The sequence below is a fragment of the Collinsella sp. SGI.033 genome, assembly GCF_050315135.1.
Classification (GTDB): domain Bacteria; phylum Actinomycetota; class Coriobacteriia; order Coriobacteriales; family Coriobacteriaceae; genus Collinsella.
On sequence record NZ_JBNPOK010000001.1, the window covers coordinates 113,637 to 171,307 of the forward strand.

Here is a 57,671-nt window from a genome sequence, read left to right on the forward strand (position 1 = left end):
GCTATCCGTCGTTGCCGAAGAATCCCCCGAAGAAACGGACGTAACGCTCACCGGTGTCTCGACCACGGTCGTCATCGGGTCGACCGGTGCGGGTGCGGCGATGACCTCGGCCCAATCGGAATACACGCCGTCAATAAAGGCGCGAACATGGAAGGTGCCCGGTTGCGAGATGGTCATCGTGCCGTCCGTCGCGACCGAAATGCCCTTGCTCTCGAGCTCTTGGGCCTCCCAGCTGCAGACCCTATCGACTTCCTTGCCCGTCGTGTCATAGACCGTAGCCGTTAGGCCGTCGATGCCGTTGAGATTCTCCTCGACTCCGACGACGGTCTGTGCCGAGCCCTCGAGTTTGATGCTGCCGTTAAACGACTCGGGCGCCACGTCGCTTACCTTATATTTGTAGGCCGCGGCGTCGATCTCGTCATTGGTCGAAACATGCCCGTTCACGTCCACATAGGTGTCCTCGGGGATAAAGTACTTTACGTAGGCGGTGCCGGCCTTTTTACCCACCACGACTTGCTCGTGGGTGACAGGGTCGGTCTGGATCTCGATGACGTCGGACTTGCATTTCTTGCCGTTTTTATCGACCACGCGCCAGTCGCCCGACGACTTCACAAAGCCGTAATAGTCAACATCGTCCTCGTCCCTTGCACGCACGCGATAGGAAGAGATGGGGTCTTCGTCTCCCACCGTAAGCCTTCGGGTCTTATCGGTCTGCAGCGATACGAGAATCTTGGAAATGGGCTTAATGGGCTGCGGCGTACCCAACTGCGTATCGACCGTCACCGACTCGAACGACAGATTGGAACCCGTAATGGACATGGGGTAGGTGGCTGCCATGTCGTTGAGCACATTGCACGTGCGCGGGGCGCCGCCGTTGCGCGATGGCACCTCGCGATCGGCCAGGACAGAATTCCAATCGATGGCGCGCACCATGTGGTTGTTGGTGCGATGCGACCAGCTCGTAACGTTTCCGGCGGTGGTATCGTAGCCGTCGTCGCCACGATGGGCGATTGAGCGCAGGAACAGGTTCTGCACGGCGTCGGTCGACTGATCGCCAAAGGTGGTGTAGAACGAGCGCTGGTCATAACCGGCGGTATGGAACTCCTGCACGGCGGCGTTGTCGTCGTAGCACTCGCCGTTCATGTTAAAGATAATCACGTCGAACGTCACGCCCACCGGCTGGTCATAGTCCTCGGACAGCGTCGTGGTAGAACTCGTCTGCTTGCTATTGACCTGCGTGTGCGCAGGGATCGTCATATCGACGGTGACCGACTGATTGACCGTTGTGGTGATCGACTGTTCCTCGGTCTTGCTCGCCTCCCACAACTGGGACATCGTGGCTTCGGCCGAAAACGAGGTCTCGATCTCCTCGCTCGCTGTTGCGGGCACGCCCAGCGACTCCTTGAGGCTCACCGATGCGCCCCACGAGCCGCCTTTGGAATACGATGAGGATTCAGAAGTGCTCGTGCCGACCGTCTCCTCGGTACCGCGGGCGAGCGTGATGCTCTGCGAGGCGTCCTCATAGCCGACGTTAAGTGCCGAGGTAACGAGCTCCTGCTCAGTCTTAGAATCGACAAAGGAATAGCCCGGCGCGTCCTCGGGCGCGCAGTTAAGCTTGTTCATGCTGTTGAGCTGCTGAACTCTAAAGTTATAGAACGCGATGCCAAAGCCATTGAAATCATACTGATAGGTGCCGCCGAGCTTGTCGACACAAGCAATGGTGGCATAGATGACGTCCTGCTCAGTCGTGTCTTTCGACAGTCCGTCGAGCGGCACGTTTTCACGGAAATCGGAGCCCTTCAGCTTGTGACCGATACAGCCGGCGATATCGTCGGTCAAGCGATCGTAGACAGCTTTGAGGCTTTTTGCCGATGTCAGACCACTCTGTTTCGATTTGTCGGCGCCGTCGGAATGCTCACCGTTGCCGCCCGAAAGCGCATCATACAGATAGATGTAGTGACCCTTACCGAAGTCCTTCTCAAAGCCCTTGCCGGCGTGGTCCCAGTACAAAAAGTCCCCGGAGTCGTCGCCTCCACCATAACCAAGGATGTTATAGGCAAGCGATGCCCAGTTGGGCAGCACCTTTTTGACGGCGGCCGTATAGAACGAGACGTTGTCGTACATCGAGGTACGGCCCTCGAGCTTGCCGTCATCGATATCTACAAACGTGCAGTCGCGATCGTTGACCGTAATGGTGAGCGGGTTGACCACGTCGCCATAAAGCTCGTCGCGCGATTCATCCTGAAGGGCAAAACCGGCCGTCGGCATCCCGCAAAGCGCCGTGACCGCAACGACCACCCAGCACAGGGTCATCTGTGCTCCCCGACGCGCTCGTTGCAAATACCTGGTGAGGTTTTTCATCGCAGTCCTCCCGTCAGTTGCCAATGTATTGAACCAACAGAATCAATATAAAACGCCGCCGCGTCCACAGGGGGCGCGGCGGCGCGAAGGGGGGCGTAAGAGGCGCAAATGGAACGCGACTCAGTTAAGCGGAACGCTTGGCCTCGAGCTTGGCCTGGGCGGCAGCCAGTCGTGCGAGGGGTACGCGATAGGGCGAGCAGGACACGTAGTCCACATCGGCCACGTTGAACAGGCCCTTGATGGACTTGGGGTCGCCGCCGTGCTCGCCGCACACGCCAAAGTGCATATCGGGGTTGGCGGCGCGACCCTTCTCGACGGCCAAACGCACCAGCTCGAGCACCGCCGCGTCGATGGTCTCGAAGGGGTTATCCTTCAGGATCTTCTTGTGCATGTACAGCGGGATGAACTTGGCCTCGGCGTCGTCGCGCGAGAAGCCGAAGGTTGTCTGGGTGAGGTCGTTGGTGCCAAAGCAGAAGAAGTCGGCATGGTGGGCGATATCGTCGGCGACCATGCAGGCGCGCGGCAGCTCGAGCATCGTGCCCACGGGAATATTGAGCTCGACGCCCTCCTCGGCGGATACCTCGGCGATCACGCGATCGATGACCTCGCGGGTCTGGACATGCTCGGCTGTGATGGAAACGAGCGGGACCATGATCTCGGGGCGCGGGTCAACACCCTCCTTGATAAGGCGGGCAGCAGCCGTGGCGACGGCGCGAACCTGCATGAGCGGCAAATCGCCAAAGACAACGGACAGGCGCACACCGCGCAAGCCGAGCATCGGGTTGGACTCAACCATGCCGTCGATTCGACGCAGGCGGGCACGCAGGGTGGCAAGCTCTTCCTCGCTGGCGCCGGCGGCTTCCTTCTTGGTGATGGCGACCTCGAGCTCGCGAGGATTATCCAGGAACTCATGCAGCGGCGGATCGAGCAGGCGAACGACCACATCGCGACCGGACATGGTCTTAAACATCGCCAGAAAGTCCTCGGTCTGAACCTTGAGCAGGTCGGCCAGGGCCCGCTGCTTCACGGCCTCGTCGTCGGACAGGATAAAGCTCTGGATAATGTTCTTGCGATCGCCCAGGAACATGTGCTCGGTGCGGCACAGGCCGATGGCCTCGGCGCCAAACTCGAGTGCGAGCGCGGCATCCTCGGGGTTGTCGGCATTGACGCGCACGTGGTTGGCGTGACCGTCGGTCTCGTCCAGGCGAATCTCGTCGGCCCAGGACAGAATGGTGTCCAGATCGCCGGTGAGCTCGGCGGAGACCAGATCGACGGCGCCATCGACGACGATACCCTGAGTGCCGTCGATGGAGATGATGTCGCCCTCGTGAAGCACGCGGTCGCTGCCCTCGATGCGCACGACCTTCTCGGCGGCGTCAATATGGAAGCGCTCGACACCGCAGACGCAGGGGGTACCCATGCCACGGGCAATAACGGCGGCGTGGCTCGTCTTGCCGCCGTGGCTGGTAAGGATGCCCTCGGCAGCGACCATGCCCTTCAAGTCATCGGGGTTGGTCTCCCAGCGAACCAGAATGACCTTGTGGCCCTCGTTGGCGCGCGCGACGGCATCGTCGCTCGAGAACACGACCTCGCCTACGGCGGCGCCGGGGCTGGCGTTAAGGCCGCAGGCCAGGGCCTCGTACTTCTTGGAGGAGTCGAACTGCGGATGCAGAAGCTGGTCGAGCTGCGCCGGATCGATGCGACTCACGGCCTCCTCGCGGGTGATGAGGCCCTCCTCGACCATCTCGATGGCGATGCGCAGCGCGGCGGTAGCGGTACGCTTGCCCACGCGGGTCTGAAGCATCCACAGTTTACCCTGCTCGATGGTGAATTCGATATCGCACATATCGCGGTAATGATCCTCGAGCGTCAGGAAAACGCGCTCGAGCTCCTCGCCAGCGGACTCGAGGCCCGGGGTGGTCTTGAGGTCGGCGATGGGCTCAGTGTTGCGGATGCCGGCGACGACGTCCTCACCCTGGGCGTTAACCAAAAAGTCACCGTAGAACTCTTTGGTGCCATCGGCCGGATTGCGCGTAAAGGCGACGCCGGTCGCAGAAGTCTCGCCTTTGTTGCCAAAAGCCATGGCCTGGACGTTGACGGCAGTACCGAGCTCGTCGGAAATGCCATGCTGTTTGCGGTAGATGCAGGCGCGCTCGTTCATCCAGCTGCCAAAGACGGCCTGGATGGCAAGGCGCAGCTGGAGCTCCGGATCGTGCGGGAAGACGGGCTTGCCGTCGACAACCTCGAGCTCGGGATACAGGGCAGCCTCGACGTTCTCGGAGAAGATACCCTTGAAGGTCTCGACGAGCTCCTGCAGGTCCTCGGCCGAAAGCTCGGAATCGACGCGGACGCCGGCGACCAAGCGAGCCTGGGTCAGGGCGTTCTCAAACAAGTCGGCATCGACACCCATAACGACGTTGGAGAACATCTGGATAAAGCGGCGGTAGCTATCCCAGGCAAAACGCGGGTTTTGCGTCTGGGCAATGAGGCCCAGAACGGAGTCGTCGTTAAGGCCCAAGTTGAGGACCGTGTCCATCATGCCGGGCATGGAGAACGGAGCACCCGAGCGAACCGACACGAGCAGTGGGTCGGATGCGTCACCAAGCTTCTTGCCGCAGCGGGCCTCGAGATCGGCCTCGGCGGCAACAATCTCATCGAGTGCGCCTTCGGGCCACACGTTGCCGGCACCAGAGTACTCGACACAGGTTTGGCAGGTAATGGTAAAGCCACCGGGAACCGGCAGGCCGATGCGGCTCATCTCGGCAAGATTTGCACCCTTGCCGCCAAGCACGAAGTTCATGGACTTGTCGCCCTCAGTGACACAGGTGCCCTGGGCGTCGGTTCCAAAACGGTAAACCCTCTTGCAATCGCTCACGATACTCCCCTTCCATGCGCTGTCGCGCACGACCGTGGTAACGAATCGACCCGCCGGATGCGAGCCGTGAGGGTACTATACGGCGGGTATTGGAAGTGCTTGCGTAGAGGGTGCGAGGTTTGGTAAACGTGGTAAAACTGACGGTAAACGGTAGATAAAGGTGGTTACCTTATGAAGATACCAGTGTAGGAGACTTGCAGGTCAACTGAAAGAACTTTGCTAAATCGCTTTACCATAAGTGGCTAATTTGGGACGGGGCTTTTTTAGCTACCCCGTCGGCAATCGGCCAAAAAGCTCGCGGCCTCAGCCGGGGTAGCTAAAAAAGCCCCGTCCCAAATTAGCTACTTTTGTTGGGCTCGGCGAGCGGCACGACGGGCTCGAGCTTCTTGGATTTCCTCCAAATGACCGATGATCTCGGATGCACTCTCCTCAATCGCCTTACCGTCGGTACGCACCACAAAGCAGCCTAGGCGCTTCATGAGGGCACGGGCTTCCTCAAGCTCGCTGCGCACACTCTCGGGCTCGGCATAGGAGCCGGCGACGGCGCGAGCGTAGTCATCGCCCAAGCGGCTGTCGCGAATCTCAGAAATTACGTCAACGGTCGAAATCAGGCCGAACAGGCGCATCGGGTCGACCTCGTAAATCGACTTCGGCGGCTCCATGCCGTGCGCCAGCGGAACGTTTGCGACCTTGTAACCCTGATAGGCCAAATACATCGACAGCGGCGTTTTGGACGTACGCGACACGCCCAGCAGCACGATATCGGCCCCCGAAAGGTCGTCGCAACCGCGCCCGTCATCGTGCTCAACAAAATACTCCATAGCCTCAATGCGGTGGAAATAGCGGTCATCCGTTTTGTGAATAACGCCCGCAACGCCCTTGGGCGGAACACCGATGAGCGACGACAGCACGGCAAGGGTCGGACCAATCAGGTCGACAGAGCGAATATGCAGCATACCCAGGTAATCGAGCACGCGGGCGCGAAGCGCCGGATCGACGATAGTGTGGAACACGGCGATATCACGATGGTCCGCATCGACGCGCGGGCCCACAAACGACTTGACCTGCTCCACCGAGTTCACTTTGGGCAAGCGCAAGAGACGAAAAGCCCCTTCATCAAATTGCCCGGACGCCGCAAGCACCACCTCACAAGCGGTATCACCGAGCGAGTCGGAGATAACGATAACGGTGGGACGTGCGGTGACCGGGCAATCCATGCGGGGCTCCTTTTGCGCTTATGCGCAGGCTGGCTTACTTTTTGCGGGCAAGCTCACCGATGTTGGCGATGCCAGAGAAAACGGCCTCGAAGCGGTTGAGCAGCTTAAGGCGATTATCGCGGAGCTGCTCGTCCTTGTCCATGACCATAACCTCGTCGAAGAAGCGGTCGATGGGGGCACGCAGGGCGGCAAGGGCGGCAAATGCGGCCGGGTAATCCTCGGCAGCAAGGGCGCCATCGACAGCGGTCTGAGCAGCCTCGGAGGCATCGGCAAGCGCGAGCTCGGCCTCACCCATCAGGCTGCGATCGTACTCCATACCCAGCTCGGGCTTGGAGATGTGCGCGGCGCGGGCATAGGCAGTAGCCAGGTTGTCGAAGGTCTCGGCATCGTTCTTACGAGCCTCGTCGAGCGCGGCGCAGCGGGCGAAGAAGACGGACGGAGCGATGATGTGCACCGCGGAGACGGCGGCGACGGTATCCGCCGGAATCTTCTCGTCGCGGGCCATGCTCACCAGACGGCCGTGGAAGAAGTCACGGACCTGCTGGGCGACCTCGGCGGCGTCGAACTCGATACCCTGCTCGCTATAGAGCTCAAGGGCAAAGTCGATGAGCGTCGTGGGGTCGATCGGCAGACGATCGCGCAGGATGTTGATAATGCCGATAGCGGCGCGACGCAGCGCGTAGGGGTCGGAAGAGCCGGTCGGGGGCTCACCGATGGCAAAGATACCGGCAATGGTATCGAGCTTGTCGGCACAGGCCACGATGCAGCCAGCGGTGCCCTCGGGCAGCTCATCGCCGGCAAAGCGGGGACGATAGTGATCGCGAATGGCGTGGGCGACCTCGTCGTTCTCCCCCATCGCAGTTGCGTAATAGCCACCCATCACGCCCTGCTGGCTCGTAAACTCGACGACGGCGTTGGAAACCAGGTCGGCCTTGCACAGGTGCGCGGCGCGAGCGGCATCGGCAGCGAGGTGGGCGCCCAGATGGGCCTCGCGGGCAATAGCGAGCGCGAGCTGCTCAATGCGCTCGGACTTGGCGAGCACGCTGCCGAGCTTCTCCTGGAAGGCAACCTTGGCCAGACGCTCACGGAACTCGTCGAGGGAGATCTTCAGGTCCTCCTCGTAGAAGAACTTGGCATCGTCCAGACGGGCGCGCACGACGCGCTCGTTGCCGTCGATCACACGATCGGCATTCTCGGGCTTGCTGTTGGAGACGACCACGAACTCACGCGTGAGCTTGCCCTCGCCGTCATAGATCGGGAAGTAGCGCTGGTTGGTGAGCATGGACTCGCAGATGATCTCGTGCGGGACCTTGAGGAACTCCTCGTCGAAGGTACCGACGAGCACCGTCGGCCACTCGCAGAGGTTAATGACCTCCTCGAAAACCTTCTTGGGCGTGTCGACATGGCAGCCAGGGCGAGCGGCCTCGACCTCGGCAATACCGGCAAGGATGGCCTCACGACGACGCTCGGCAGAGAGCACGCCGGCGTCCTCGAGCACCTGCTCGTAGACGGCGGGACTGGCGACAACATGGTCACCGGCGCCCAGCACGCGATGTCCGCGCGTGGTATTGCCGCTCGTCACATCGGCAAAAGTCACGGGCACAACGTCCTCGCCCAGAAGGCAGCAGATCCAACGGACCGGACGCACAAACGTGGCGTGCTCGTGGCCCCAGCGCTGGCTACGGTAGTTGGGCCACTGCAGGCCTGCGATCGTCTTCTCGCACAGGGCCGTCAGAATAGGGGTAGCCGGCGCGGAGGGAATGTTCTTCTCGGCGAATACGTACTCGCGGCCGTCGGTATCCTCACGACGGATCAGGTCCTCGGCAGCCACACCGCACTTGCGGGCGAAGCCCTGAGCGGCCTTGGTGGCGTTGCCGTCGGCATCGAAGGCAATGTTTGCCGCAGGGCCGCGCTTGACCTCGTGGACCTCATCGGTCGCGGTGGCGACGTTGGTCACGAGCGCAGCCAGACGACGCGGGCTCGAGATCACGCGGACCTCGCCATGGGCCAGGCCGGCCTCGTCGAGGCCCTTGGCGATCATATCGCCAAGCTGCTTGACGGCATTGTTCAGCGGTGCGGAGGGCATTTCCTCCGTACCGATCTCAAACAGGAAATCCTTAGCGTCTGCCATGGCTTACGCCACCTCGCCTTCCTGGTCGGCATTCTCGTTAACTCCGGCGACCTCGGCCATATAGGCCTCGCAGCACGCCTTGGCGACGGCGCGGACGCGCAGGATGTAGTTGGCGCGCTCGACTGCGGACAGGGCGCCGCGGGCATCGAGCAGGTTGAAGGCATGGCTGCACTTCATGACGCAGTCGTATGCGGGCAGCGGCAGCTTGCGCTCCAGACAGGAGTGGCACTCGGCCTCGTAGTCGTCAAACTTCTGACGCATCATCTCGACGTTAGCGACCTCAAAGTTGTAGGCGCTAAACTCGCGCTCGTTCTCCAGGAACACGTCACCGTAGGTCATGGGCGTGCCGTCGGGCAGATAGCTCCACACCAGGTCATAGACGGAGTTGACGCCCTGGGCGTACATGGCGATGCGCTCCAGGCCGTAGGTGATCTCGACGGGCACGGGGTCGACCTCGATGCCGCCCACCTGCTGGAAGTACGTAAACTGCGTGACCTCCATGCCGTTGAGCCAAACCTCCCAGCCAAGGCCCCAGGCGCCGAGCGTCGGGCTCTCCCAGTCGTCCTCGACAAAGCGGACGTCATGGTCGTTGGGGTCCAGGCCAATGGCGGCAAGAGACCCCAGGTAAAGCTCCTGGGCGTTGACCGGCGAGGGCTTGATGAGCACCTGGAACTGATAGTAGTGCTGCATGCGGTTGGGGTTCTCGCCGTAGCGACCGTCGGCGGGACGGCGGCAGGGCTGCGCATAGCAGGTGCGCCACTCGGCAGGACCGAGCGAGCGCAGCGTGGTCGCGGTATGGAAGGTACCGGCACCGACCTCGGAGTCATAGGGCTGCATAATGACGCAGCCCTGCTCGCCCCAGTACTGCTGGAGGCGCAGGATGATGTCTTGGAAGGAAAGCGATGAAGCGTTCATGCCTCTAATATCCCCTCGTCGAAACGATTACACGGTTAGGTACTGTACTATAGCGGTTTTTAGTCGATAGCGCCCAGACGGTTGAGCGGCCAGTAACGCACGAGCGCCACGGCGATCAGGTCCGAACGGTCGACCGGGCCAAAGTAGCGTGAGTCGGCTGAGTTCTCGCGGTTGTCGCCCATCACCCACACGCAGTCGTCTGGGACGGTGTAGGGATAGCTCACCTGAGCACCAGGCGCCTGGACCGACAGTGGCCAGCTCATGCCCGTCGTATAGTCCTCGTCGAGCGCTTGGCCGTCAACGATCACCTTGCCGTCCTGCAGGTTGACCGTCTGGCCGGCCGTAGCGATGACCCGCTTGACGAGCACATCGTGCTCAGAGGTGCCATCGGGGTTGTGGAACACCACAATATCGCCCTGTTTGACAGGCTGGCCGAGCTCAAGCGTCACCTTTTGCGCCAGGATCTGGTCGCCAATCTCAATCGTGGACTCCATGGAACCGGTGGGAACCACAAAGGGCTCGACCACAAAGGTGCGAATCAAGAAGGTGGCCACGAGCGCGATCGCGACGATCACGACCCACTCAAACGCGCCCTTTAGCATGGAATGCTGCGACGGAACCATTCTCACTCCTCGCTCTGCGAATACGAAGCGTCCAAAATCTCCTGCGCGTACGCACGCTCCTGGGGCGTAAGGCGCGCCGTCTCAATTAAGTCGGGACGCCAGCGACAGGTGCGCTCGATGGCGTTCTTGCGGCGCCAAGCGTCAACCTTGGCGTGGTCACCACTTACAAGCACGGGAGGCACGCCCTCGCCGTTAAACTCGGCAGGACGGGTGTACTGCGCGTACTCGAGCAGCCCACCGTCCTCGGCGGTCGAGAATGATTCGTCAACGTTGCTCATCTCGTCACCAAGCGCGCCGGGAATCAGACGCACGACGGCGTCAGCAACGACCATAGCGGGCAGCTCGCCGCCCGTGAGCACATAGTCGCCGATCGACAGGCGCTCGTCGGCATAGGCATACGCGCGCTCATCGACACCCTCGTAGCGGCTGCACACAAACAGCAGGCGCTCGCTTTGGAGCAGGCGCTCGGCTACATGCTGCGTAAAAGGCTCACCGCAGGGCGTAAAGAACACCACGGTGGGCTTGGGACCCTCAGAGCTAATGGCCTCGATTGCCTCGGCAATAGGCTCGACCTTCATGAGCATGCCCTGACCGCCGCCGTACGGCTCGTCATCGACGGTACGATGGCGATCGTGCGTCCAGTCGCGCAGGTTATACGCCTTAAAATCAAAAAGGCCGGCCTTGCGGGCGCGGCCCAAAATCGATGTGGACATAACGGGCTCAAACATCTCGGGAAAGACCGAAAGGGTCTCGATCAGCATGTTGTCCTCCCTACTTGTCCATATCGATCAAGCCGTCCATAACGTGGACGGATATTGCTCCCCGATCGGGAAGATCGAGCACAACTTGCTCGATCACGGGAATCAGCACCTCGCCATACCGATCACCCTCGACAACCCAAACGTCGTTGGCGGGCGTCGACATAATCTCAACGATCGTTCCGAGCGACCCAAAGCGCTCGTCAACCACCTCGCGACCCATAAGGTCGGTATAGGCGGCATCAAGTGAATCGAGCTCAAAGTCATCACGGTTCGCCAGAACGAAACAACCCGTGATGCCCTCGGCGGCCGTCAAGTCGTCAATGCCCTCAAACGAAACCAGATCGCCATCGCCCGTATCGGTAACGGATGTAACCGTGCAAAAGCGGTCACGCTTGAGCGCCGGTGGCGTCAGGGCGACGCGCATACCCGGCTCCAATACAGAAGGAAGCCCCCGCAGCGGCTGCGCGAGGACCTCCCCCTTCCTTCCATGCGGCTTAACCACACGGGCGATGTTTTTGTACTGGGACCTCAAGGTCCTAGCCCAGAACCTCTACCTCGACGGAAGTGTCGAGGCGAGCGGCCAGTGCACGGGCGAGCGTGCGAATGGCCTTGATGGTACGGCCGCGACGGCCAATGACCTTAGCTACGTCATCCTCGGCAACCGAAACCTCAATAGTTGAGGCATCGTCACCATCGATAACTTCCAGGCTCACGGAATCCGGGTCGTCGACGATCTGAACAACGAGATATTCGACGAGATCGGCGATGCGATCTGAGAGCATTGCCTCACCCTCGAGCTGTGCAGCGTCAACCTCAGGCACGATTTACTCCTCGGCGCCCTCAGCGGCCTCAGCGGCCTCAGCGGCAGCCTTAGCGGCCTCGGCCTCTTTGGCGAGCTGCTTCTTGGACTTCTTGACGACGGTCTCGGTCTTCTCGCCCTCGTTGGCGGCCTTGACCAGGGCGGCGACAGCGTCGGTGAGCTGAGCGCCCTTGGACTGCCAGTCAGCAATCTTCTCGAGATCGAGGTTGATGGTCTTGGGGGCGGTCATCGGGTTGTAGCGGCCAACCTCCTCGATGATACGACCGTCACGCGGGGCGCGGGAATCGGCGACGACGACACGGTAGTACGGACGCTTCTTAGCGCCGTGACGAGCAAGGCGAATCTTGACTGCCAAAGGAAACTCCTCCAACCAAGCAGCTTTAGGCTGCAACTACAAACAAACAGTTGAACATAATACGCCATCGACGCGGGCAGGTGAAGTCCGTGAGACCAACTTCTTCGGTGTAGTCGAAGGCAAATCCATATCTTAGACAAGAATTCGCGATTTGCAAGCACATCCACGCACCCCACATGAGCTGCGCGGTATACTCATGCCATGAAAAGATGCGAACATACATACGGTTATGAGGATACTGCGGGCGTCACGCCGCCGCCCTGGACGGGTCCGGCGGTGGGTCTGATGGATCTCGATGCGTTTTTTGCGAGCGTGGAGATGCTCGATCATCCCGAGTGGCGCGGCAAGCCGCTTATCGTGGGCGGAGACGCCGAATCGCGCGGCGTCGTCTCCACCTGCTCATACGAGGCACGTCGCTTTGGCGTGCACTCCGCCATGCCCTCGGCCGAGGCGCGCCGCCTCTGTCCGCAGGCCATTTGGACACACGGGCATTTCGATCGCTACCACGAGGTTAGCGCACAGGTCATGAATATTCTTGCCGACGAGACACCACGCGTAGAGCGCGTGTCCATCGACGAGGCCTTTATCGACATCACGCCGGGCCGCTTTGCGCCCGAAGACCCACTGCTCGTCGTACGACGCATCAGCGATCGCGTGGCGGCACTGGGGGTAACCTGCTCCATCGGCGTCGGTTGCAACAAAACGGTAGCCAAGATTGCAAGCGAGCGAGACAAGCCGTTTGGGCTTACGGTCGTACGCCCGGGAACTGAGCAGCGTTTTCTGGCGCCGTTACCTGTTTCTGCCATGAGCGGTATCGGGCGCTCGGCCGAGGAGCGGCTGCGCCGCATGCGGATTTACACGCTGGGTGAGCTGTCGCGCGCACCGGAATCCACACTGTCTTCGATTTTTGGCGTTAACGGCGAGCGCATGCGCCAGCGTGCGTTGGGGCTCGAGGTTTCCGAAGTCACGAGCCTCGATGAAGAGCGTGAGGTCAAGTCGGTAAGCAATGAGCGCACCTTTGCGAAAGATTTGACCGAGCGCGGGGACATCGAAGCGGCGATTGCACTATTGGGCGAATCCGTCGGACGTCGCCTGCGCCGCCAGGGACTTACCGGCGCCACGGTGACGCTCAAACTTAAGTACTCGTACGGCAGCGGTCGCTCGGCACAGCGACGACTCCCCCATCCCACCGACGACGAGAACATCTTTGTGGCGGTAGCGATCGAGTTGCTCGACAACATCTGGCAGGAAGGAATGCATGTACGCCTTGCCGGCATAGGCATGAGTGACTTCAATCATCAAGGCGGCATACAGACCGACCTGTTTTGCGAAGTCGACGACCGCGGAGCCCAATCCAGCGACCGCCGTGACCTATCCGTCGCCATCGACGCAGTCCGAGACAAATTCGGCGACACCGCCCTATCCTTCGGCCGCCAATCACGCTTCTCCTCCCACTAAGTAGTCAATTTGGGACGGGGCTTTTTTAGCTACTTTAGATTGTCAGGGTAGTACGGGGTAGCTAATTTGGGACGGGGCTATTTTAGCTACCCTTCAGCTGGCAGCGAATCACCCGGGGCCGGAATGAAACTCAACCGATTTGTAGGGTTAGCTAAAATAGCCCCGTCCCAAATTAGCTGCCCAACCCATACCTGACGCGGTCACAACACAGACCTCGTCCAAAATGAGCTATTTTTTGACTTTGACCTTTTGTATGGTGCAGCGTCCAATGCCCGTAAGGCGGACGATCTGTTTAATCGAAAAGCCCTCGCTCTTCAAAGTACGAATGCAGGCATCGCGCGCCCCCTTTGGCAAAGCCTTAAGGTAATGAGGCTCGTACGGCTTAAGAAGAGCCTGCGCAAACTCCAGCGCATCTGTGTCGCTCACATGAGCGCCGTCACGGAAGCAATAGCGATTGGGCTCACCCGAGGTGCTGAAGGCAAAAAATCTCTGAGAGTCACCAAGCAACCCGAGAACACAATCCGTTTTGCAGATACCCGGATATCCCATATACTCGCGAAAGCTGCTCCATCGATACAGCGAAGCGGTCCCAATCCTCGCCTTCGCGGGGTTGTCGTGAATGTATCTCACGCAGTTGAGCAGCTGATCATCATCGAGGATCGGCACACTCTTAAATCGATCCTGGAAAACAGGCCCCTTCCTGCCTGTCTTTGAGTTGAAATACATGGCATACGCCGTCGTAATCGAATGCATGCAATCGCTCAGATGAACATGCTCGTCGTCAAGCAGAAGATGAATATGGTTATCCATAAGGCACCACGCGATGACATCCACTTTAAACTTCTGGCATTTCGAAGCAATCAGCCGAATCAGATAGAGCCGATCTTCGTCATCCTCAAATATGAGTTGGTCGGCACATCCCTTTTGGACGACATGGTAAAAACCATATACAGAGATTTCTCGCGCAGTCCGAGTCATACGCATCCCCTCCTCTACAGATAACAATTACGTTACCCGAGCCAGAGTAGAAAAAAAACGTACTGGGAGCTATAAATCGCGATGTTCGGCGAACGGTAGGTAGTAGCTAAAAAAGCCCCGTCCCAAATTAGCTACTTTTGGGCAAAAAGAAAGCCGGGCGGCCGCGGAAAAACGCGACTGCCCGGCGAAACACTTGAGGGTAGCTAAAAAAGCCCCGTCCCAAATGAGCTACTAGAGGAGGTCCAGGGAGAGTTGGGGAGCATCGCCCCAGAGCTTTTCGAGGCGGTAGAACTCACGCGCCTCGGGAGTGAAGACGTGGACGACAACCGAACCGTAGTCCATGAGCATCCAGGTCTTCTGCTCGCGGCCCTCAATGGAAAACGGGTGCTCGCCGCAAGCCTCGGCGACCTTCTCCTCAATCTCGTCGACGATGGAATCAACCTGGCGGTTGTTGGTGCCGGTAGCAAGGACAAAGTAGTCACACACATCGGAAAGCTCAGTCAGGTCGAGCACCTGAACGTCCTCGCCTTTCTTGTCGTAGGCGGCCTGCGCGGCAGCGCGGGCGACATCCTCGGCGGCGACACCGCTGGCGGAGAGCGTCGCGGCAGTGCGGTCGGACGTGGCCACGAAACTCTTGTGCTCCGCACCTTCAAGAATCTGCTCGTCGGTCATGGTCTCATCGGCCATGGAATACCTCTTTCTAGACGCACCCGAGCTAGCGCAGCTGGGCGTAATGGTTGTAAATCGTAATAGCCGTGGGATAAAGATAGCGCCCGGACTGGATCACATAGACCAGACCCTGCGCAAAACAGGAGAAGAACAACTCGTCGAGCGAGGACTTCCCCACCATCTTGCGCAGCGCATGGGCATAATCGCCGTGGCGGTTGGGTTCGACGGCATCGGCCACAAAGACCACCATATCGAGTGGCGTCATGTCGCAAGCGCCCACGGTGTGACGGTCGACAGCCTGAAAGACCGCCGGCGACAGCTCGGGAAAAAGCTGCGGAAGCTCATAGGCGGCAACCGGGCCATGCAAAAGCGGCGTCGCGGCAGACGGAGAGCCTGCAATCTTAATGCCATAATGCAGAGCGCGCGTGACCAGCTCGTCGTCGGAGAGCACTTTGTCCCAGTCATGGATCAGGCCGGCGGCAGCGGCATCAAAGCGGTCGACACCGTATACCTCGGCTAGGTGCAGTGCAGTCTCGGCAACCCCGAGCGAATGCACGTAGCGCTTACGCTTATCCTTCATGCGCACATCGAGCAACTCGTGGATACGCGTCAAGAGCGCGCGCTCGTCGCCCTCAAACTGATCTTCTACCGACAACGTTTCCCCCCGTCAATCAAAATCGTCTTGCCCAAGATCGGCATACAGGCCGCGTTTACGGATATAGCCGAGCACGGACTCGCTCGTAAGATAGCGCACGCTCATGCCGCGGGCAACCCGCTTGCGGATGTTTGTCGAGCTAATCGCCAGCGCCGGAATCTGAATATAGCGCACATCGAATGGCAGCCCCGATTCCTTAATCCTCGCCCGGGCCGTATCGATGTCAAAGCCGGGGCGTGTCGCAGCGATAAAGGTTGCCAGTTCGGCAATCTCATGAGCATTGTGCCAGGTCACAATATCGATAATCGCATCGGCACCCGTAATAAAGTAAAGCTTCACCTGTGGCGGGTAAAACTCGCGAAGGGCACGCAGCGTATCGGCTGTATAGGTGACACCGGCACGATCGATCTCGAAGCGGCTTGCCAAAAAGGCCGGGTTCGCGGCAGTCGCGAGGACCGTCATGGCATAACGGTCCTCAGCAGGCGTCACCGGTTTGTCGAGCTTAAAGGCAGGAGAGCCGGCCGGCATAAAAAGCACGGCGTCCAAGTCGAGCGACTCGCGAGCCTGCTCGGCGGTAACCAAGTGCCCGTAATGAATCGGGTCAAAGGTGCCGCCCATAATGCCAAGCCGAAACTCGTGCCCATCCTTGATGGGCAGCTCTGGCAATCCGATTCCACCGTGCAGCGACATGGCTTACTCGCCCTCCGGGGTCTCAATAACGTCGACTTCGGTAGCGCCTTCGGAGCCCTCGGCGACATGAGCCACGTCCGCACCCTCGGCCGCTACGTCAATAACCTCAACGCCTGCATCCTCGAGGTCGTCCTCGTATTCCGAGAAGTCCTCGGCGCCCTCAAAGTCAAAGGCGCGCTGGCAAATGCGAACCTCGTCGCCCGCACGGCAGCCGGCCTTCTCGAGCGCGTCGTCAACGCCCATGCGCGCAAACTTATGCTGCAGGTAGATGACAGCTTCCTCGTTTTCCCAGTCGGTCTGGATAACCATGCGCTCGATCGCGCGACCAACCACGCGGAAAGCACCGGGCTCTTCCTCAACAATGCGGAAGCGCTTCTCGCGCTGCAGGCGGCGACGCTCCCACTCCTCATCGCGCAAATCGACCGGCTCATCGGAAACCGCAAGCTCCGCGCGAAGCTTAGCCACCTGCTCGCCCACGGCAAGCATCAGCGTGTTGAGGCCGGCACCCGTAACGGCGGAAACGGCAAAAAACATGTGGCCGTCGTCGAGCGCCGCACGCTTAAGGTCGGCAATCTTGTCGGCCGTGCCCGGCGCATCGCACTTGTTGGCGACGACGATCTGCGGGCGCTCCGAGAGCTCGGCACCATACTGCTCGAGCTCACGGTTAATGATGCGATAGTCCTCAACCGGATCGCGATCCTCAAAACCGCCCGTCATATCGACAACGTGCATAATCAAAGCAGTGCGCTCAATATGGCGCAGGAACTGGTGACCCAAGCCCTTGCCTTCGCTCGCACCCTCGATGAGGCCGGGAACGTCGGCAACGACATAGGAGTACTCGCCGGCACGCACCATGCCCAGATTGGGCACGAGCGTGGTAAACGGGTAGTCGGCGATCTTGGGACGGGCGGCGCTCATACGCGCGATGAGCGAGGACTTGCCCACCGAGGGAAAGCCCACGAGCGCGGCATCGGCCATAAGTTTCATCTCGAGCTCGATCCAGTGCTCCTCGGCAGGCTCACCCAGCTGGGCAAACGCGGGCGCGCGGCGCACCGACGTCACAAAGTGGGTATTGCCCAGACCGCCGGCACCACCGGGTGCCACGACAACGCGCTCGCCATCGTGCACCAGGTCGGCAATCTCGAACATCGGGGTCTGCGTCTCGGGATCGAGCTCGCGGACTACGGTGCCCATGGGAACTTTCAAAATCAGGTCCTCGCCGCTCTTGCCATTGCGACGGGCGCCCTGGCCGTGCGTGCCGCGCTCGGCACGGAAGTGATGCTTAAAGCGGTAATCGATCAGCGAAGACAGCTGAGCATCGGCCTGGATGACGACATTGCCGCCACGGCCGCCGTCGCCGCCATCGGGGCCGCCCTTGGGAACAAATGCCTCGCGCCTAAACGACATGCATCCGGCTCCGCCGTCGCCGCCGCAAACGTTAATGCGGCTGATATCGGTGAACTGTGACAACAGAATCGCCTCCTACAAAAAAGAGGGAGACCCTTGAATCCTAAAACTCAAGTGCCTCCCACATATGTGCTCTATGAAGGGTGAATTACGCGTTCGCGAGCGGGCGTACGCTGACCCTGTGCTTGATACCCTTGTGGAACTCAACGGTACCGTCGACCAGCGCGAACAGCGTGTCGTCCTTGCCACGGCCAACGTTCGCACCCGGGTGGATGTGCGTGCCATGCTGACGGACGAGAATCGTGCCCGTGGTTACCGTCTGGCCGGCGAAGCGCTTCGTGCCAAGGCGCTGACCGCGGGAGTCACGGCCATTACGGGAGGAACCGAGTCCTTTTTTGTGTGCCATTGTGTATACCTACTCTTTCGTTACGAGTGTAATCTACTCGGCGACGGGAGCCTCGGCAACAGCCTCAGCCTCTGCCTTGACAGCCTTCTTGGCGCGGGAGGTAGCCTGAACCTTCACGATCTTCAGCTTGGTGAGCTGCTGACGGTGACCCTTCAGACGACGATAGCGCTTACGCTTGTGGAACTTGAAGACCAGCTGCTTCTCGCCCTTGAACTGCTCAACGATCTGAGCGGTAACCTTGGCCTTGGCCAGCTTGTCGGGATCGGTGACGATCTTCTTACCATCGTTGAGGAAGATGACCGGCAGGGTGACCTTGTCGCCCTCATTGCCCTCGATCTTCTCGACGGTGATGACATCGTCGGTGGCGACCTTGTACTGCTTGCCGCCCGTGTTAACGATTGCGTACATGTTTACTTGCCCTTCATGCATCAGTTAGTGCAACAGCCGAATATAGTAGCAGGCGATAATACCCCCGTCAACGAGTATGTGGAGCAAATCCACAAGTTCGCACAGGTATGGGGCTGACGAGTCGGCCCTCGTCGTCTTCGCATGCTTGATTCTGACGCTCGACATCGTAGGAGCAGATGGTCACGAGGTCTTGCATACCGGTGGAAACAATAGGTGCATCGACGCCCGGGGTCAAGCCCTGCAACAAAACATCAGCAGCAGAAAGCAAAATCTCCGGACGCATGGAGCCCTCGTTGTCGGCATGGGTGTCGAGTATGAGCACCAGATGGTCCGGGCGCTCCCCCGCCTTAAGCTCGTAGCCCACGAGCGTATGGTCCAAGTCCAGGCGCTTGCTCTTTTTGCCGCGCGCATAATCGATGCCGTGGGCCGCGCGCAACGTGTCGATTGCGCGACGCACCTCGTCGACAGCGACCGGCGCCTCAGGGTCCAGGTGCAGGTCGATGCGGTACGACAGGCGCGTGAGCTGGGCCGTGAGCGCCGGCGTGCGCACGTCAATGTAGGCGGCCTCGATGGGCGCCAAATCGGCCGGAGATGCCGCGGCCAGGCGCCCAAAGGCCTCGTCGAGCGCGACGAACTCGGTCATAAACAGGTCATACCACTCGCAGGTCGACGACGTGCCCACGGGCAACGCCGACGAAAAGCCCACACGCATATGTGGCGAGAAACCCTGCGTGACAGCATAAGGCAGCCCCGCGCGACGCACGATACGCTCAATGGTATGGATTAGTTCCAGGTGGCCCAGGTACTTGAGACGATCGCGCTTGCCGTAGCGAACGCGAAGCCTAAAGAGCGTGGGGTTGTCGGTCAAGCGTTCACTCATGCGCGATCACCCACCAATACGTTCTTGGCGTGGAGCGTGGGGCAGATTCCGCAGCCGGTGCACGACGTGCGGGTGCAGTCGGGCGTCGTGACACCCTCCAGCGAGCGACGGTACTCGCGCTCGAGGAAGCCACGCGAGCAGCCGGGGCTCACGTGCTCCCAGGGCAGGTGCCAGTCCAGCTCGTAGGGCAGGTGCACGAGCTCGTTGAGGTCGATGCCGTTTTTGGCCGCGGCCTCCTTCCAGTTATCGAGCGAGAAATGCTCCACCCAGGCGTCAAAACGCGAACCGGCACGCCAGGCATCGATGATGACAGGCGTCATGTCGCGGCCTGCACGAGACAGCGCCGCCTCGATAAGCGAGGTCTCGGCATCGTGGTAGTGCACGCGGACCGCACGGTTGCGAACACTCGTAATGAGGAGCTTCTGACGGCGTTTAACGTCGTCGTAATCGAGCTGCGGGCACCATTGGAAAGGCGTGGCGGCCTTGGGAATAAACACCGACACCGAGATGGACACCGAGATGGAGCCGCGGCGCGCCTTGGGTACCACGGAGCGGCCGAGCTCCAGCACGTGATCGGCCAGGTTGGCGATGGCCACGATATCCTCGTCGCGCTCGCCGGGAAGACCCATCATAAAGTAGAGCTTCATGCGGTTCCAGCCGGCCTCGAAGGCCGCCTTGGCCGCGCGGTCCACGTCCTCCTCGGTCACATTCTTGTTGATGATGTCGCGCATACGCTGGCTACCGGCCTCGGGGGCAAACGTCAGGCCACCCTTCTTTTCTCCGGCGACCGACTCGGCCATATCCACGCCAAACGAATCCAGGCGCTGCGAGGGAATGGACACGCGAATGCCCCTATCCTCCAAGCGGCGGTTGAGCCTGCCAAGCACGTCGCGGATGCAGGAGTGATCGGTGGTCGAAAGCGAGGTAAGCGACACCTCGTCATAGCCGGTCTTTTCCAGGCCCTGGATCACCGAGGACACGATCTGGTCGGCCGAGCGCTCGCGCACCGGGCGATACGTCATGCCGGCCTGGCAAAAACGGCAGCCGCGAGCGCAGCCGCGCAGGATCTCGATAGACAGGCGATCGTGAACGAGCTGTGCGTAGGGCACGCACGACTGCGACAACGGATTGGTAGCGCCAAAGTCCTCAACGACGCGCTTGTAGACCACCGGCGGCACGTCCTTACCCTCGCGCGGCACGGTGTAGCCGTGCGGTGAGCAGGGTTCGTCATAGCGCACCTCGTACAGCGACGGCACGTAGGTACCGGAGACGGTCGCGAGCCGCTCGACAATCTGGGCGCGCGGGACGCCCTCGTCACGCAGGCGGCGATGCAGGTGGCAGATCTCGAGCAGCGACTCCTCACCCTCGCCAATCAGGATGGCATCGAAGAAGGCCGCATACGGCTCGGGGTTATAAACCGAAGGTCCGCCGGCGACGATGATGGGATCGTCCTCGGTGCGGTCAGCAGCCAGCAGCGGAATGCCGGCGAGGTCGAGCGCCTCGAGAAAGTTTGTCACGGCCATCTCGTGCGGCACGTGCATACCGACGATATCAAACGAGGCCACGGGCGCTGCGCCCTCGAGCGACAGTAGCGGGATACCGGCCTCGCGCATGGCATCGCCCATATCGGGCCACGGCACATAACCGCGCTCACAGGAGATGCCCTCGGCCTGGTTAAGGATGTTGTACAGGATGGCGATACCCTGGTTGGGCAGGCCGACCTCGTACACGTCCGGGTAAATCATGCAGCAACGATAGTCGGCATCGGCCTTGGAGAGCGTACCCCACTCGTGGTCGATATAGCGACTCGGCTTTTCGACCTTCGCGAGCAGCGGCTCGATCAAATGAAAACAGTCTTGGTATGGAACGCGCAAAAGAAACCCCTAAGCAGCGAGATCGGATGCATCCTCAAAAGGATTCATGGGACGGGTAGCGCCGGCAACCGTGGTCACCAGGTCGCGGACGCGCGAGAACGTGGCGGCAACCACCTCGTTGGCACGGCTGTAGTCGATATCGCGCTCGTAGAGAGACACGAGCGCACGGCCCATGCCATAGGTGCCGAGAGCGGCGGAGAGTGCCTTGACGGCAAAGCCGATATGCGGCGTCTGCTTCACCAGGGCGCGAGTGACGGCGCGCATTACCAAGCCGCCGGCAAGCACGCCCGCGACCTCGTAGCCGCGCTCGGGCTTAATGCCGCGTCCAAAGATGGCCGCAAGCTCAAAGAGCATGCCAACCTGCGCCAGCGCCATAACGGGATAATCGGCCCCCGGCAAAAACACCAGCGCGCCCGTCGCCATATTGGTAAGCGCGCACGAGGTGATGATGCGGTTGGCGGCGGCGATGCGCATAAAGGCAAAGTTCGCCGCAAAGGCCGTCTCCTTTTCCGTACGGTCCAGGATCCAGCGGGCGAGTGTCTCGAGCAGATACGTCTTATCGGTGGCCGCTACCACGCCGAGCATGGGCGTGGACTCCTGGATAAAAGGCACCTCGACAGCGGACTCGGCCAGCACGCACACGGGCGCGCCGGCAATGACGAGCTCCTGCACGGCGCTCTCAAGGCGCTCAGATCCGCACGAAAGCACCAGCACCACGTCGGTATCGGTCTTGGGGACGATTCGCTCCTCACCCAGGCGCTCAACGCGGACAATACCCGAGGTCGTCTGCGGCACAAAGGCATCGCGCACCGTCTCGACCAAAAAACGCGAGGCGGTCGAATCCAGGTAGACCGAAACGCGCACCGGCGTATCGGAATCCCTCTTGGTGGTCGCGCCCATTTTAAAAGCGCGAGTCAGCTTTTCTACGGGAATCTTCATGGCAAACCCCTCCAGCGGTTACGCGGCGCCCGAACGATGCCGCCATATGGATTGTACGATACCCACCGTCAACAACTGGATCATCATCGAGGACGAACCAAAGCTAATGAACGGCAGCGGAATACCGGTAATCGGCATCATGCCAATGCACATGCCGATGTTCTCGAACGTCTGAAATGCCCACATGCCGACAATACCCACGCATGACAAGCGTAGAAACAGAGACTCGCACTTAAAGGCGACGCGGATCGTCGAGAAGATGAGCAGTACGTACAGGCACAGCAACAAAAAGGAACCGCAGAAGCCGAACGTCTCTGACAAAAAGGCGAAGACGAAGTCGGTATGGAACTCGGGCAGAAAGCCCCCGGCCGACTGCGTCGCATGCCCCAGGCCCTTACCAAAGAAACCGCCCGAGCCGACCGCGATCAACGACTGCTGCAGGTTATACGCATCGTCCGAATCGGCGTTGTCGGGGTCGATAAAGACCGTCAGACGATTCATCTGGTACTGCTTAATGAGCACATCATGACCGAGCAGCGAATCGAAGACCGAATCGAGCGCCAGGACGAGCGCCACCAAACCCACGAGCAGAGCCAAAGTCGACAGCACCCATTCGCGGCGCGCACCGCTCATGCAGATGACGATGGCGCCCGACACCAGCACGACCAGACCCGAGCCCAAATCGCCCATGGCGACGACGGCCAAAAACGGAACGGACAGCATGCCGCAGAGCTTAATGTAGTCGCGAGCGGTATCGATGCGCCCGTTGTACTGCGAGCCAAGCGTGGCCATAAAGAAGATGGTGATGAGCTTGGCAAGCTCAACGGGCTGGAATGTTAAACCGATACCGGGAATCTTGATCCAACCCGTCATTCCCAAGCCGCCCGTGTAGGACAGGCCCGGAATCTTAGGCGAGAAGATCACGATGAGATCGATGACGAGCAGGGCCGTCGAAAAGTTGGAAATGCCGCGCAGGTCGGTGCGCCAGACGAGCACCGCCAGCACCGCGCCAATACCGATACCCAGCAGGTGACGCGAGAACGAGGCATCGGCTTTAAACTGCGAGGCGGACCAGATAATAATGGCGCCATAGGTGACGAGCGCCACAGTCGCCAACAGCACGCCGACGTGCACCTTTTGGCGAAACGTTCCGCGCGATGCGGAAATCTGCTTGTTGACGCGGTCCAGGCTGCTGCGAGAGCCGGTTTTGGTTGAGCGGAACAGGTCCGCCGGCGAAAAGTCCATCGCAACCTCCTATCGAACCGAGGAATCGCCCGTGGCCGTCGACGTGTCGGGCTCGTCATAAATCGCACCGAGGACATCGCGCACAACGTGCAGCGCGGTATCGGAGCCGCCACCGCCCTGTTCCAAGACAGTGGCGATCACGTACTTGGGGTCATCGGCCGGCGCGTAGGCGCAAAACCACGCGTAATCGTCCTCGCCGCTCTTCTCGCCCGTGCCGGACTTGCCGTAGACCGTAGGGGTCAGGGAGTTAAAGTGCGCGGCGGTCGAAGTCGACGCCGAGTAAATCACATCGTGCATGCCGTTGCGGACCAGCGCAAGATCGGCATCGTTGTTAATTTGAGCCTCAAGGCGCTTCTTTTTGCCCTTGCCGTTGTACTTGTAGGCATCGCCGTCGCCATCACGCGAGACAGCAGACAAGAACACATGCGGCACATACTGTTTGCCGCCGTTGGCAATACCCATGTAGGCGCAGGCCATCTGCAGCGGTGTCACCAGAATGTCGCCCTGACCGATGGCGATGTTGGTCATATCGCCGGCATTCCACTTGCGGTCCTCGGCCGAGGCGTCGGTAAAGTACGACTCTTTCCACTCTGCATCGGGAATGCGGCCCGCACCCTCACTCGGCAGGTCGATGCCGCAGGTCTTGCCCAGGCCCCAACGGCGAAAGACCTCTTGCAGGCCTTCGGGATGCTGGTCGTTGTAGAAAAAGGCCTTGCCCATATCGTAGAACACGGGGTCGCAGGAGTTGGCGATACCGGACTGCAGCGTCATCGTGCCGTGGCCGGAGTGCAGCCAGCAGTACTTTCCCCAAGATTTGCCCAAGCCGGTCCAATATCCCGTGCAGTTGGTCGTTTGACTCGAAGTGTACGTGCCAAATTCGAGGCCAGCCAACGCCGAGAGGGGCTTGATGGTCGAGGCGGACATGTACTGGCCGCTAATGGCGCGGTTGAGCAGCGGATGCGAGCCCTCGTCATCGTTAAGCTCGGTCCACACGTCATTGGAAACGCCGCCGATAAAGACAGAAGGATCAAACTTGGGTTCGCTTGCCATGCCCAAGATCTCGCCGTTGTTGGGGTCAAGGCACACCACGGCACCGTTGCCGGCATTGCTATGGCCCGTAGTCTTGGCAAGCTCAATGGCATTCGCCAGAGCCGTCTCGCAGGCCTGTTGAATCTTAAGATCGAGCGTAAGCTTAATGTCAGAACCGGCCTTGGCGGGAACGGCGCCGGCTTGACCGGTAACGTTACCCGAGGCGTCAACTTTCACGGTCTGCTCACCGCGAATGCCCTGCAGCAGATTTTCGTAGTAAATCTCTACGCCCGCCTGACCCACAATATCGCCCGATTGATACGAGATCTGGCCAGCCGCGCTTTCGTTGCCGTCCGACGACTTCTTGTTCTGCGCCTCGAGCTGCTCGGAGGTAATGGTACCGGTATAGCCCAAAATATGGCAGGCGGTCTCGCCATACGGGTACTGGCGCTCGGTGCGCTCGGCGATCTTCACGCCGGGAAACTCACCGGCGTGCTCCTGAATGTAGGCGACGGTAGAGCGGCGCACGTCAGTCGCGATCGTATGCAGGCTCTGCGCGCCCTCGGAATTGTCCTGGATGTTGCGCAGCACCGCGACATACGGCATGCCGAGCACGTTGGCAAGATGACGCACCAGCACCTTGTCGTCGGCAAGATCGCGATAGGCGACGACGGCGAGCGAGGGGCGGTTTTGCACCAGTGCGACGCCGTTGCGGTCCAAGATGCGGCCACGCACGGCAGGCGTGGTAACGGTACGGGTCTGATTGCTCTTGGCCTGCTTGTCGTAGTAGTCCGACGAGACCATCTGCATGCCCCACAGCTTAACGGCAAGCGCGGCAAACATGGCACCAACGCCCGTGGTGAGGATGGAAAAACGGCCCTTGAAGGCCGTGGCGGCCGTATTGCCCTCGCCCTCGGTGGCGCGCGGGGCCGTTCCGTGCTGTGTGTCGTAGGTAAAGCGGGAGTCGCCGCGGCGCATGATGACCAGCGCGACCACAATGGCCACGACCAGCGCGATACCGGCGACAACAACCGTCAACTGGGAAGACATCTATAGGCCTCCCCTATTTGAGCTTACGGGTCTTGGGCTTAAAGCGCATACCCGTCTGACGCCCACCGCGCGCGGAGAACCCATAGCCAGACTGCGGAGCGGCACCGGACATCAAAAACGGAATGGCAATCAAGCCCGTCAGGATCGAGGACGGCAGAGCGTGCCCAAAGATGGCCACCACAAAGCTCGTCTCCAGACCCATAAACAGCAAGATGATGCTGTAGACCACGTTGATGGCAAGCGCAAAGGCGCCCACGGTAACGCCGCGCGCGCTCGGCGAGCCGCCCGTCTGACCAGCCGCGCTGTGCACCAAAGCAAAACTGCCCACGGTCAGCAGCAGCGACATAACGCCCACCGGCACGGCGGCGGAAAGGTCGTAAAACAGACCGCTGCAAAAGCCGCACACGACGGCACGCGTAGGGTCGCCCGAAAACACGCTCAGACACACCAAGATGATCATAAAGTTGACGCGGCCGCCCGCGATGGAGATTTGCGGTGCCAGTCCCGCCTGCAGCAGCACGCAGACGATAGCGGCGATTGCAAAGGCGCGGGAGCCAGTCCCCTGCTCGTGTAGATCCATGGACATGCCTCCCTATTCGCTCGATCCAGAATCGGACGCTTCGGCCGTGTCGGAATCATCATCCGATTTCTCGTCCTTAGACTGAGTCGCGGCATCGCGCGACGAGCCCTGCGGGGTACTATTGGCCGAGCTCACATCATCGTCCGAAGCCGACTGCTCGTCGGTGAGCGAGGTGATGACGAGCACTTCCTCATTGTTCTCGGCCGTGGTCTGCGCACGTACCACAATGGTGTAGTACACGTCGTTAGCCGACTTCTCGACCGAAGACACGGTGCCAAGCGGCAGTCCCTTGGGGAACACGCCACCGATGCCCGAGGTCACGATGATATCGCCCACCTTAACATCGGAGTCGACGCTCACGTACTCAAGACGCAGCGTGCCATCGGGCTGGCCCTGTAGCATGCCTTGTGCGCGCGTGTCCTGCACCATGGCGGACACACCAGAGTTCTCGTCGCCAATCAGGCGCACGGTCGATGTCTTGGCCGAAACCTCGATAATCTGGCCGATGACGCCGGCCGAGCTCGTCACGGGCATGTTGATGGTAAGCCCGTCGGCAGAACCCTTATCGATGGTGACGGTCGACGTCCAGGCGTCACCCGAGGCTCCGACAATACGAGCCGCAGTGGACTTGAGGTTATAGGTCGACTGCAGGCCCACAAGACCCTCAAGGCGCTCAGCGGTCTTTTGGGCCTCGGAAAGCTCCGCGACCTTGGAAGTGAGGACCTCGTTTTGCTTCTTAAGGTCGTCGAGCGACTCCTGCGAGGCGGTGAGGTTGGAGAACACGTTGCCGATGGCATTGAATGGCGCCGCCACCGCCGAGCCAACGAAACGCACCGGAGAGGTGATTGTCGTAACGCCCGAACGCACGGCATGTATCGGCCCGGCCTCGCCCTCTCGAATGTAAAACGTGAGCAGCAACACAGAAATCAGGCTGAAAACAATCAACGGGCGCATACCCGTTGATTGTCGTTTGGTATTCAGATTTGAAGAGAAACCCGAAGATCGTGCCAAATGGAATCCACCTTTTGGAAATTAAGCATTGGTCTGGACGAAACCGCCGTCAAACGCGTTGGCCTCGAGCACGCGGGCGCAACCGTTTACGACGTTGTCGAGCGCCGTGGGGCTCACGTTGACCGAAACGCCTGTCTCGTCGCGCAAGCGGACGTCGAGGCCGCGCAGCAGCGCACCGCCGCCGGTCAACAGAATGCCGTAGTACATAAGATCCGAGGCAAGATCGGGCGGCGTGGCGTCGAGTGCGTCCTTGACGGCCTTGGCCATCTCGTCGAGCGGCTTATTGAGCGCACGACGAATCTCCTCGCTCTCGATGCGCACGGTCTTGGGCAGGCCCGTGATCACGTCGCGGCCATTGACCTCGACGTCGAGCTCGTCCTTGAGCGGCACGGCAGAGCCGACCTTAATCTTAATGTCCTCGGCCGTGCGCTCGCCGATGGCCAAATTGTAGGCATCGCGAACATGCGTGAGGATAGCCTGATCGAACTCGTCGCCGGCAATGCGGATGGACTGCGACACGACGATACCGCCCATGGCGATAACGGCAACCTCGGTGGTGCCGCCACCGATGTCAATGACCATGGAGCCGGTCGGCTCCTCGACAGGCAAGTCAGCACCGATAGCCGCGGCCATGGGCTCCTCGATCAGATAGGCCTGGCGAGCGCCAGCCTGGATCGTAGCCTCAAAAACGGCGCGCTTCTCGACCGACGTGACACCAGAGGGAACGCATACGACGACGCGCGGACGAGGGGTCCACGGATAGCGCTTCTCGGAAGCCTTATCGATAAAGTAGCGAAGCATGGCCTCGGTGACATCGAAGTCGGCGATGACGCCATCCTTAAGAGGACGCACGGCCACAATGTTGCCGGGCGTACGGCCAAGCATACGCTTAGCCTCGATACCGACTGCAAGAATGCGCTCATCGTTTTTGTCGATGGCGACGACGGAAGGCTCGCGAATGACGATGCCCTTGCCGCGCACAGAGACAAGCGTATTGGCGGTGCCGAGGTCGATGGCTAGATCGCCCGCATAGCTACCGAAGAACATGTCCATCAAAGAAAACAACGCAACTCCTGATGTGTTGGATGATTGCTGGAAAACTACTAGCCCATCATACTAGCGCAAGCCCGGCACCTCACTTGCGGTGAAGCACCGGGCAGCGCCAAATCTCATAAGGTCACTACTGGTTGTCAGCGGCCGAGAAATCGATGTCGAGCGAAGATACCGCCCAGCCGATATGGTTATCGGAGCGCACGAATTTGACGGTATATTCCTGCTCGCCGCCCTTGGAGAGCGAAGCTTTCACCTTCGCGGTGGTCTCGGTCATGGACTGATCCATGCCCTCGATGGAGACGGTGGCGCCCTGCGGGATCGAGGAGATAATCATCGCCTTGGCGTCCTCGGACAGGCTGGAGGCCAGGCAGGACTCGGCCTTAGCGGTATCACCGTCGCCGGCAGCCTGGAACAGATCGGTGATGACGGACTCCTGCGAGGGGATACCCATGCCGCGCGTGTAGGCAAAGCCCAAACCGCCCGCGGCAAGAACAATCAGCAGAAGCAAAACCAGGAAGACCTTGAGGCCCGTATGGCGATGGCGACGACGGACCTTGGCCTGCTTGCGGTCCTGACGATCCTGTTGGACCATCTCGGACTCGGACAGCGTAAAGAAGCCCGTGTCGGACGGATCGGGCATAAACTGGCCAGTGGCACCCGTGGGATCGAGCGAATCGACAGCAGTCGTATCCATGGCGGGCGCCGGGGCCGTGGCCATGGCGGTCTGGGCCGAAAGCGCGGCAAGTGAATCGTGCACGCGGGCAAGCTCATCGGCCTGCTCGGGTGTGAGCTGATAGATGCCGTCGGCGGTGGCGGCATTAAAGGCATCGAGCGCCTCGGAAGGACGACCCGCGGCAGAAAGCGCCTCGCCCATACCCGCGTTAAGCGCACGCGTGTCATCGCGCGGACCGGCAAAGTCGATAGCGGTGCGGTAGGTCTCCACGGCGTCCGCCGGTCGGCCAAGTTTGATGAAGCAGCGGCCGAGCTCGCCAAGGGCGGCCGCGGGGGCTGGATTGGCGCCATCGATGGCGGCCTGGCGGAAGGCAGTGCCTGCATTGGCGAAATCGCCCGACTGGAACAGCGCGTTGCCAAGACCCAGATAGGCCTTAAACGGCGTGGCATAGGAAGCATCCTGCGTTGCGGCGGAGAACGCCTGGGCTGCGGTCACATAGTCACCCACGGCAGCGAGCGCCTTGCCGCGGTTGGTGAGCAGCGCGCCGCGCTTTCCATAGGTGCCGTCGTTGAGGGCAGCCGCGTACGCCTCGGCAGCCTCGGCATACATACCCAGGTGCATCAGAGCGTTGCCACGCAGATGGTCGGCCTCGCCCATGATCTCGCTGGGGGTCTTTGCCGCACCGAGCATCTGAGCGGCTGCAGAAAAGTCGCCCGCACGATAAGCGGCTCGACCCTGTTGAATCAGCTGGCTATTCAAGGAAGTCCCCTTTTACTCGTGAACGATCTCGACATGGACGATCTCGTCGCCGGCACGCAGCTGCGAAATCACGTCGAGGCCCTCGACCGTGGTGCCAAAGACGGTGTAACCGGAATCCAGATTGTGCTGGGCTCCCAGGCAGAAGTAGAACTGGGAGCCCGCGGAATCGGGATCCATGGAACGCGCCATGGCAAGCGCACCGTCCACATGGCTGTTGCGCGGGTTGGTGGCAAACTCTCCCTTGATGCAGTAGCCGGGGCCACCGGTGCCGGGCATACCGTCGGGGCCCTCAAGGCCGGCGGCGACGTCAGCGCCGGACATATCGCGGGTATTGGGGTCGCCGCCCTGGATCACAAAGCCGGGCACATAGCGGTGAAACTTAAGGCCGTCATAAAAGCCCATGGTGGAAAGCTCGCAGAAGTTCGCCACATGGATGGGAGCGCCCTCGCCGTCAAATTTGACCTTGATCGTACCCTTCGACGTCTCGATGATCGCACACTCATCACCAGCGAGCTGGTACTCGGGCGTATAAAGCTCTTTCTTAAAACCAAACATGTGGTTCCTTCCTCGTGCGTTTAAAGCATATTTGTACGAATTGTAGCAATAAGCACGGGCTTCCATCAATTGCGCACGCAGGTTATGCCGTCGGAGGGCAACAAATTACGAACGCGGCTGCGGCTTCCAGGCGCTCACATTGGCATCGTACTGGTTAAGGGCGCTGTTGCCGCCCTGTGCGATGGGCGCCAAGATTTCACTCTGGCGGGCGCTCAGCGACTCGCCATCGGGAATGGACAGCGAGATATCCCAGCTCTGGCAGATCATGTCGACGCGCTCGTACATCCACTCGGCAAGCTGCTTGAGGTGCTCGATATCCTCCGCGTAGACGGTATCATCTTGCACCTTAAGGTTGTTGAGCTCGTCTTGGGTCTTTTTGATCTGGTCGCGCAGGGCATAAGCGCTCTGCGACAGCTCCTGACGCGTGGAGAGCGGCGTGCGCAGGTACCCGCTGTTAAACGAGTCGACAACCTCGCCGATCTGATCATCGTCGCCATACGACACGATGGTCCGATACAGACCGTCGAGCTTGGTATAGAGCTGGTCGTCGGAAAGGACGGTCTCCTCCTGGACCACCTCGGCGGTATCGTCGGACTTGGTCTCTTCCTCGGTAGCCTCGCCCTTCTGGCGCGAGGGGAACGTCGTCTTGGCGGCCTGGCCAAACTGGTCGTAAAAGCCCGGCATAACGCCCATGGGGTCCGACGTCACAAACCAATAGGCACTGCCGCACACGGCAGCGAGCAACGCGATGACGATGAGCGGCTTGGGAATACGGCGCTTGTGCTTGTGGTAGGCATCCTCGTCAGGATGCACCTTGCGCTTGGGTTTTTGATTTTTGGACTGAGCGTCGTCACGAAGGGACACCGGCAGCGGGATATCGACCTTGGGAATGCCAAAATCCCTGTCGAAAGCCGGCAGCACGCAGGTCTCATTGGGATCGGCGGCATCGGAAAGTACCGCGGCGGCAGAGGCCGGCGCATGGGGCACCTCGGTATCGATCTGCTCCTGCGTCAGGCGGGGAAAACCAGCCGTGCGCCCAGCAGCCAGGTCGGATGCTGCCGCATCCTCGGATAGAATGCCCGGGGCAGGGCGCCCGCACTTGGAACAGGTACGGTCATGAGGCGACAGACGGGCACCGCAGCCTTCGCAGAACACAAACTCGGTGTGCTCGGGGCCATCGCCCGGGCCAACATAGGTATTGCAATAGGGGCAGAACGAGGAGCCGTCCTCTATGGTCTTGAGACAATGCGGGCAAATCACGGCATCCTCTTTTCGGAATCATTCGAACAATCGAGGTTAGAGCATAACATCGCTACGCCCCTAAAGGCACAGGGCACCAATTCAACATCGCAGGGTAGCTAATTTGGGACGGGGCTTTTTTAGCTGCCCTGGCCGCCAATCGGCCAAATAGATCGCGTCATCAGCCGGGTAGCTAAAAAAGCCCCGTCCCAAATTAGCTACCCTGTGAGGTGCGGTTACTTCTTCTTTTTGCTCGGCATCGAGACCTTAATGCCCTGGGCGGACTTGGTCACACGCGAGCGCCTGACGCCCGCGCCCTTCTTTTTCTTGGGCTGGGTCTTTTCCACGCCCTCGAGCGCGCGGGCCTCGGCCTCGCGAGCGGTGCGATCTTCGCGGCGCTGCGCCATGTCGGCGGCGACGCGCTTGGCAAAACGCTCGGCCGTCGAGCCCGTCGAGCTCACTTTGCCGCCACCGCGGCCCAAGCGAACGCGCACGCCGCGACCAAAGCCAGTGGCGGCATGGCGGCGACGCGGCTTAAGCGAATCCATCATCGTGGCGAGTTTAAAGAACACGCTGCAAGTAAAGACCACAATCACCAGAAGGATAATTGCCTCGCCCATCGACAAGTTGGCGATGGACAGCAGCTCGGGGAATCCGATAACGCCCGCCAAGATGCCGACGACGACAAATACAAAGAGCATCACACGCAAGGGTGTGAGCGGCTGCGAGATACGCCAGATCAGGCTCACGCTTGCCGCACACGACGTGAGAAGGCACATCGTCGACAGCGTGAGCTGGCCAAAGCCAAACACGCGCGCCACAAAGATGTCGAGCGCCGCGGCCAAAATGACTGCAACCGACGCCGGCAGCGCACGCTTGAGCACGTTGGTCAAGAATGAGCCCTTCACGCGGGCATTGTTGGGCTCAAGGCCCAGCACAAAGCCCGGCGCACCGATGCAGAAGAAGTTAATGAGCGTCATCTGGATAGGCTCAAAGGGATACGGCGGCAGCGCGATGCACAGCGCCGCCAGGCCCATCGAGAACAGCGTCTTGGTCAGGAACAGCGAGGCCGAACGCTGCAGGTTGTTGATGGAGCGACGGCCCTCGGCCACCACGGCGGGCATCGAGGCAAAGTCGTTATCGACCAGCACGATCTCGGCCACGTTGCGTGCGGCGTCGGAACCGGCGGCCATGGCCACGGAGCAGTCCGCCTCCTTGAGCGCCAGCACATCGTTGACGCCGTCACCCGTCATGGCAACGGTATGGCCACGACGCTTGAGCGCCTGCACGAGCTCGCGCTTCTGCTGCGGGGTCACGCGGCCAAAGACATGGTAGCGGTCCACCGCCGCATCAATCTTGGACGGCGTATCGAGCGTCATGGCGTCCACATAAGCGTCCGCCCCCGGCACGCCCACCACGCGCGCGATCGACGACACCGTACGAGGGTCGTCGCCACTGATCACGTTGAGGGTCACGCCCTGCTCGTTAAAGTAGCCGATGGTCTCGGCGGCCGAAGTGCGAATCTCATCGCGAATGGTCACAAAGCCCACGGGCTCGGCCTCGCCCACCATATCGCCATCGGGCGTAAAGCCGTCCACACGGGCCACCACGAGCACGCGGCAGGTGTCGGCAAGCTCGGCCACACGATTTTCGACCTGCGCAAAGATACGCTCCGAAAGCACAAATTGCGCCGCGCCCATCACATAGGAGCCCTGCGCAAACGAGGCGCCGCTCCACTTTTTGGAGGACGAAAACGGAATGACCGACAGCGGCTCGGACACCTCGACCGGGCGGTCGGCGTAGTAGTTGAGCAGCGCCTGGCAGGTCTCATTGGCATCAGCCGAGGTCGCGCGCGCGACATTGGCAAGCGCAAAATCGAGCACGGTAGTATCGACGGGGACAGGTGCCTCGTCCGGGGCCAAGCCCACACCCTCAACGGGCAACGGATAGGTGCCCTCGACCTCCATGCGACCCGACGTGATAGTGCCCGTCTTGTCCAGGCACAGCACGTCGACGCGCGCGAGCGTCTCGATGCAATAGAGCTGTTGCGCGAGTACCTTGCGGCGCGCCAGGCGCACCGTGGCAATCGCGAGCACCGACGAGGTCAGCAGCACCAGGCCCTGCGGAATCATGCCCAAAAGAGCGCCCACCGTGGACAGCAGCGCCGACGAAGGCACGCGACCGGCCAGCAGCTCGGAAAAGCACCACGAAAGCGCGCTATCGCCCGGCGTACCGGCGGCATCCCATAGCCCGCTCACACTCGCGGCAAACAAGGCCAGACCGAGCGGAATCATGATGACGCTCGCAAAGCGCACGATGGCGTTGAGCGCGTTCATGATCTCGGAATTGACCTTTTTGACGTACTTGGCCTCGTTGTTGATCTTGGCCACATAGTTATCCGCACCAACATGGACCACGCGGGCACGCAACAGGCCCGAGTCGATAAAGCTGCCGCTCATGAGCTCGGAGCCAGGCTGCTTCTTAATAAGGTCGCTCTCGCCCGTCAGCAGACTTTCGTTAACGAGCGCCTCGCCCGATACCACCACGGCGTCGGCAGGTATCTGGTCCCCGCGCCCCAGACGAATGATGTCGTCGAGCACGATCTGGTCCAAGTCGAGCTCCACCTCGGCACCATCGCGCACCGCGATGGCCTTCTTTGAAGTGAGGAGTGTGAGCTTGTCGACCATCTTCTTTGATCGCATGGACTGGATAACACCGATGGCGGTGTTGAGGAACACCACGAACAGGAACGTCAGGTTCTTAAACGATCCGGTCATAATGACCAAAAACGCTAAAACCACGTTGATCAGATTGAACAGCGTGCAGAGATTTTCGATGATAAGCTCACGAACCGATTTGGTCTTGAGCTCCATGTTGCGGTTGATCTTGCCGGCGGCAATGCGCTCCTCGACCTCGGCGGTCGAAAGTCCGCGCTCGATATCTGTAGCTGCCATACCACGTCCCATCACGTCGCATCGGTATAAGAAAACCGCCCGGACCATACGAGGTTCGGACGGCCTTACGTTCGATGGTGCCCCATGTTGGATTCGAACCAACGGCCTTCTGCTCCGGAGGCAGACGCTCTAATCCCCTGAGCTAATAGGGCCAACGGTTGGCATTATACCCAAGTGCGCCACGAGCTAACAACATAACAGAAAAAGCTCTGCAATTACGTGGGAGACGAAGCGCAACGGCTCACTTTAGGACGCAAAAGTGAAATAATTAGTATAAACTCTCATGCACCATATGATACGGCTCGCACTGCGGGCCGTTTTTGCAAGGGTTATCCATCGAGGTGAGAGGCACACCATGATTGCAATTTTAAAGCGGAGCGCAAGCGATGAGGCCATCGGCCACATCGTCAGCTGGATTGAGAAGAAGGGTCTCAAAACCGACGTGTCGCGGGGCGAGAACGAGACCATCATCGGCCTGGTGGGCGATACGACCAAGATCGACCCGTTCCTGCTCGAGTCCATGGACGTCGTCGAGCGTGTGCAGCGCGTCTCCGAGCCGTTCAAGCGTGCCAACCGCAAGTTCCACCCCGAGGACTCCGTCATCGACTGCGGCCACGGCATCAAGATCGGCGGCGACCAGTTCCAGGTCATCGCCGGACCCTGCTCCGTCGAGGGCGAAAACCTCATTCGCATCGCACGCCGCGTAAAGGCCGCCGGCGCCACCATGCTGCGTGGCGGTGCCTACAAGCCCCGCACCTCCCCTTACGCCTACCAGGGCATGGGCCCCGCCGGCCTGGACCTGCTATGCGAGGCATCGGCCGAGCTCGACATGCCGATCGTCACCGAGATCATGGACCCGCGCGACGTGCAGGTCTTCTTGGATAAGAAGATTGACGTCATGCAGATTGGCGCCCGCAACGCGCAGAACTTCCCCCTGCTCAAGGAGGTCGGCAAGACCAAGACCCCGGTCCTGCTCAAGCGCGGCATGTCCGGCACCGTCGACGAGCTGCTCATGGCTGCCGAGTACATCATGAGCGAGGGCAACGATAACGTTATCCTGTGCGAGCGCGGCATTCGCACCTTCGAGACCCGCACCCGTAACACCTTCGACCTCAACGCCGTGCCGGTGCTGCACCACCTGTCGCACCTGCCCGTCGTGGCCGACCCCAGCCATGCCACCGGCTACACCCGCTACGTTGAACCCATGGCGCTCGCCGCGACCGCCTGCGGCGCCAATGGCCTGGAGATCGAGGTCCACGACGAGCCTAGCCGCGCGTGGTCCGACGGCGCCCAGGCCCTCACCCCCGACCAGTTCGACGACACCATGCGCCGCATCCGCGCCATCCGCGAGGTCGTCTGCCAAGAGACCATGGAGTAGCACATGGGTACGGTGAGAAACGCGCGCGTTAACCAGGGCGGCCCCAAATGCGCCGGCATTGTGGGCCTGGGCCTCATCGGCGGCAGCTTTGCCCGCGGCTATGCGCAGGCGGGCGTCCGCGTGCTGGCCTGGGACCCCGACGATGACGTCATGACGGCCGCCAGCATGGGCACCGTCGCCGGCGAGCTCAACGACGAGACGCTCGGCGAGTGCGACATCATCGTGCTGGCCTGTTACCCCGAGGCCTGCATCGAGTGGCTCGAGGCGCACGCCCAAGCACTCGCCGACGCCACCGATACCGAGGCCATCATGGGGCCCGTGGTGATTGACACCGTGGGCGTGAAGGGCATCGTGTGCGAGCGTGCCTTCGAACTCGCCCGCGAGTACGGGTTTTACTTTGTGGGCGCTCACCCCATGGCGGGCACCCAGTACTCGGGCTACGCGCACTCCCGTGCCGACCTGTTCCAGGGCGCGCCACTCGTGCTCGTGCCGCCCGCGGTGGACGATGCGCTCAAGCTGGAGCTTTTAGGCCAGGTGCGCGAAATGGTGCGCCCCTTAGGGTTTGGCAAGTTCAGCGTGACCACCGCCGCCGAGCACGACCGCGTGATCGCCTTTACGAGCCAGCTCGCGCACGTCGTCTCAAACGCCTACGTCAAGAGCCCGACCGCCCAGGTCCACCACGGCTTTTCGGCCGGTAGCTACCGCGACCTTACCCGCGTGGCGCACCTCAACCCGCAAATGTGGTCCGAGCTCATGATTGACGACGCCGACGCGCTCGCCTTCGAGATCGACCATCTGATCCAGTCACTTGGCGCCTACAGCCGTGCGCTCAAGGACCGCGACCAGCGTTATCTTGAGAATCTCCTTGCCGAGGGCGACCGCATCAAGCGCGCGCTCGACGACGAGGCCACCCACTAGACCACCTATCACGCCAGGTCGAAAGGACCAAAGCTTATGGCGATTACCATCGATATCGACACGGCACGCCCCTACCAGGTGCACGTCGGCACGTTTTTGCTGGAGCAGGCGGGCCCGCTCGTGCGCGCCACCGCCGGCGGATCGCGCGCCGTCATTGTGACAGACACCAACGTGGGTCCGCTCTACCAGATGCCCGTTAAGCAGAGCATGGAGGCTGCGGGCTATACGGTGAGTGTCTGCACCTTCGAGGCCGGCGAGGCCCACAAGCGCGCCGAGACCTACATCAACATCTTGGAGTTTGTGGCCGAGCACGAGCTTTCGCGCTCCGACGTGATCGTGGCGCTCGGCGGCGGCGTCGTGGGCGACGTGGCCGGCTTTGTGGCCGCCACCTACATGCGCGGCTGTAAATTTGTGCAGATCCCCACGAGCCTGCTCGCTATGGTTGATTCGTCGGTGGGCGGCAAGACGGCCATCGACCTAGCCGCCGGCAAAAACCTGGCCGGTGCCTTTTGGCAGCCGAGTGTGGTTATTGCCGACGTGGGGTGTCTCGCCACCCTCACACCCGAGCAGTTCGCCGACGGCTGCGGAGAGGTCGTCAAACACGCCGTGATCGCCGACCCCGAGCTTTTCACCGAGTTGGAGAAGACCCCGCTCACGCTGGAGCTCCTCAAACGCGACGTGGCCCGCGTGGCGCTCATCATCGCCCGCAATATCGACATTAAACGCGCCGTGGTTGTCGCCGATGAGCGCGAGACCAACCAGCGCAAGCTGCTCAACTTTGGACACAGCGCTGGACACGCTGTCGAGGCCTGCGAGCACTTTGAGCTGGGACATGGCAACTGCGTGTCGATCGGCATGGGCATCATCACGCGCGCCGCAGCGCTTCATGGCATCTGCGACGCCGCGCTGCCCGCACGTATTGAGGAGCTCTGCGCCCGCCACGGCCTTAAGACCCGCTGCGAGCTTTCGGCCGACGCCGTCTTTGCCGAGGCGCTGCACGACAAAAAACGCGCCGGTGACACCATCGACCTGGTAATTCCGCACGACATTGGCCGCTGCAGCATCGACCGCACGCCGCTTTCCGCCTTTCATGATTTAATTGCCGAGGGCCTCGGCCAGAAGGGAGACGCCTCCGCATGCTAGCCCGCATCACTCCGTCCCCACTCAAGGGCACCGTCCCCGCCATCGCGTCCAAGTCGATGGCGCACCGCCTGATCATCTGCGCCGCCCTTGCCAACGGAGAGACGCATGTGACCTGCAACACCACCTGCGCCGATATCGAGGCCACGGTGCGCTGCCTCACGGCGCTCGGCGCCCGCATCGAGACCGTCGAGGATGGCTTCCAGGTCCATCCCACTATGAAGAGTATTGAGTTCGGCCTGCTCAAAGCACTTGCCGGCGGCACGCTCGACTGCGGCGAGAGCGGCTCCACCCTCCGCTTTATGCTACCCGTCGCCTGCGCGCTGGGGGCAGAGGCAACCTTTGTGGGCCAGGGCCGTCTGGGCGCCCGCCCGCTCTCCCCGCTCTCGGACGAGATCATCGCCGCCGGCTGCGACCTGCAGGGCCTGGGCGGCTTTCCGCTCAAGACAAGTGGCCGCATGCGCCCGGGTACTTTTATCCTGCCGGGCAATGTGAGCTCACAGTACATCTCCGGTCTACTGTTGGCGGCCCCGCTGCTGGCCCAGCCCTCCTGCGTGCAGGTGACCGGCCTTATCGAAAGTCGCCCCTATATCAACCTGACCATCCAGGCCATGAAGGCGTTTGGAGTTGAGGTCAACGTCGAGCGCATCCCCGCCAAGAATGGCAAGCCCGAGGTCACGAACTTCCGCGTGAGCAGCGGCTCGTACCGCACGCCTGGCAACGTGGCTGTCGAGGGCGATTGGTCCAACGCCGCCTTTTGGCTGTGTGCCGGCGCCATCGGCTCCGACCCCATCACCGTGGAGGGCGTGTCGCTGAGCTCCGCGCAGGGCGACCGCAACGTGCTCGCCGCGCTTTCGCGCTTTGGCGCCCGCATCGTGCGCTCCACCAACGCCGCCACCGTGCAGTCCGACAAGCTCGCCGGCTTTGAGATGAGCGCGCACGACATCCCCGACCTGGTGCCCGTTATCTCTGCCGTGGCATCGCTGGCACAAGGCCGCACGTTCATCCGCGATTGTGCCCGCCTGCGCATCAAAGAATCCGACCGTCTTGCCACTACCACCCGTGAGCTCACCGCGCTGGGCGCACAGGTGCGCATTGCCGGCGACGATCTCATCATCAAGGGTGTCGATGCCTTTACCGGCGGCGAGGTCGATTCGCACAACGACCATCGTATCACCATGATGGCCGCTATCGCCGCGAGCCGTGCTACCGGCGAAGTTGTGATCCACGGCGCTGAGGCTGTCAACAAGTCCTATCCCGATTTCTTTGACCACTACCGCCTGCTGGGCGGCAAGGTCACGCTCGAGGAGGAGTAGCATGTCCTCGACCTTTGGCAACGTTTTGCACTTAAGCATTTTCGGCCAGTCGCACTCCCCCGCCATCGGCTGCTCGCTCGACGGCATTCCGGCAGGTATCGCCGTTGACCAGGAGCAGCTGCAGGCCTTCCTCGATCGTCGCGCCCCCGGTCGCGACGAGACCGCGACCAAGCGCCGCGAGGCCGACGCCGCGCACATCATTGCCGGTGTGGTCGATGGGCACACCACCGGCGCGCCCATAGCCGCGATTATCGAGAACACCAACACGCGCTCCAAGGACTACTCCGAGCTGCGCCGCAAGCCACGTCCGGGCCATGCGGACTACCCCGCGCGCGTGAAGTACCACAACATGCACGATGTCGCCGGCGGCGGACATTTCTCCGGCCGCCTAACGGCCCCCTTATGCATCGCCGGCGGTATTGCGCTGCAGGCGCTCGAGGCCCGCGGTATTCGGGTGATGGCGCACGTCGCGCAGATCGGCGGCATCTCCGACCTGCCCATGGACGACATGGTCTATCGCGAGGCCGACCGCAAGGCGATCCTTTCGAACGACCTACCGTGCATCGACGCGGCAGCTGCCGGCCGTATGCGCGAGGAGATTCTCGCCGCACGCGACGAGCTTGATAGCATCGGTGGCATCGTGGAGTGCGGCATCTACGGCCTGCCTGCGGGCATCGGCGACCCCATGTTCGACGGCATCGAGAACCGCATCGCGCAAATCGCCTTTGGCATTCCTGCCGTAAAGGGCGTGGAGTTTGGCATGGGCTTTGCCGTGGCCGCCATGCGCGGCAGCGAGAACAACGATCCGTACCGCATAGATGCCGAGACCGGCGAGATAGCGGTCGAGTCCAACAACGCCGGCGGCATTCTGGGTGGCATCTCCACCGGCGCGCCCGTCATGTGGCGCATGGCCGTAAAGCCGACGCCCTCCATCGGTCGTGAGCAGCAGACCGTGGACATGGACGCCATGGAAAATGCCGAACTCTCGGTCCACGGCCGCCACGACCCCTGCATCGTTCCGCGCGCCGTCCCCGTAGCCGAGGCAGCCGCAGCGCTCGCCATCTGGGACGCCCTCCTAGAAGACGCCGCCCAGCTTTAGCCCACCCACCCCGAGGGTAGCTAATTTGGGACGGGGCTTTTTTAGCTACCCCCATATGCCAGTGAGTATTTGCCCCGGCACCCATCGATTCGCCACCAGTCAAAGGGTAGCTAAAAAAGCCCCGTCCCAAATTAACTACCCCAGGCAACGATTCACGAAAGGGGTCTCCATGGACCTTGCCGATATTCGCCAGGCCATCGATGGCATCGATACCACGCTCCTCAATAGCTTTGTCGAGCGCATGGACATTGCCACCGAGGTCGCCAAATCAAAGATCGAGATGGGCAAGGCCGTCTTTGACCCCGCCCGCGAGCGCTCCAAACTCAACAACCTTGCCAGCCGAGCACCCGAGCGCTACGAGGCCCAGACCATTACCCTGTTCCGCCTCCTCATGAGCATGAGCAAGGCCGAGCAGCAGCGCTACATCAACGAGCTCAAGGGCATCACCGTGTCGCAAAAGGCCCATGCCACGGCCACGGCCTTTGACACGCCCTTCCCCCAGACGGCAAGCGTTGCCTGCCAGGGCGTGGAAGGCGCCTACAGCCAGATCGCCGCGTGCAAGCTCTTCGACGTGCCCGATATTGCGTTCTTCGAGACCTTTGAGGGCGTTATGCGCGCCGTGCGCGACGGCTTCTGCGAGTTTGGCGTGCTGCCCATCGAAAACTCAACCGCGGGCTCGGTCAACGCCGTCTACGATCTTCTCGCACAGTTCGATTTCCACATCGTGCGTTCGCTGCGCCTCAAGATCGATCACAACCTGCTCGTCAAGCCCGGCACCAAGCTCGCCGACGTGCGCGAGGTCTACAGCCATGGCCAGGCCATCGCCCAGTGCGCCGGCTTTATCGAGGCCCACAGTCTGCACGCCACCAAGTACCCCAACACCGCCATGTCGGCCGAGATGGTCGCCAACTCCGATCGCACCGACTTCGCCGCTATCGCCTCGCGCAGCTGCGCCGCGCTCTACGGTCTGGAGGTGCTGGAGCCCAACATCCAGGACTCGGACAACAACTACACGCGCTTTGTCGTCATCAGCCGCGAGCCGCGCGTCTATCCCGGTGCCAACCGTACCTCGCTCATGATCACTACGGCAAACGAGCCGGGCGCCCTCTACCGCGTGCTCGAGCGCTTCTACGCGCTCAATATCAACCTCATCAAGCTCGAGAGCCGCCCCATCCCCGGGCACGACTTTGAGTTTATGTTCTACTTTGACCTGGACTGCCCCTTTGGCAGCAAGGCCCTCGACGACTTGCTCGATTCCATCGATGACGTGTGCGAGAGCTTTACCTACTTTGGCAGCTACACGGAGGTGCTCTAGATGACCGATACCGCCGCAGCCCGCCCCTACGGCGTCCTGGGCCGTGTGCTGGGTCACAGCTACACCCCGACCATCTACAAGGAGCTCGCAGGGCTGGAGTATGTGCGCTTTGAGCGCGAGCCCGAGGACCTCGAAGCCTTTATGACGGGCGACGAGTGGGAAGGCACCAACGTGACCATCCCCTACAAGCGCGCCGTCATGGACTACCTGGACGAACTGAGTCCCCTGGCCAAGCGCATGGGTAACGTCAACACCATCACGCGCCTACCCGACGGCCGCCTGCGCGGCGACAACACCGACTACTTTGGTTTTCAGTGCCTGGTCGAGGAGCTGGGCGTTGAGGTTGCCGGCAAGAAGGTCCTCGTGCTCGGTGCCACCGGCGGTGCCGGCACCACGGCCAGCATGGTGCTCGGCGACCTGAGCGCCGTCGTTGTACCTGTCGGCCGCACGAGCGAAGTCAACTACGATAACATCGCACAGCAGTCCGACGCGGCGCTGCTCGTCAACTGCACGCCCGCCGGCATGTTCCCTCACTGCCCCGACGCTCCCTGCACGCTCGAAGGGTTCGATGCGCTCGAAGGCGTCATCGACATTGTCTACAATCCCGCCCGCACGGGACTCATGCTCGAGGCCGAGCGCCGCGGCATCCCCTGCATCGGCGGCCTGCTGATGCTCGTGGCCCAAGCGGCACAGGCTGTTGAGCGCTACACCGGCCAGATTACCCCGCGCGAGCGCATCCTGGATGTGACGGAGCGCCTGTCACGCCGCGAGCAGAACATCGCGCTCATCGGCATGCCGGGCTCGGGCAAGACCCGCGTGGGCGAGCAGATCGCCCAGCTCACGGGCCGCGAGCACATCGACTTGGACCGCGCGCTCGAGGAGCGCCTGGGCATGCCCTGTGCCGACTTTATCGTCGAGCGCGGCGAGGCGGCCTTCCGCGAGCAGGAGACGGCGGCGCTGGCCGACATCTCCAAGCGCAGCGGCCTGGTGCTCTCCACCGGCGGCGGCGTGGTCACGCGCGACGAGAACTACCCGCTGCTGCACCAGAACAGCCAGATCGTGATGCTCAACCGCAAGCTCGACGAGCTCGCCCACAAGGGCCGCCCCATCACCGCCCGCGATGGCATCGATAAGCTCGCCGAGCAGCGCATGCCGCGCTACCGCGCCTGGGCCGACTACATCATCGACTCACGTGACTGCGCCGCCAACACCGCCCGCGCCGTCCTCGACGCCCTCTAAAACCTGCCAAAAAGGGACAGGTTTATTTTGGCAGGTTTTATCTGGGCAAACGCCGCAGGCAGCAAGCCCCGCCACCAACCAGACCACAAAGGAAGCGACCATGAAAGCACTCGTCATCAACGGACCCAACCTCAACATGCTCGGCATTCGCGAGCCGGGCATCTACGGCAGCGACAACTACGACCGCCTGGTCCAGATCTGCCAGGAAGCAGGCGCCGCACAGGGTTTTGACGAGGTCGAGGTCTTCCAGTCCAACCACGAGGGCAGCATCGTCGACAAGATCCAGGAAGCCTACGGCAAGGTCGACGGCATCGTCATCAACCCGGCTGCCTACACGCATACCAGCGTAGCCATCCTGGACGCCCTCAAGGCCGTCGCCATCCCCGCTGTCGAGGTTCACATCAGCGCCGTCGAGACCCGCGAAGACTTCCGCCAGGTGAGCTATGCACGCCTGGCTTGCTTTGCCACCATCACCGGCGAGGGCCTCCAGGGCTACGCTCACGCGCTGGAGCTGCTGAAGGAGCATCTCGAAAAGTAGCGTCGCGAGCAAATCCATCAACACGACTACACGCTAATAAAGCCAGCGCCGGCAGCAGCGACCTCGCTGCTGCCGGCATTTTATTACTGGCATATAATCGTTTCAGTCACACTACGTCTGGAGACCCACATGCTGAGCATTCACCTGGGGGATTACCCCGGTTCCATCTACGATACCGAAACCTATTTTAGGAACTCATACTTGGACTCATGGTTCGAAGACCCCATGGCCGCACAGATTATTAAACGCGTGGACGGATCAGAGCTCATCGGTCCCCACAACATTGTAAGCAAGCAGCTGGGCTCAATCACTCCACTCGAACTGTCCGGCGGCGTTAAGACGCTGCTGCTGGTGCGCAATCTCCCAAATATGGTGTTTAACGCATCCACCTGCGGAGACAACTGTGCCCGCTGGCTACTCAAGATCGGCAAAGAGCAGGACGTGCTGGTGACCCTTTACCACATCATGAAATTCCCCTGGAAGAACTTTAAGATCCGCATTGAAAACGATGGCCGCATCGTCAGAAACATGCAGGAGTTTGTCGGTGCCACGAATGACTTTTTGGATGTTGATGAGTAATGAGGGGAACGCACACCGTTGTCGTAGAGCGTGCAAAGGTCAAATACACGCTCACGTTTAAACGAAATATTTCCTTCATACGCGGCAACAGCGGCACGGGCAAAACGACGCTCATCTCGATGATTCGCGACTACAACGACCGAGGACCGGAAAGCGGCGTTGCACTTAGCTGCGACGTACCTTGCGAAACGCTTTCTGGCAGACGCTGGGAGCGCGAGCTGTCGATCATCGAAGATTCAATCGTCTTTCTAGATGAGGGTAACGAGTTTATCTACTCAAAGGACTTCGCCAAAGCCGTCAACGGCTCGTCCAACTATTTTGTTCTGATATCTCGTCGCGACGCCAACGAGCTCCCCTACAGCGTCGACGAGATCCTAAAACTGGTCAACACCACAAGCAAGACGATCAATGGCCGCAAGAGCGACAGGCGCTTCTACTCGGTGACCAAGCCGCTATATGACCACACGGCAAGTATGCTGTATCAGGACCTTAACGTAGGTTTCGACAATCCCGATGCCGTAATTGTCGAGGATAGCAAGTCTGGTTATCAATTCTACAGCGCCCTTTGCAACCAACTGGGAATCCCCTGCTACACCGCTACCGGCGTAGCAAACCTAAAACGAACGATTCACGAATGCCCCGAGCAAAACGTTCTTGCCATTGGAGACGGCGCAGCGTTTGGCCCCTACATCGAAAAGGTGCTGGGGCAGCGCGTTTACAAGAACGTTCGCTTGTTCCTCCCGGAATCATTTGAGTGGACACTCCTGCGCTCCGGGCTCATACCCAGCAGCGACATTCCCAAGATCCTCGAAGATCCCTCGAGTTATATCGAAAGTCGCGATTATTTAAGCTGGGAACGATTCTTTACGGATGTGCTGATCAAGTACTCGGCAGACACTCGCTACGCCTACAGAAAAGCACGGCTCAACGAGCAGTACCTAAAGCCACAGGCGATGGATGCAGTTGCAAGCATCTTGCCCGAGTGCCTGAGGGCGGAATAGCGAGTCCTTAACATCATTTGGAAACCAGGCAACGCCCACGCGTTGGAGCTGCCGAGGGAACGACTGCTACACTAACCCTTGGGGCGACACATTAGGTATGTTTGTCCCTAAACTAAAGGAACTGTCCGATTAACATACAAAGGAGAACATCAATGTCCCAATACGATTATCTCGTCGTCGGTGCCGGCCTTTCGGGTGCCGTCTTTGCCAATGCCGCCAAGCGTGCCGGCAAGTCGGTCCTGGTCATCGACCGCCGCGACCACATCGCCGGCAACATCTACACCGAGGACGTCGAGGGTATCCAGGTCCACCGCTACGGCGCGCACATCTTCCACACCTCCATGAAGGACGTCTGGGACTACGTCAACCGCTTCGCCGAGTTCAACAACTACGTCAACTCGCCGGTCGCCAACTTCCATGGCAACATGTACAACATGCCCTTCAACATGAACACCTTCGCCAAGATGTGGCCGGGCGTCGTTACGCCGGCAGACGCCAAGGCCAAGATCGCCGAGCAGGTGGCCGCCGAGAACATCGGCGAACCGCAGAACCTTGAGGAGCAGGCGTTGTCGCTCGTCGGCCGCGACATCTTCGAGACGCTCGTGAAGGGTTACACCGAGAAGCAGTGGGGCCGTGATTGCCGCGACCTGCCCGCGAGCATCATCAAGCGCCTCCCCTGCCGCTTTACCTACGACAACAACTACTTCAACGACCGCTACCAGGGCATCCCCATGGGCGGCTACACCAAGATGGTCGCCAACATGCTCGAGGGCATCGAGGTGCGCTGCGGCGTGGAGTACAAGGAGCTGATCGCCGCCGAGCCCGATATCGCCGCCAAGACGATCTACTGCGGCCCCATCGACGCGTTCTACGACTTTAAGCTGGGTACGCTCGAGTACCGCAGCCTGCGCTTTGAGACCGAGACGCTCGACGAGCAGGACCACCAGGGCGTGGCCGTGGTCAACTACACCGAGCGCGAGATCCCCTACACGCGCATCATCGAGCACAAGCACTTTGAGTTCGGCACGCAGGACAAGACCGTCATCACGCGCGAGTACCCGGCCGACTGGAAGCCCGGCGACGAGCCCTACTACCCCATCAACGACGCCAAAAACGAGGCCCTCTACAAGCAGTACGAGGAGCTAGCAGCACAGGAAGGCGACGTGATCTTTGCCGGTCGCCTGGGCGGCTACAAGTACTACGACATGGACAAGGCCATCGCCGCCGCCTTCGAGCTCGTCCGCAACGAGCTGGGCGTGGAGCCGACTGAGGCGTAAACAAGGCGGTCGTAAACACACAAGCAGGAAGCCCGGCACAGTTCACATTGCTGTGCCGGGCCTATTTATGGAGCGATCGAAACGCGCCATTTCCATGTGAGAAAACGGGCTGCAAGTCATCCCCATGTCTTACAGCCCGTGTTTAAACAATACCACGGCAGACACATGTGTCCCCTCTGGTTTTCAGCCCTTTAAAACCAATGCAAAAATGCAACGACTATACTTCTAACGGCAACAACCAAACTCTGGAGATCAACGTGAACTCAAAGAAAATCGCCGTTATCATCCCTTGCTACAACGAAGCAGTAACCATTGCAAAGGTAGTAGATGATTTTCACCGCGAGCTGCCCGAAGCAACTGTCTATGTATATGACAACAACTCTAGCGACGGCACCGCCCAAATTGCACGCGAGCATGGGGCGACCGTTAAGTTCGAGCCCCGTCAGGGCAAGGGCAACGTTTGCCGTCAAATGTTCCGTGATATCGATGCTGATTGTTATCTCATGGTCGATGGAGACGACACCTATCCGGCGGAGTCAGCCCGCGCTCTGTGCGAACCAATCCTTGCAGGCGAAGCCGATATGACCGTTGGCGACCGACTCTCCAACGGCACATACGCCGAAGAGAACAAGCGCGCCTTCCACGGCTTCGGCAACAACCTGGTACGCAGCATGATTAAGTGGATCTACGGATACAGCTTCGATGATGTCATGACCGGCTATCGCGCCATGAGCAAACCTTTCGTCAAGACGTTCCCCGTTCTTTCTGAAGGGTTTCAGATTGAGACGGAGCTATCCATCCACGCTGTCGACCATCGTTGGCGCATTAAAGATGTTCCCATCGAGTATCGAGACCGTCCAGCCGGTTCGGAGTCCAAGCTCAATACCGTAAGCGACGGCATTCGAGTGATTGCCATGATTGGCACCCTCTTTAAGGACTACCGTCCGCTCAAGTTCTTCTCACTTGTTGCGCTCATCTTTGCGGCGATCGGTCTTGCCCTGGGCATCCCCATCGTTATGGAGTACTTTGCCACCGGACTCGTTCCGCGCTTCCCCACAGCCATGCTCGCAGCGGCTTTCATGTTCCTGTGCGGGCTCTCACTCGCTACCGGTTTTATCCTGGACTCAGTGGCCAAGGTTGAGCGTAAGCAGTGGGAATTGAGGGTGTACGAGGAAATAATGAACCGCGATTGAACTTAATCACATTTGGAGCAGACGGACCATAAGCCGCAAAAACCATACCCAGCAGGAAATCACAGCGCGCACGAGTGCGCCGCTGCATTTTATACAAAAGGCCGGGCACACGGCCCGGCCTGCTGTTTTATTGGTGCTCCATGGCGGATTCGAACCGTCGACCTTGGGATTAGAAGTCCCCTGCTCTATCCAACTGAGCTAATGGAGCAAATACTCAAACTTAAGCACGCATATAGTCTGGTACGACCGAAATTATAGCCTACTTAGTCATGTCGTTACTCAAATTGTTCGCGGTAGGCTTTACAGACTTCATCCACAGGACCATCAAGGCGTAAGTCACCCTTTTCAATCCAAATAGCGCGCTCGCATATGCGCTCTACCTGGTCCATGGAATGAGAAACAAACAGAACAGTAACGTCACCAGAATTGATGAGTTTTTGAATCCGTCGCTCGCATTTTTCCTGGAAAAAGACGTCGCCAACAGACAGTGTCTCATCGACAATCAAAATATCAGGCTCAGTAATAGTTGCGATCGCAAACGCAATGCGCGCAACCATGCCGGAAGAAAAGTTCTTTAACGGCATATCAACAAAATCTGAAAGCTCAGCAAAGTCAACAATCTCATCGAAAGAAGAGTCGATAAACTCTTTTGTATAACCAAGCAAAGCACCGTTTAAGTAGATATTCTCACGAGCGGTTAACTCGGGATCGAAACCAGCGCCAAGCTCAATTAACGGTGCGATATTACCATGTACAACAACCTGACCCTCAGAAGGCTCAAGCACGCCAGCAATAACCTTGAGCATCGTAGACTTACCAGATCCATTAGTTCCGACAAGGCCAACAACCTCGCCTCGGTGGATATCGAATGAAACGTTCTTTAACGCCTTAAACTCTTCAAAAAATAATTCATGGCGAGCCATCTTAATAAAATACTCTTTGAGATTCGTTAGAGACTCTGAGGCCATATTGAAAATCATCGTGACATCTTTAACCTCAATGGATAGCGGCTCGTGATCACGATTGGAGCTAGAAGAAGACATTTGTCGTCCTTAAATATAGAGGATGAATTTGTGTTCATTCTTATGGAAAATAAAGTAGCCCAAAGCAAGGGAGACGACGGCCCAGGCAACACAAAGGCCGAATTCAAGGCCCGTCGGCAGAGTGTGGTAAATGAAGATCTCTCTCATAAACTGAAGATAGTTGTACATAGGATTACCGTACATGATCAACTGAATCCAATGAGGCATTCTCGTAATAAAGTCTGGCGTCCAAAAAATAGGAGTGAAATAAGTCCAGGCGGTAATCACAACGGTCCATAGGTGCATAAAATCACGGAAGAATACCGTAGCTGCCGATAGCGCAAGACCGATACCCATGCAGAAACACATCAAAAGAAGCAGGCAAAGGGGAAGAAGTAAAAGATGCCACGTTGGGACAACTCTAAACCATAGCATGACAATCGCAACAGCAACGAGCGAAAAACCAAAATTGACAAGAGAGAACAGTACTTTTTGGACAGGAAACACCCAACGGTGGACCTTAACCTTTTTGAGAAGAGAGGATGCCCAGATAATGGACATCAATGCTTGATTTGTCGAATCAGACATAACCGAAAATGTGACATTACCAACAATTAGATACAAAGGATATAGCTCTGGAGTAATTGAGCCGTTTCGTCCCTGAGCGAAGATAGTTGAAAACACAATGGCCATGACAACCATCATCAGCAACGGGTTCAAAACAGACCAAGCAACGCCCAGAACACTCCGTCGATACTTCTTCTTAAAATCCCTCGTGACGAGCTGTTTCAAGATAAAGATATCTTTCTCTTTATCATTTTTTGCATAAACACAAGGCTTTACACTGTTCTCCCTAGATTTAAAAATAATACTCACCTATCAACCTCTCGGATTGGAAAATTAAATTTCTAGTATAGAAATAGCTAGGCCATATTGAGATAGCGCTCCCAAAATTCCGTTGAAGTCATATAGGGAAAAGCGTCTTTCCAAGCTTTTTCAACTACACGATATTCACGATTAAAGCGAGCAAACAGTCTCTTCTCTCGTTCCCTAATCAAACGAAAGCGAGATCGGTCAATTCTTCTCAAGGAAGCAACATCACGGGTCGCATTTAATACAACTACATTCGTGCACAATGCTGATGAGCCTTCAAGTGTCATCGTTCCATATTTAACAATGTAACGCGGCTTCTTAGAAAGCAAGCAGCTCGGCAAATAGTGCTTATCGTAGGGAATGGACCTGATTAAACTTTTAAGAATATTTCTCTTAACGTAGTAAACTCGACGCGAAAGAACATCATCATCAACACCGGCATCTGATAATAAATCTAAATTCAGACGGTCAATTGGCTGAAAAAGCTCATTTCGGCTCCCGTTTGCCTTCATCAGCATGGCCCCATCAACCTGCTTGAGGAAATCCGGCCCTTTAAGATAGTCCTCTACTCCATCAAGCGTTAATTCCGCCGCGGAATAGTCCATATCCCTAAGGCTCTGACGAATAGACCGATGAATACGCCTTATAAACATCCGCGGCGAAACACAGTCGTCAACGGCATTCATAATAAGGAAATTACGATAAAACTGATAGCAATCTACCGAAGGCCTAAAGCGTCCTTCAAAGCTTTCATGCCACACGCATATTCCGCCCATGGTCATATAAATAGGGCTATTACGGATACCAAACTCAACATCATCGCATCGAATAAAAAACGGAAGCGGTAGACCATTTTCTTTAATAGCCTTTACCGGAAAGGCGCTAAACCACCAGCCACCATAAGTGTGCGGGAAATCAATAGGCGCAGTCTCATTAGCAAGAACATCTTTCGCTAACCTAAGATCGTAGTCGGGCTTGCTTTTGCACAAAACACCCGATTTAGACACAGTTGCAACGTCTTCAAATTGTCGATACGGCTGACCCAGAGACAACATTGCTCCATTAACAAAAGCGTCTCTGTATTCATCAGTCGCAAGAGAGAGCAGAACGAAAAGCCTATAAAAACTCTCAGGCATTACAGATACATCATCATCCATCAAAATGAAATGCGTGAACGACGAATCTGATCGCAGGGCTTCTAGCATTCCGCGCGTAAAACCACCTGAGCCACCAACGTTAGCATTCGGAATTACTGTTACGGAATCGCTATTAAGAACTTCAGTATCGAGCGTTCGACCGTTGTCAACAACGAACATGTGAAATGAATCGGAAGCGCAACCGAACTCAGAGTGAACAAACGACTGAAACTTACGGATGTTGTCAGTTATATATTTTTCTTTTTTAAATGTGGTAGAACAGAGCGCAATTTTAATATCGCGAATTGTCCTATCCCGAGCACATACAGTGTAATCACCCGAGAACAACTCGATAACAGAGCCGTAATCAGGCTCAATCTTGAACCCGATAAAATCAAAATCATCAGAGTCGAATTCACAAGTAATTGGCTCAGGCGTACTTTGGGCAAAATGGGTTTCTGAGATAGTGTATTGTCCAGACTCTCCACTCTTTAAGCCCTCGAGCGTCAGAATGCCAGATCCGGTCATGCGCAGCGAGAGACGAAAATGAGAGAGGGCACAGTATCGACGCCACTTGCAAACGGGAAGACCATTGAAATATGTGCAGAAATCCGCATATCCCTCAGATACAGCAATCCCTCTCTCATTACACACTAAATTGTCAGAAGAAGCGCGAAAGAAAAGCTCGCGACAATCATCTTGCCCCTTCCCAACAGGAAAAAGAACATTGGCAAGTTTAACGTTTGTATTTTCTTTCATCGACATTCTTTCAAACAGTTCTTATTTCATATGGCGAAGGCACTTATTACCAAGAGCGCTTTCCGTCCACTCGCTTTCTATCTTTTCACGACGTTTTGTGCCAGCCGGAAAAGCAAAGGACAGAGCCGATCCGACAACGTCAGCAGCAGACGCCCTCTGGCTCATCCCCAACGAATTAAGCAACTTCGAAATGAAGCTCTTACTCTGCAGCTCGTCAAATATCTGGCGCTTCATTACATTTGAAAGCATGCTCTCATAGAAAAATGAACCTCGGGCATTGCGCCAAAAACGAGATATCCATTCGTCAACCTGCGGATCATCAAAAGCAATCGGATCATACTGGACTATTTTCGGATCGCCGACGGCATTGTATTCATTGAAAACTGAAAGCGGGGCAAACTTGATTCTATTCGCCCTAAAGCCATCGGACTTCGACTGATAGCACCATTCAAATCCGAGGTTGAAAACCTTACCCTCATAAACGGAATTCAGATACTCACAAGAGCGAGTAACGAATCTATCGTTAATTCCAAGATCCTCAATGCGGTCCAAGTGCGCGCTCGTCCTCATGCCCTTAAGATCCATAACGGCAACAGAACTATCGAAGAACGAGTACGGATCAGACATGCCCAAAACATCACGACAACGGCGATAGAGATAATCTCCACTTTTGTTGACGCGTGAAAGATCGATGACACTGGGAGCAGCGGCAATAACACAATCCGCCGGAAGAGAAATATCCCAGAGCTCGTCAACTGCGTAATTGAATAGCACGTGCCATTCGACAGATATTACTTTGTCGAATTTTGGCAGCAACCATGGCAGAATGGCTTCAGGGTCAATTGAAACCTTCCTCGTGTCATCAAGATACTTTCTCTTTGCGTACCCCACTCGATCAAATAGTCCAGCATCGATGCGAGATACGTCAATAAACCTAATTGAAACGTTTCCACATTCGCCACATTCAGCCTTCAACTGTTTTAGCAAGATAGGACTAGCCTGTCGATGAAGCAGAATTACATCATATTTAGTTTGTCGGTTACAAGTAGCGAGGAATGACCGAAGCGTTACGTCAATAAACGTTTGATCATAACCATAGTCAACCGAGTTGATAACGACAGGAATCGAATCGGGAACCGGTTCAAGCACGAAAGTGGAAACAGGATCAGTTTCATTAAAGTAAACAAGCGGGACATGCTTCACTCGCTTGCCGTTCTTCTCGAGATGATAGATGAACACACTGTACAAAATCTCAGCCATGAATCCAAAAATTCGAGTTCGAATTTGATCATAGTGCGACAAATCGGTTTCGCGCTCCAAGCGATCGAGAACCGAGAACTCGAATTCGCACATCTCATCGAACAGCTCGCGCTTCATTACAAAGCAATTAAAGCCAAGAAACTTCTTACCATTCATATACTCATGAAGATCATGGGAGTACTGAGGGTACATTTCATCAACAAGATCAAATAGGCGATTTAAATCGTTAACGTTAATAAGGTCACGATCATGTTTCGCCCAATGCAGATATGCGGTTTTTTGCTTTCCATACGGAGTAAATAACTTTGATACGTCCTCAAGCTCACCAACAACACAGTCATAAGACTCGATAACGCTATGCATCAAAGCTTGGTCTTCGAGACCAAAGCGTTTCTTGTTATAGTCATCCAAAAAACCAGCTTCGATTTGGTTTCTTTCGTTGTATTTAAACTCTCCCTCCGGGAAAGTTAAAAACCTCCTGTAATGGCATAGCCCCAAGTAATCCGCATCCAAATTTTTCCAAGCCCAATATTGAGCGGTTAGTTCACAATAGGACTGATTTTTGCGCGATATATTATCGCCTTCGTCATCGTGACGCATGCCATCTAGACGCTTTTTAGCGATGGCAGATCCAACCTGAACGGGACAATAAATATCATTATGAGGAAGCTCAGAGGGCTTATGGCAAGCTACAGCAATCTTGATTTCTGCCATACCTACTCCTTTAAATATCAAGGGAATTTTGTCTTATTCTATCCTAAACAAACGCATGTCTTCCCTACTCAAGACAAGTTCAAAACCGGGCGTATTTTCATTAATATCCAAAATGCCCTCCCAAGCCTCGCGAGGATGATATGCGTACGGAACGATGGACCCATTGGGAGAGTTGTAATCAAGAATAAGGACGTATCGTGCGTTAAGAGCTGAAACCATGTCACGCACAGAAGCATCCATCGAAATGTCGCTAAGGTGAAGCCGAATCGGCTCGGTCTCTTGAAATTGACCATGTTTTGCAGATATGTTCCTATAAACGACATTCATTCCTGTTGCCCCATACAACATTCCGCTGCCATCAAAAGGAACATTAATGACCACATCGTTTTTTACAATCTTTTGGCATTCTTCGATGAAATCCCACTCAGCAAAGTCAATACCTTCGACATTATTCTTCGCATACGTCCGCTCAACTCCGCTTTTAATGGATCCAAACGGCGTATCAAACCATGATCCATCCGGGAGCTGAATGCTTGGGTGAATAAGAATAGCCACAAAAATCAGGGTAGCCGCCGCAGAAAGCGCTCGGGAGAACCGCCCGTTGCAGGAAACGTCCGCCGAATTAAGCAAATTGAAGATAGAGGCAAAAGAAAGGCACAGCAACGGGACAGACGCCATAGCCGCCATTGCACCCATACGATAAAAATCGTTATACCAAAACCCACTAAATAAACTAGCGAACGGAAAGCCCTTGGTGTAACACGCTATGAATAAAAAGCTAACAAATAGATAAAGAAACGCCACTGGCCTAAATCGCTCGGATTTAAATGCTATATACAGCCCATGCAGCACAAATGGCGCCAATAGAAATTGATACTGCAGCATCCCGCCGTATTTCAAAAGAACGGCAGCGATTGCCGCTTGAACAACAGATGCATCATTTGGCCAATCAAACGTAACAACACTGCGCATGGCCGGCAGACGGTAAACAGCAATCCAGACAAGTGTAATTGCCAGCAATACACAACCGCAGAGGAGGCTTTTGCGCAAGCCAATTAACTGCGCCCCTTGGTTATATTTGCCGGCGTACCACACGGTTGCATAGTGAACAATTAACGGTATGCAAAATATACCTGCCGTAAATACTGCATTCGGCTGCGCAAGCGCAAGAGAAGCCCCGCAAGAAATAACGCACACTATTCGGCTGTTCAGCGAAACGGAGTAACGTGGAAACAGAAGCTCCCAGAAAGCGAATACAAATATAGGGACGAGGGCAAATCCCAATAGATTTGAGTCCAGCTGACCCCACACTAAAAATGCCCATGGAAATCCGACATTGCACAGACATGCCAAAGCGCCGGTTTTAAGCTCAAGCGAATCGGATGAAAAGAGCTTGGACAATAGTAAATAGCAGGCAAAAGGATAAATCACGGAGCAGATGAGAACGATAACGATATTTACAGCCATGGTAACCGTGCAGCCAGGAAGAGCTGTAAGTGCGGCCGAAAAAACATGGAACGCCGCCGGATAAAAACCAGCAGCGTGAATGGTAGCGGGATCATTCGAAACATGAAGCGAGCTATATGTGCCGGACTCCACAAACGCACGAACGTAACTTAAATGGGGGCCAGCATCCGCAGTGGTAGAGAAAGAATTTGGCCCAGATATCGGAAGAAGAAACAGCAGGATTATAAATATGGTGCCGACAAAAAAATACCAAAAATAGATACTCACCATGCCATGTTGAAACGAATCGATAAAACAATTGATACAGGATCTGAATCCAGCATTTAGCTGGCAGAAAGTAAAGCCAACGGCAATCGAGACGGCCACCGATACAGCAAGAAAAATGACCGGGGAGAGCATTAACTTAAGCTGCGATAGCACAATGCCGCATAAGGTGAAAAGAAACAATGTTAAAGCAGGAGCGATACAAATTGAGCGACTGACGGACCTACAAATTGGAAACGAGCAAATGAAACCCGGTGTGATTAGCAGCAAAAGCGCAAATATATAATTAACTGAAAAGACAAACCAATCTATCATTAATCTACAACCCAACCCATCATCAAACTTAACAGCTCTTCCTCCCAGTCGGGCATGTGGAAGCCGACCGACTCGAGCTTGGACAGGTCGAGCGCGGAGTGGACCGGGCGCGGGGCTACGGGGCCCTCGGCGCTCGCGTAGTAGTCGTCGGTCGAAACCGGCACGACCCTGTCGCCGTTGCCGTTGGCGGCCTCGAAGACGGCGCGGGCGATGTCGGCCCAGGACTTGACGGCGCCGGAGCCCGTGCAGTTATAGGTGCCGTAGGGGGCGTGCGAGCCCAGCACGTGGAAGATGGCCTCGGCCATGTCGCGCGTGAAGGTCAGTCGTCCCAGCTGGTCGTCCACGACCGTAATCTGCGTGAGCTTGTCCTCGGGGTCGGCGACGCGGTCGGAGAGCGCCTTCATGGTCTTGACGAAGTTGTGGCCCTCGCCGATGACCCAGCTGGAGCGCATGATGTAGTGGCGCGGGCAGCCGGCCACGGCGATGTCGCCGGCGGCCTTGGTCTGGCCGTAGACGGAAAGCGGGCTGAGGAGCTCCCCCTCGGTGTGGACCTCGGCGGTGCCGTCGAAGACGTAGTCGGAGGAAACGTGGACCAGGGTGATCCCGTGCTCGGCGCAGGTGCGGGCGAGAAGGGCGGGGCCCGTCGCGTTCGCCTTCCAGGCGGTCACGCGGCCCTCGGGAGTCTCGGCCCTGTCGACCGCCGTGTAGGCGCCGCAGTTGATCACGGTGCCGTAGAGCGACCAGTCGTATTGTGAATAGGCGTCCGGGTCGGACAAGTCGAAGGTGTCGATGTCGCAGAAGTCGAAGTCCCTGGCGACGCCGCGCTCCTCGGCCAGCGCGCGGACCGCACGGCCCAGCTGGCCGTTGCAGCCGGTGACGAGGGTGCGCTTCGGCGCCATGGGGACGACGTCCTTGAGCATCGGGTGGTTGAGGTCGGCCTCGGATACGGTGGCCTGATCCAGCGGGATGGGCCACCCGATGGCGAGCTCGGGGTCGGCGAGGTTCACGAAGGTGTAGGTCTTCTTCAGCTCGAGAGACCAGTGAGCGTCCACAAGGTAGGTGTAGGCGGTGCCGTCCTCCAGGGCCTGGAAGGAGTTGCCCACGCCGCGCGGGACGTAGATGGCCTTTGAGGGGTCCAGGGTGCAGGTGAAGACCTTCCCGTAGGTGGCGCTGCCCTCGCGCAGGTCCACCCAGGCGCCGAAGACGCTGCCGCGGGCGACGGAGATGAACTTGTCCCAGGGCTCCGCGTGGATGCCGCGGGTGACGCCGCGGCTGTCGTTGTAGGAGACGTTGTTCTGGACGACCTTGAGGTCGGGGATGCCCAGAGCGGTCATCTTGGCGCGCTGCCAGTTCTCCTTGAACCAGCCGCGCGAGTCGCCGTGGACGGCGAGGTCGACGACCTTGAGGCCCCCGATGCCGGTCTCGGTGACGGCGAGGTCCTTCTCGAATGCGATGTCTGCCATGTGAGAAAAGCTCCTATCGAAGAGGTTGGAAAAGCGAGGGCGCACGCGCGGGAACGCAGGATCATCCCCATGCCCTGCGGCCCCGCACGGGCGCCTCGCGGTGCGGTTCGCCGGGGTCCGTTCTACTGCCCCTGTGCCCTGTAGCGGGCCTCGGTGGCCTCCTTGGCCGGGCGCCACCAAGACTCGTTGGCCACGTACCAGTCGATGGTGGCCCTCAGGCCCTCGGCGAAGTCGGTGTGCACCGGCCTCCAGCCCAGCTCGCGTTGGAGCTTAGTGGAGTCGATGGCGTAGCGGCGGTCGTGGCCGGGGCGGTCGGCGACCCAGTCGAAGTCCTCGGGGTCGCGGCCCATGGCCGTGAGGATCATGCGCAGGACCGTGATGTTGTTCTTCTCGCCATTTGCGCCGATAAGGTAGGTCTCCCCCATGCGGCCCTTGGTGAGGATGTCCCAGACGGCCGAGGAGTGGTCCTCGGTGTGGATCCAGTCGCGGACGTTCTCGCCGCGGCCGTAGAGCTTGGGGCGCACGCCGTCGATGATGTTCGTGATCTGCCTGGGGATGAACTTCTCCACGTGCTGGTAGGGGCCGTAGTTGTTGGAGCAGTTGGAGATCGTGGTGCGAAGCCCGTAGGTGCGGGTCCAGGCGCGCACGAGCATGTCGGAGGACGCCTTGGTGGAGCTGTACGGCGAGGAGGGCCTGTACGGCGTCTCCTCGGTGAACTTGGCCGGGTCGTCGAGCGCCAGGTCGCCGTAGACCTCGTCGGTGGAGACGTGGTGGTAGCGGATTCCGTATTTCCGGACGGCCTCCAGCAGGCGGAAGGTGCCCTCGACGTTGGTGC

At 58.7% G+C, this 57,671-nt stretch carries 49 protein-coding genes and 2 tRNA genes (2 of these 51 cut by a window edge); 13 read left to right on the forward strand and 38 right to left on the reverse strand.

Features of this window, described 5'->3' with window-relative positions:
* The 10 genes from ACQRC0_RS00575 to rpsP all read right to left on the reverse strand — a co-directional run.
* Window positions 1-2,313, reverse strand: the 5' portion of a protein-coding gene (locus tag ACQRC0_RS00575; protein ID WP_427726883.1) for a hypothetical protein. 447 nt of this gene lie to the left of the window's left edge; the window shows 2,313 of its 2,760 coding nt (coding positions 1-2,313); it begins with the start codon at window positions 2,311-2,313; its stop codon lies off the left edge, out of view.
* A gap of 172 nt (window positions 2,314-2,485) precedes the next feature.
* Entirely contained in the window at window positions 2,486-5,236 is a 2,751-nt protein-coding gene (gene ppdK / locus ACQRC0_RS00580; RefSeq protein ID WP_427726885.1) for a pyruvate, phosphate dikinase, read from the reverse strand.
* Window positions 5,237-5,577: 341 nt separating this feature from the next.
* Complete coding sequence (locus ACQRC0_RS00585) at window positions 5,578-6,453, reverse strand: pyruvate, water dikinase regulatory protein (protein ID WP_154516238.1); 876 nt, start codon at window positions 6,451-6,453, stop codon at window positions 5,578-5,580.
* Between the two features lie 34 nt (window positions 6,454-6,487).
* A complete protein-coding gene (glyS, locus tag ACQRC0_RS00590; RefSeq protein WP_427726887.1) occupies window positions 6,488-8,584 on the reverse strand; it encodes a glycine--tRNA ligase subunit beta in 2,097 nt (698 codons plus the stop codon).
* Window positions 8,585-8,587: 3 nt separating this feature from the next.
* The gene (locus ACQRC0_RS00595; RefSeq protein ID WP_006236091.1) at window positions 8,588-9,499 is read right to left on the reverse strand and encodes a glycine--tRNA ligase subunit alpha; all 912 of its coding nucleotides are present in this window, start codon (window positions 9,497-9,499) and stop codon (window positions 8,588-8,590) included.
* A gap of 59 nt (window positions 9,500-9,558) precedes the next feature.
* Window positions 9,559-10,122: a signal peptidase I gene (lepB, locus tag ACQRC0_RS00600; protein ID WP_427726889.1), complete on the reverse strand. Its 564-nt coding sequence runs from the start codon at window positions 10,120-10,122 to the stop codon at window positions 9,559-9,561.
* A 2-nt stretch (window positions 10,123-10,124) separates the two neighbouring features.
* A complete protein-coding gene (gene trmD, locus ACQRC0_RS00605) occupies window positions 10,125-10,883 on the reverse strand; it encodes a tRNA (guanosine(37)-N1)-methyltransferase TrmD (protein ID WP_154516229.1) in 759 nt (252 codons plus the stop codon).
* A gap of 10 nt (window positions 10,884-10,893) precedes the next feature.
* Window positions 10,894-11,385 (reverse strand): ribosome maturation factor RimM, encoded by a 492-nt coding sequence (gene rimM / locus ACQRC0_RS00610; RefSeq protein WP_427717603.1) that lies wholly within the window; start codon window positions 11,383-11,385, stop codon window positions 10,894-10,896.
* Window positions 11,386-11,419: 34 nt separating this feature from the next.
* On the reverse strand, window positions 11,420-11,665 hold the full coding sequence (locus ACQRC0_RS00615) for a KH domain-containing protein (RefSeq protein ID WP_154516529.1): 246 nt from the start codon (window positions 11,663-11,665) through the stop codon (window positions 11,420-11,422).
* A 42-nt stretch (window positions 11,666-11,707) separates the two neighbouring features.
* Entirely contained in the window at window positions 11,708-12,058 is a 351-nt protein-coding gene (gene rpsP / locus ACQRC0_RS00620) for a 30S ribosomal protein S16 (RefSeq protein ID WP_427717582.1), read from the reverse strand.
* Window positions 12,059-12,259: 201 nt separating this feature from the next.
* Here rpsP and dinB point away from each other — a divergent pair, with 201 nt between their 5' ends.
* Window positions 12,260-13,516: a DNA polymerase IV gene (dinB, locus tag ACQRC0_RS00625; protein ID WP_427726892.1), complete on the forward strand. Its 1,257-nt coding sequence runs from the start codon at window positions 12,260-12,262 to the stop codon at window positions 13,514-13,516.
* A 228-nt stretch (window positions 13,517-13,744) separates the two neighbouring features.
* On the opposite strand, the gene ACQRC0_RS00630 is transcribed toward dinB, so the two are convergent.
* The 20 genes from ACQRC0_RS00630 to ACQRC0_RS00725 form a co-directional block, all read right to left on the reverse strand.
* A complete protein-coding gene (locus ACQRC0_RS00630) occupies window positions 13,745-14,494 on the reverse strand; it encodes a transposase (RefSeq protein WP_427726895.1) in 750 nt (249 codons plus the stop codon).
* Window positions 14,495-14,725: 231 nt separating this feature from the next.
* A complete protein-coding gene (rsfS, locus tag ACQRC0_RS00635; RefSeq protein WP_427726898.1) occupies window positions 14,726-15,181 on the reverse strand; it encodes a ribosome silencing factor in 456 nt (151 codons plus the stop codon).
* Between the two features lie 28 nt (window positions 15,182-15,209).
* On the reverse strand, window positions 15,210-15,743 hold the full coding sequence (yqeK, locus tag ACQRC0_RS00640) for a bis(5'-nucleosyl)-tetraphosphatase (symmetrical) YqeK (RefSeq protein WP_427726990.1): 534 nt from the start codon (window positions 15,741-15,743) through the stop codon (window positions 15,210-15,212).
* Between the two features lie 87 nt (window positions 15,744-15,830).
* Window positions 15,831-16,508, reverse strand: a complete 678-nt coding sequence (gene nadD, locus ACQRC0_RS00645) for a nicotinate-nucleotide adenylyltransferase (protein ID WP_427726900.1) — start codon at window positions 16,506-16,508, stop codon at window positions 15,831-15,833.
* A 3-nt stretch (window positions 16,509-16,511) separates the two neighbouring features.
* Complete coding sequence (gene obgE / locus ACQRC0_RS00650; protein WP_427726902.1) at window positions 16,512-17,978, reverse strand: GTPase ObgE; 1,467 nt, start codon at window positions 17,976-17,978, stop codon at window positions 16,512-16,514.
* An 85-nt stretch (window positions 17,979-18,063) separates the two neighbouring features.
* Window positions 18,064-18,321, reverse strand: coding sequence for a 50S ribosomal protein L27 (rpmA, locus tag ACQRC0_RS00655; RefSeq protein ID WP_154516202.1), 258 nt, complete (start codon window positions 18,319-18,321; stop codon window positions 18,064-18,066).
* A 33-nt stretch (window positions 18,322-18,354) separates the two neighbouring features.
* Complete coding sequence (gene rplU, locus ACQRC0_RS00660; RefSeq protein WP_035138585.1) at window positions 18,355-18,729, reverse strand: 50S ribosomal protein L21; 375 nt, start codon at window positions 18,727-18,729, stop codon at window positions 18,355-18,357.
* A 67-nt stretch (window positions 18,730-18,796) separates the two neighbouring features.
* Complete coding sequence (locus ACQRC0_RS00665) at window positions 18,797-19,609, reverse strand: TIGR03936 family radical SAM-associated protein (protein WP_427726904.1); 813 nt, start codon at window positions 19,607-19,609, stop codon at window positions 18,797-18,799.
* Window positions 19,606-21,483 carry a TIGR03960 family B12-binding radical SAM protein gene (locus ACQRC0_RS00670; protein ID WP_427726906.1) on the reverse strand — a complete coding sequence of 626 codons (1,878 nt, stop codon included), beginning with the start codon at window positions 21,481-21,483 and terminating at the stop codon, window positions 19,606-19,608. Before ACQRC0_RS00670 ends, ACQRC0_RS00665 begins: the two co-directional genes overlap by 4 nt.
* A gap of 9 nt (window positions 21,484-21,492) precedes the next feature.
* Complete coding sequence (locus ACQRC0_RS00675) at window positions 21,493-22,422, reverse strand: YcjF family protein (protein ID WP_427726909.1); 930 nt, start codon at window positions 22,420-22,422, stop codon at window positions 21,493-21,495.
* An 18-nt stretch (window positions 22,423-22,440) separates the two neighbouring features.
* Window positions 22,441-23,667 (reverse strand): FtsW/RodA/SpoVE family cell cycle protein, encoded by a 1,227-nt coding sequence (locus ACQRC0_RS00680; RefSeq protein ID WP_154516190.1) that lies wholly within the window; start codon window positions 23,665-23,667, stop codon window positions 22,441-22,443.
* Window positions 23,668-23,676: 9 nt separating this feature from the next.
* Window positions 23,677-25,746 carry a penicillin-binding protein 2 gene (mrdA, locus tag ACQRC0_RS00685; RefSeq protein WP_154516187.1) on the reverse strand — a complete coding sequence of 690 codons (2,070 nt, stop codon included), beginning with the start codon at window positions 25,744-25,746 and terminating at the stop codon, window positions 23,677-23,679.
* Window positions 25,747-25,759: 13 nt separating this feature from the next.
* Window positions 25,760-26,326, reverse strand: coding sequence for a hypothetical protein (locus ACQRC0_RS00690; protein ID WP_427726912.1), 567 nt, complete (start codon window positions 26,324-26,326; stop codon window positions 25,760-25,762).
* A gap of 12 nt (window positions 26,327-26,338) precedes the next feature.
* On the reverse strand, window positions 26,339-27,280 hold the full coding sequence (mreC, locus tag ACQRC0_RS00695; RefSeq protein ID WP_427726915.1) for a rod shape-determining protein MreC: 942 nt from the start codon (window positions 27,278-27,280) through the stop codon (window positions 26,339-26,341).
* A gap of 78 nt (window positions 27,281-27,358) precedes the next feature.
* On the reverse strand, window positions 27,359-28,390 hold the full coding sequence (locus ACQRC0_RS00700; protein WP_006236061.1) for a rod shape-determining protein: 1,032 nt from the start codon (window positions 28,388-28,390) through the stop codon (window positions 27,359-27,361).
* Window positions 28,391-28,517: 127 nt separating this feature from the next.
* Window positions 28,518-29,822: a tetratricopeptide repeat protein gene (locus tag ACQRC0_RS00705; RefSeq protein WP_427726917.1), complete on the reverse strand. Its 1,305-nt coding sequence runs from the start codon at window positions 29,820-29,822 to the stop codon at window positions 28,518-28,520.
* Between the two features lie 12 nt (window positions 29,823-29,834).
* Window positions 29,835-30,377 carry a peptidylprolyl isomerase gene (locus ACQRC0_RS00710; protein ID WP_154516178.1) on the reverse strand — a complete coding sequence of 181 codons (543 nt, stop codon included), beginning with the start codon at window positions 30,375-30,377 and terminating at the stop codon, window positions 29,835-29,837.
* A gap of 105 nt (window positions 30,378-30,482) precedes the next feature.
* The gene (locus ACQRC0_RS00715) at window positions 30,483-31,637 is read right to left on the reverse strand and encodes a zinc ribbon domain-containing protein (RefSeq protein WP_154516175.1); all 1,155 of its coding nucleotides are present in this window, start codon (window positions 31,635-31,637) and stop codon (window positions 30,483-30,485) included.
* Between the two features lie 215 nt (window positions 31,638-31,852).
* A complete protein-coding gene (locus ACQRC0_RS00720) occupies window positions 31,853-34,570 on the reverse strand; it encodes an HAD-IC family P-type ATPase (RefSeq protein ID WP_427726920.1) in 2,718 nt (905 codons plus the stop codon).
* Between the two features lie 75 nt (window positions 34,571-34,645).
* Window positions 34,646-34,722: transfer RNA gene (locus ACQRC0_RS00725), tRNA-Arg, on the reverse strand.
* A 203-nt stretch (window positions 34,723-34,925) separates the two neighbouring features.
* Here ACQRC0_RS00725 and aroF point away from each other — a divergent pair.
* From aroF to ACQRC0_RS00785, 12 genes are all read left to right on the forward strand, one after another.
* Complete coding sequence (gene aroF / locus ACQRC0_RS00730; RefSeq protein WP_427726922.1) at window positions 34,926-35,948, forward strand: 3-deoxy-7-phosphoheptulonate synthase; 1,023 nt, start codon at window positions 34,926-34,928, stop codon at window positions 35,946-35,948.
* Between the two features lie 3 nt (window positions 35,949-35,951).
* The gene (locus ACQRC0_RS00735; RefSeq protein ID WP_427726924.1) at window positions 35,952-36,866 is read left to right on the forward strand and encodes a prephenate dehydrogenase; all 915 of its coding nucleotides are present in this window, start codon (window positions 35,952-35,954) and stop codon (window positions 36,864-36,866) included.
* Window positions 36,867-36,902: 36 nt separating this feature from the next.
* Window positions 36,903-38,009, forward strand: a complete 1,107-nt coding sequence (gene aroB / locus ACQRC0_RS00740; protein WP_427726927.1) for a 3-dehydroquinate synthase — start codon at window positions 36,903-36,905, stop codon at window positions 38,007-38,009.
* Entirely contained in the window at window positions 38,003-39,322 is a 1,320-nt protein-coding gene (gene aroA / locus ACQRC0_RS00745; protein WP_427726929.1) for a 3-phosphoshikimate 1-carboxyvinyltransferase, read from the forward strand. The genes aroB and aroA overlap by 7 nt, the downstream gene beginning before the upstream one ends.
* Before the next feature lies 1 nt (window position 39,323).
* Window positions 39,324-40,421, forward strand: coding sequence for a chorismate synthase (gene aroC, locus ACQRC0_RS00750; RefSeq protein ID WP_427726932.1), 1,098 nt, complete (start codon window positions 39,324-39,326; stop codon window positions 40,419-40,421).
* A 169-nt stretch (window positions 40,422-40,590) separates the two neighbouring features.
* Window positions 40,591-41,736: a prephenate dehydratase gene (pheA, locus tag ACQRC0_RS00755; RefSeq protein WP_427726935.1), complete on the forward strand. Its 1,146-nt coding sequence runs from the start codon at window positions 40,591-40,593 to the stop codon at window positions 41,734-41,736.
* On the forward strand, window positions 41,737-42,975 hold the full coding sequence (locus ACQRC0_RS00760; RefSeq protein ID WP_427726938.1) for a shikimate kinase: 1,239 nt from the start codon (window positions 41,737-41,739) through the stop codon (window positions 42,973-42,975).
* 100 nt (window positions 42,976-43,075) lie between these two features.
* The gene (gene aroQ, locus ACQRC0_RS00765) at window positions 43,076-43,513 is read left to right on the forward strand and encodes a type II 3-dehydroquinate dehydratase (protein ID WP_022094776.1); all 438 of its coding nucleotides are present in this window, start codon (window positions 43,076-43,078) and stop codon (window positions 43,511-43,513) included.
* Window positions 43,514-43,642: 129 nt separating this feature from the next.
* Window positions 43,643-44,092, forward strand: a complete 450-nt coding sequence (locus ACQRC0_RS00770; protein WP_427726940.1) for a DUF4869 domain-containing protein — start codon at window positions 43,643-43,645, stop codon at window positions 44,090-44,092.
* The gene (locus tag ACQRC0_RS00775) at window positions 44,092-45,093 is read left to right on the forward strand and encodes a hypothetical protein (RefSeq protein ID WP_427726943.1); all 1,002 of its coding nucleotides are present in this window, start codon (window positions 44,092-44,094) and stop codon (window positions 45,091-45,093) included. Before ACQRC0_RS00770 ends, ACQRC0_RS00775 begins: the two co-directional genes overlap by 1 nt.
* A gap of 152 nt (window positions 45,094-45,245) precedes the next feature.
* Window positions 45,246-46,370, forward strand: a complete 1,125-nt coding sequence (gene glf / locus ACQRC0_RS00780) for a UDP-galactopyranose mutase (RefSeq protein ID WP_427726946.1) — start codon at window positions 45,246-45,248, stop codon at window positions 46,368-46,370.
* Window positions 46,371-46,627: 257 nt separating this feature from the next.
* Entirely contained in the window at window positions 46,628-47,563 is a 936-nt protein-coding gene (locus tag ACQRC0_RS00785; RefSeq protein ID WP_427726948.1) for a glycosyltransferase family 2 protein, read from the forward strand.
* A 131-nt stretch (window positions 47,564-47,694) separates the two neighbouring features.
* On the opposite strand, the gene ACQRC0_RS00790 is transcribed toward ACQRC0_RS00785, so the two are convergent.
* From ACQRC0_RS00790 to rfbB, 8 genes are all read right to left on the reverse strand, one after another.
* Window positions 47,695-47,771: transfer RNA gene (locus ACQRC0_RS00790), tRNA-Arg, on the reverse strand.
* Between the two features lie 67 nt (window positions 47,772-47,838).
* Window positions 47,839-48,606: an ABC transporter ATP-binding protein gene (locus tag ACQRC0_RS00795; protein ID WP_427726951.1), complete on the reverse strand. Its 768-nt coding sequence runs from the start codon at window positions 48,604-48,606 to the stop codon at window positions 47,839-47,841.
* A 9-nt stretch (window positions 48,607-48,615) separates the two neighbouring features.
* Window positions 48,616-49,461: an ABC transporter permease gene (locus tag ACQRC0_RS00800; protein WP_427726954.1), complete on the reverse strand. Its 846-nt coding sequence runs from the start codon at window positions 49,459-49,461 to the stop codon at window positions 48,616-48,618.
* Between the two features lie 47 nt (window positions 49,462-49,508).
* Complete coding sequence (locus tag ACQRC0_RS00805; protein WP_427726957.1) at window positions 49,509-51,353, reverse strand: hypothetical protein; 1,845 nt, start codon at window positions 51,351-51,353, stop codon at window positions 49,509-49,511.
* A gap of 21 nt (window positions 51,354-51,374) precedes the next feature.
* A complete protein-coding gene (locus tag ACQRC0_RS00810; protein WP_427726960.1) occupies window positions 51,375-53,327 on the reverse strand; it encodes a DUF4422 domain-containing protein in 1,953 nt (650 codons plus the stop codon).
* Window positions 53,328-53,360: 33 nt separating this feature from the next.
* On the reverse strand, window positions 53,361-55,373 hold the full coding sequence (locus ACQRC0_RS00815) for a DUF6541 family protein (RefSeq protein WP_427726963.1): 2,013 nt from the start codon (window positions 55,371-55,373) through the stop codon (window positions 53,361-53,363).
* A complete protein-coding gene (locus tag ACQRC0_RS00820; protein ID WP_427726966.1) occupies window positions 55,373-56,836 on the reverse strand; it encodes a sugar nucleotide-binding protein in 1,464 nt (487 codons plus the stop codon). The genes ACQRC0_RS00815 and ACQRC0_RS00820 overlap by 1 nt, the downstream gene beginning before the upstream one ends.
* Window positions 56,837-56,958: 122 nt before the next feature.
* Window positions 56,959-57,671: the 3' portion of a dTDP-glucose 4,6-dehydratase gene (gene rfbB, locus ACQRC0_RS00825; RefSeq protein WP_427726968.1), read on the reverse strand. Its footprint extends 310 nt past the window's final position; the window shows 713 of its 1,023 coding nt (coding positions 311-1,023); its start codon lies off the right edge, out of view — the gene reads right to left on this strand; its stop codon occupies window positions 56,959-56,961.

What these genes read in the sequence shown, in the direction of transcription:
- ACQRC0_RS00585 (WP_154516238.1), bottom strand. Translation starts at nt 6,453, where the DNA reads ATGGATTGCCCGGTCACCGCACGTCCCACCGTTATCGTTATCTCCGAC.
- glyS (WP_427726887.1), bottom strand. Translation starts at nt 8,584, where the DNA reads ATGGCAGACGCTAAGGATTTCCTGTTTGAGATCGGTACGGAGGAAATG.
- ACQRC0_RS00595 (WP_006236091.1), bottom strand. Translation starts at nt 9,499, where the DNA reads ATGAACGCTTCATCGCTTTCCTTCCAAGACATCATCCTGCGCCTCCAG.
- lepB (WP_427726889.1), bottom strand. Translation starts at nt 10,122, where the DNA reads ATGGTTCCGTCGCAGCATTCCATGCTAAAGGGCGCGTTTGAGTGGGTC.
- trmD (WP_154516229.1), bottom strand. Translation starts at nt 10,883, where the DNA reads ATGCTGATCGAGACCCTTTCGGTCTTTCCCGAGATGTTTGAGCCCGTT.
- ACQRC0_RS00615 (WP_154516529.1), bottom strand. Translation starts at nt 11,665, where the DNA reads ATGCTCTCAGATCGCATCGCCGATCTCGTCGAATATCTCGTTGTTCAG.
- dinB (WP_427726892.1), top strand. Translation starts at nt 12,260, where the DNA reads ATGAAAAGATGCGAACATACATACGGTTATGAGGATACTGCGGGCGTC.
- ACQRC0_RS00630 (WP_427726895.1), bottom strand. Translation starts at nt 14,494, where the DNA reads ATGACTCGGACTGCGCGAGAAATCTCTGTATATGGTTTTTACCATGTC.
- rsfS (WP_427726898.1), bottom strand. Translation starts at nt 15,181, where the DNA reads ATGGCCGATGAGACCATGACCGACGAGCAGATTCTTGAAGGTGCGGAG.
- yqeK (WP_427726990.1), bottom strand. Translation starts at nt 15,743, where the DNA reads ATGAAGGATAAGCGTAAGCGCTACGTGCATTCGCTCGGGGTTGCCGAG.
- nadD (WP_427726900.1), bottom strand. Translation starts at nt 16,508, where the DNA reads ATGTCGCTGCACGGTGGAATCGGATTGCCAGAGCTGCCCATCAAGGAT.
- rpmA (WP_154516202.1), bottom strand. Translation starts at nt 18,321, where the DNA reads ATGGCACACAAAAAAGGACTCGGTTCCTCCCGTAATGGCCGTGACTCC.
- rplU (WP_035138585.1), bottom strand. Translation starts at nt 18,729, where the DNA reads ATGTACGCAATCGTTAACACGGGCGGCAAGCAGTACAAGGTCGCCACC.
- ACQRC0_RS00665 (WP_427726904.1), bottom strand. Translation starts at nt 19,609, where the DNA reads ATGAGTGAACGCTTGACCGACAACCCCACGCTCTTTAGGCTTCGCGTT.
- ACQRC0_RS00675 (WP_427726909.1), bottom strand. Translation starts at nt 22,422, where the DNA reads ATGAAGATTCCCGTAGAAAAGCTGACTCGCGCTTTTAAAATGGGCGCG.
- ACQRC0_RS00680 (WP_154516190.1), bottom strand. Translation starts at nt 23,667, where the DNA reads ATGGACTTTTCGCCGGCGGACCTGTTCCGCTCAACCAAAACCGGCTCT.
- mrdA (WP_154516187.1), bottom strand. Translation starts at nt 25,746, where the DNA reads ATGTCTTCCCAGTTGACGGTTGTTGTCGCCGGTATCGCGCTGGTCGTG.
- ACQRC0_RS00690 (WP_427726912.1), bottom strand. Translation starts at nt 26,326, where the DNA reads ATGGATCTACACGAGCAGGGGACTGGCTCCCGCGCCTTTGCAATCGCC.
- mreC (WP_427726915.1), bottom strand. Translation starts at nt 27,280, where the DNA reads ATGCGCCCGTTGATTGTTTTCAGCCTGATTTCTGTGTTGCTGCTCACG.
- ACQRC0_RS00700 (WP_006236061.1), bottom strand. Translation starts at nt 28,390, where the DNA reads ATGGACATGTTCTTCGGTAGCTATGCGGGCGATCTAGCCATCGACCTC.
- ACQRC0_RS00710 (WP_154516178.1), bottom strand. Translation starts at nt 30,377, where the DNA reads ATGTTTGGTTTTAAGAAAGAGCTTTATACGCCCGAGTACCAGCTCGCT.
- ACQRC0_RS00720 (WP_427726920.1), bottom strand. Translation starts at nt 34,570, where the DNA reads ATGGCAGCTACAGATATCGAGCGCGGACTTTCGACCGCCGAGGTCGAG.
- aroF (WP_427726922.1), top strand. Translation starts at nt 34,926, where the DNA reads ATGATTGCAATTTTAAAGCGGAGCGCAAGCGATGAGGCCATCGGCCAC.
- ACQRC0_RS00735 (WP_427726924.1), top strand. Translation starts at nt 35,952, where the DNA reads ATGGGTACGGTGAGAAACGCGCGCGTTAACCAGGGCGGCCCCAAATGC.
- aroB (WP_427726927.1), top strand. Translation starts at nt 36,903, where the DNA reads ATGGCGATTACCATCGATATCGACACGGCACGCCCCTACCAGGTGCAC.
- aroA (WP_427726929.1), top strand. Translation starts at nt 38,003, where the DNA reads ATGCTAGCCCGCATCACTCCGTCCCCACTCAAGGGCACCGTCCCCGCC.
- aroC (WP_427726932.1), top strand. Translation starts at nt 39,324, where the DNA reads ATGTCCTCGACCTTTGGCAACGTTTTGCACTTAAGCATTTTCGGCCAG.
- pheA (WP_427726935.1), top strand. Translation starts at nt 40,591, where the DNA reads ATGGACCTTGCCGATATTCGCCAGGCCATCGATGGCATCGATACCACG.
- ACQRC0_RS00760 (WP_427726938.1), top strand. Translation starts at nt 41,737, where the DNA reads ATGACCGATACCGCCGCAGCCCGCCCCTACGGCGTCCTGGGCCGTGTG.
- aroQ (WP_022094776.1), top strand. Translation starts at nt 43,076, where the DNA reads ATGAAAGCACTCGTCATCAACGGACCCAACCTCAACATGCTCGGCATT.
- ACQRC0_RS00770 (WP_427726940.1), top strand. Translation starts at nt 43,643, where the DNA reads ATGCTGAGCATTCACCTGGGGGATTACCCCGGTTCCATCTACGATACC.
- ACQRC0_RS00775 (WP_427726943.1), top strand. Translation starts at nt 44,092, where the DNA reads ATGAGGGGAACGCACACCGTTGTCGTAGAGCGTGCAAAGGTCAAATAC.
- glf (WP_427726946.1), top strand. Translation starts at nt 45,246, where the DNA reads ATGTCCCAATACGATTATCTCGTCGTCGGTGCCGGCCTTTCGGGTGCC.
- ACQRC0_RS00795 (WP_427726951.1), bottom strand. Translation starts at nt 48,606, where the DNA reads ATGTCTTCTTCTAGCTCCAATCGTGATCACGAGCCGCTATCCATTGAG.
- ACQRC0_RS00805 (WP_427726957.1), bottom strand. Translation starts at nt 51,353, where the DNA reads ATGAAAGAAAATACAAACGTTAAACTTGCCAATGTTCTTTTTCCTGTT.
- ACQRC0_RS00810 (WP_427726960.1), bottom strand. Translation starts at nt 53,327, where the DNA reads ATGGCAGAAATCAAGATTGCTGTAGCTTGCCATAAGCCCTCTGAGCTT.
- ACQRC0_RS00815 (WP_427726963.1), bottom strand. Translation starts at nt 55,373, where the DNA reads ATGATAGATTGGTTTGTCTTTTCAGTTAATTATATATTTGCGCTTTTG.
- ACQRC0_RS00820 (WP_427726966.1), bottom strand. Translation starts at nt 56,836, where the DNA reads ATGGCAGACATCGCATTCGAGAAGGACCTCGCCGTCACCGAGACCGGC.